Below are 57,671 nucleotides of genomic sequence, written 5' to 3' on the forward strand. Positions count from 1 at the left end.
ATTGGTCTTCAAAAAGTACCAGCTACATGGAGCGTAATGATCATCGTATTACTCATTACAATTGTTATTAAGTTATTAGCAGATTGGTTCTTAAAAACAGAGGTCGGGCTAGCTATCCGAGCAACTGGTGATAATAAGCGAATGATTCGCAGCTTCTCAGCAAATACAGATACACTTATTATTTTAGGGCTAGGACTTTCCAATGCACTTGTCGCATTTTCTGGAGCTTTAATCGCACAATATTCAAAGTTCTCAGATGTTAGTATGGGGATTGGTATGATTGTTATTGGTCTTGCATCTGTTATTATTGGGGAAGCTATTTTTGGCACAAAGACAATTATCCGCACAACGTTTGCTGTAATTGCAGGTGCTATTATTTACCGTATTATTTTAGCACTAGCATTGCGTGTAGATTTCCTTGATTCAGGAGATATGAAGTTAATTACAGCGATTATCGTTATTTTAGCGCTTATTTTACCGCAGTTTATTAATAAGGGCAAAGAGCGTAAGCGGAAAGCTAAACGTGCGGCAGAGCTTGCACAGGTTAAGGCAGTAGAGCAGGGAGGGAAAGGCCTTGCTTAAATTACATGGCATTAATAAAGTTTTTAACGAAGGAACACCTGATGAAAAAATTGCACTTGCAGAGATTAATCTACATTTACAGCCAGGTGATTTTGTCACAATTATTGGTAGTAATGGTGCAGGGAAATCAACAATGATGAATATGATTTCAGGAGCCTTAACACCTGATTTTGGTACAGTATCCATTGATGGCAATGATGTAACAGGTTTACCTGAATATAAGCGCTCGCAATATATTGGTCGTGTCTTTCAAGACCCAATGGCAGGTACAGCACCGACGATGACGATTGAGGAGAATTTAGCACTGGCATACTCTCGCAATAAGAATAGAGGAATACGTAGAGGTGTAGATAAAAAGCGTCGAGAATTTTTTAAAGAGTCTTTGGAGATGCTTGGCTTAAACCTTGAAAATCGTTTGTCAGCAAAGGTAGGCTTGCTATCAGGCGGTGAGCGTCAAGCATTGTCGTTGTTAATGGCAACATTCACGAAGCCATCTATTTTATTGCTGGATGAGCATACAGCGGCACTTGATCCATCTCGTGCAGAGTTAATTACTCGCATTACAAAGTATTTAGTCGACAAAGATCAGCTAACGACATTAATGGTAACGCATAATATGCAACAAGCATTAGATTTAGGCAATCGTTTGATTATGATGGATAAAGGTCAAATTATTTTGGAAGTTGAAGAAGACCGTAAGCATACATTAACCATTCCTGATTTAATGGCTGAATTTGAGCGCATTCGTGGCGAAAAAATGAATTCAGACCGTGCTTTACTAGGTTAAATAAAACAGGCGAGGAGCAATTGATCTGCCCCGTAAAAGTTAGACATCCATCTAACTTTTACGGGGTTTTTAATATTTTGGCTGCTAAATAAAGGGGGATTGGGCGATAATCGAGCAGAAGCTGCTGTTAAGCATGCAATTGGGGAAGGAGGTGAAATGATGTTTGTGAAACAGCGAGAGAAGTCTTGTAAGCTGTTGGTCTTAGAAGCACTTGAAAGAAGATTGCCAAAGAATCATGCTAGCTATGAGTATTTTCAGGAAATGCTAAGATGAGCAAGAGCTGGCTATGCAGGAAAACAGCGCGTTGATCAAGTGTGGCAGGAGATGAATCTACAGTAGCCTTATGTTTTACTACATGACATGGAGTTTCAATCCATCTATCAAATGGATACTTTGTTTTTAACACAAAATTGTATCTTAGTAATGAAGATTAAAAACATTGTTGGTCGTGTTGAGTATATGAAGGACAAACATCAATTTATTTGAATACATGTTGATGGGAAAATAGATGGCCTTCGAAATCCTTTTGATCAGGTAAAGCGACATGCTCAATTTTTACACAAGCTTTTATACGAGCAAGGCTGCGTTATGCCTATTAAGTATTTAGTTGTTGCTGCAAACCCAAATATGGTGATGTCCTCTAGCCTATTCTCGCAGCCTATTTTGCATATGAGTGGTTTACTTGAGAAAATAGAATAATTGCTCAAGCAATCTGCTCATATCTATTTGAGTGAACATGAATTGGGTGAACTTGCAGCCTATCTATTGAGGATGCATAAGCCTTCTACATGGAACCCTGCTATTGCTAGGCATGAATTAAAGAAGGGGGCATTATGCTCACATTGTCAAAAAAATTGATAAACAATCATTTTTAACAGCATTACAAGAGTATCGTTTATTACATGGAAATGAAATATCAAATATACAATTTTGCGATGTTTTTAATAGCTCATCTAGCAAGACAGCATATTATTTTTTACAGAAGCTAAAATTTGAAATAGTGGGAAGCAATAAACATAGAAAATATATTATACCTGCACATAAGCAAGCTATCGTAGCGATCAGATAGTGTGGCTTATTAGTTGGGTGATAAAACTAATAAGTTAGGCGATAAACGCAAAAATAAAAAGCCTCACCTGTTTGAGAAGTGAGACTTTTCATTTTAAACTAGTAAGCCAAATAGTTGAATGTCGTTGTTAACTTCTTTGTATTTGAAGCCGAATTCGTCCATTCGAGCAAGTAAGCCTTCATAATCCTCACGATTGCCGAGCTCGATACCAACTAGGGCAGGACCGCTTTCCTTATTGTTTTTCTTTGTATACTCAAACGTTGTAATATCATCGTTTGGTCCAAGCACGCTTGTTAGGAATTGGCGAAGTGCCCCTGCACGCTGAGGGAAGCTAACAATAAAGTAGTATAATAAACCTTCGTGAATTAAAGATTTTTCTTTAATTTCCTGCATACGGCCAATATCATTATTACCACCGCTAATAATGACAACAACAGATTTTCCTTTAATTTCCTTTTTGTAAAAATCGAGTGCTGCTACTGATAATGCCCCAGCAGGCTCAGCAATAATTGCATGCTTATTATATAAATCTAAAATCGTTGTACAGACTTTTCCTTCAGGGACAAGCACAATATCGTCTAAATAACGACGACAAACATTGTATGTGTGATGCCCAACGCATTTTACAGCAGCCCCATCAACAAACTTATCAATCCAGTCAAGTGCTACTGCGCCGCCTTCTGCAAAAGCAGCCTGCATACTGCCAGCCCCAGCAGGCTCTACGCCAACAATTTTACTAGTAGGAGAAAGGTTTTTCACATAGGCAGAAACACCTGACATTAAGCCGCCGCCACCAATGCTGCCAAATACATAGTCAATTGGCTCCTCCATATCATTCATAATTTCCACTGCTACAGTTCCTTGACCAGCAATAACATCAAAATCATCGAATGGATGAATAAAGATTTTGCCATGCTCTTCACAATAGCTTTGTGCACTTTCAGCGGAGTCATCAAATGTATCACCTGCTAAAATGATTTCCACATACTCGCGGCCAAACATACGCACTTGGTCTATTTTTTGCTTTGGTGTCGTTTGAGGCATAAAAATGCTAGCTTGAATTTTTAATTGGGCACAGGCATAAGCTACGCCTTGGGCATGATTGCCTGCACTTGCACATACAACGCCATTCTTGCGAGCCTCGTCCTCAATTTTTTTGATTTTATAATAGGCTCCACGAAGCTTAAAGGAGCGTACATGTTGTAAATCCTCGCGCTTAAAATAAATATTAGCTCCGTATTTCTCGGATAAATAGTCGTTTTTTTGTAGTGGTGTATGCACAACTACATCTTTTAAAAAATGATGTGCAATAAGGACATTCTCCACTTGCACGGTTTTAGTATCAGCAACTTCCATAATATTCATCCTCCGTTATACGTTTAAAACATTTATCTATGATAGCATATTTTATAAGCTTTTTGGTATTAATTTTTAGTAAATTCTAAATTTTCCGTGTCTATTTTGTGATGTAAGCGATTTCTTGAAAAAATCTCATAACGAGTATGGTCAAGCATATACTAGACTAGCGATAGGAGGGTGACTGTTGGAGATTATTCAAGGAATTTTATCTACATACAGGCAATTTTTCGATTGGGCGATGTGGCAGGAGGTGCTAACAGACCCTGTATCTTGGGGACTGATTTCTTCCTTAATACTTATAGAAGGCTTACTATCAGCGGATAATGCACTAGTCCTAGCCGTTCTTGTTAAACATTTACCAGATAAACAACGAAAGCGAGCATTAATGTATGGTATGCTAGGGGCCTACTTTTTTAGGTTTTTATTTATAGGAATCGGCGTGTATCTCGTAGAGTTTTGGTTTATTAAAGTGCTAGGCGCTTTATATTTAGGGTGGCTTTGTATCGCTCATTTTCTTCAAATAGGGCAGGAGGATCAGATGAAGGAGATGAAAAAATCAGGGCTGATGGTACGCATTTTCGGGACATTTTGGGCGACGGTTATTTCAGTGGAGCTGATGGATATTGCCTTTTCCATTGACTCTATATTTGCTGCCTTTGCGGTATCTAATCAGGTGTGGGTGCTATTAGTTGGTGGGATGTTGGGTATTTTAATGATGAGGACAATTGCAGGAGTATTTTTAATGATTATTGAAAAAATCCCTGAGCTTGAAGCGACTGCCTTTATTATTATTGGTGTTATTGGCATAAAAATGCTTGTGAGTGTTATTGGAATCCATGTGCCACATTATTTATTTTTCCTCTTTTTATTAATTGCTTTTTCCATTACTTTTGTTGTTCATATGATTAATAGAATAAAAACTGCCTAATGAAAAAGGCTCTGTTCCCAAGCGTGAGAACAGAGTCTTTTTTTAGTTTGTATATTGATCAGGGTCGACAATATAGAATTTTTCAACACTTAGCCAGCTTTCACTCATTGGTTCACCATTATCGATACGTTTTTCAGTTTCCTGCATCATCCAGCCAGTTTGTGAGGCATGTGCTTGTAATGCTTTTACTTTGTCCATTTTCATTTCACGAATATCGTAGACAATATGTGGCTCACCATTTTTTTCAACCGTATCGTTTGCAAACGCACAGGCTAATATTTGTGGGCGAGCAGCTTTTGGCATACGGCGTACAGCCTCAACAACAGCACGTGCCGTTGCTTCGTGGTCAGGATGAACAGCAAAGCCCGGTAAAAATGTAAAGATAAGAGATGGTGTAAGCTCCTCAATCAATCCTTCTACAAGCTTTACCATTTTTTCATCATCTTCAAATTCAATTGTTTTATCTCGGAAGCCGAGCATACGTAAATCTTGAATACCCATGGCTTCTGCGGCTGCAACTAATTCTTTGCGGCGAATTTCTGGTAAGGATTCGCGTGTTGCAAACGGTGGATTTCCTAAATTACGCCCCATCTCGCCTAATGTTAAGCAGGCATATGTAACAGGTGTATTCATCTTTTTTGTATAGTAGGCGATTGTTCCAGCAACTGAAAAAGCCTCATCGTCTGGGTGAGGGTAAACAATTAAAATATGACGTTGTGGTTGTAAATCCAAAATAGTCATCCCCCTTAATAAGTAAATGGTGTTTCGCTAATTTCTAACGCAATTGCTAGTTTTCCAGTGTAATCTAATCCAGCCATTAATAAACGGCCTAAATCATCTAATTCATAGTGTGTAATACCTTGTGCATAAACCCAGCCATGCGGTAATTTTAAACCAACACGATGGGGCGCTTTGTCTACGACTTTAGCAAGCTCATAATTGATTTTGGCGTTGCGAATAAAAGCACCTGCGTTAAAGAATTGTTCGTCGTAGTGTGCTGCGTAAGAACCGTTTGTCGTCTCAAGATGAATATAAACGTCTTTGTTGGCGAAAGAATTTAATAATTCCTGCAACGTTTCTACTTGTACTTCTTGCATCTTAACACTCCTCTCGATTATTTATACTTATAAGTATAGTAAAAAAAATTTAGAAAGGGAAATTGATTGCTTTTATAATGACAAATTAATCATCATCCCGAATTATTCATAGCTAACTGACCTGAGTTCGTTTTGTCATATTTCTTATCACAGACCAAGTTTCTCTGGAATTTAAATGGAGGAATAAATGATTTAGGCCAGTTGATACTTAAAAAATGGGAATTTACCTGTTTTTAGGCAGACTTATCCCTTGGTACGGGTTCGATTTTTTAAAAAAGTGATCTAGTTGGTGGAAAGCTGCTGCACTCTGGTCAGAATGTCTGAAAAGAAGCGCGCATAGACGAAGCTGGACGCTAATTTGAAATGCAGGTAACGACCAGATTTTACAAGTTTACTGGCAACTTTAATTAACCGTGTGCGAATGGTTTGGATTTGAAGCCCATTTTTCGCAGATGGAAACGTTAATGTACGTAACCAATTCGTTAAATTGTAGGCGAGTAAACTGATCATCATGCGTGCTTCGTTCACTTGGAAATCATGGCTTTTCATTTGATCGAATCCGAAGCCATCTTTCGCCTCTTTAATGAAGTTTTCCATTGCGCCACGTTTTTGATAGGACGTGAGAATGGCTTCCGGTGAAAAGGCAGTTTCGCTTAAATTTGTGACGAAAAAGGCATGGGTGAAGAACAGTTCACCTGCTGGGCGTGTAGACTGAATAATGATGCGACGTGACGTATTCCATGAACCAGCCTGATAGATTGACTCCTCCACATAACGTTCGGCTTTTGTGACATCACGGATTTCAGATGTTGGATGTAGTTCTTCCGCAAGTGCTTTCAGTCTGGCGTTCGACTTTAAACGAATGATGTAATAGACCGATTCATCTTCGCAAAGTTTGTATAAGTCGGGTACTGCGAAGCCGCTATCACCACGCACGAGTGTTGTCGTTTCGGGAAAGTTTTCGTTGTAATGATCCAGTAAAGGGCGGACAAATTCCACGACACCGTTTGATGTATACCTATTCCCTGGGCGTAGCTGCGCTTTTAAAAAATCACCGGTGAAGCCGTCAAACGCAACGAGTGGATGAAAGCCGACTGTGCCGTAATGGCTATTGTATGAGGCATTTTCTTGCTTGCCATATGTATCCGCATGAGACGAATCCAGATCAATTAAAAGAGTCGTCGATTGACGTAACTGATGCACCCGGTCCAGTAGTTCTTGATTCGCCGCTTGAAGTTGTTGGAGTGCCTGTTTGTCAAAGCGTTTGAAAAATCGAGATAAAGATGGCTGAGATGCAAGTGCTGGTTTTCCAAGTACACGCGTGAAAACTGGATCGTGCGTTAATGTATCCGCTGCGTCATCCTCGTGATAGCCTGCGATGAGCTGATATATTTTTTGACGAAGAAGTTCCATATTGTCATGGATACAGTAAGAACGCTCATCTTTTAAGTGAAGGTGTTTGGCGATTGTTTTGGAAAAGCCGATTTTTTCATCGAACTCACGGAAGATAAATTGGCCTGTATCAGAAGAAAGCTCACCTCCATCGTGAGTTAATTTCAGTTGGTGATTGAAATGAAGTGTTGTTTGCGGTAATCTAATCATGAGAAGAATCCTTTCTTTTGGTTAGTTCTTGGTCGATTTAACCTTAACAGAAATGGATTCTTTTTTCATTTTTTTAGTGAAAAAGAGAATCCCACAGGAAAGGCGATAAATCGCCTTTCCTGTGGGATTTTGTATTTGGGTGTGAATAATTAGGGATCATCTATATATCTATGCTAAAGATATAAGCAATATTCTTGAAAAAATTATTGTAATGTATCAATATAGGGATGTGGAAGCAGCTTGTCTAAATTACAGGCAATGGCTTCGCGTTTGACAAGGTATTACAACCGTAATTGCTCCCAATTGATGGCTTTGGCGATTGAAGGGATTTAAAACATAACTTCTATCTTGGTACAATAGATGATATTCCTTCAATGTGCTATAAGACATAGCTGGGGGCGAATAATAAAAAAAAGAGATTCTCTTTTATGACGGAGAATCTCTTTTTTTTATAAGGCTATGTATTTGTTAGAAACGATAAAGCTTTCGCTCAATCGTATCTAAGCGATTGTTGACGTTTTGTAGCTGCTTATACATTTCCTGTATATAAAAATTTTGGTCTTGTGTTTCAGCCGTTTTGCTTTGTGCTAATTCTTCCTCTTCCTGTAAAGCTAAGATTGTGGCGAGGGTAGATAATGAATAACCGAACGTTAAAACAATGGAAGCAATGACTTCAACTTTTGCAGAGGTAATATCTCCAGCTAATAACCCTGATTCCTCGATTAAGTCCTCTAACTTATGTTTTTTCATCTTTTCCCCTCCCGTATACAGCTAATATATGGGATAGGCACGTTGAACGTATCTTGTCCATTTTTGAAATACAATAAAAAGGCATCATGATAATTAGATGCCTTTCATTGTTAAATTTCCGTTATGGTTACTTGAGGAGCACCAAAGCGAGATTTTGCGCCGTGCATAACAGGACCAACATAGTCATTAAGTGCCCAGCCGTGTGCAATAGCAGCAGAAACAAATTCTTTCGCCTCAACAACAGCCTCCATTACTGAAAGACCATTTGCAAGGTTTGCTGTGACAGAAGCGGCAAATGTACAACCAGCACCATGATTATACGTAGAAGCAACTTTTTCAGATTCTAATAAATGGAATTTTTCCCCATCAAAGAAGAGGTCTGTTGCTTTTTCTGTTGCTAATGCTTTTCCACCTTTAATCACAACAGCGTTAGCTCCTAGCTCATGAATTTTACGAGCCGCTGCTTTCATGTCATCAATTGTTTTAGGCGTACCTGTTCCAGCTAATTGCCCAGCCTCAAAAAGGTTAGGCGTTGTCACAGCTGCTAGTGGTAGAAGGTGCTGTATCATTGCATCTGTATTACCGGGGTTTAATACTTCATCATCCCCTTTACATACCATCACAGGGTCAATGACTACATTTGTAGTACCTGATTTAGCAATCGCTTCTCCAGCAAGACGAATAATCTCCTCTGTTGATAGCATCCCTGTTTTAATGGCATCAACACCTGTTGAAAGTGCTGTATCAATTTGCTTTTGCAAAAGTTCAGTTGGCAATGGTGTGACATTGTGTGTCCAGCCATTCGGGTTCATTGTTACGATAACTGTTAATGCCACCATACCATATGTACCATGCTCCTGAAATGTTTTAAGGTCAGCCTGCATCCCTGCGCCGCCTGATGTATCCGAACCAGCAATTGTTAATGTTTTTTTAAGAGCCATATGAAAATCTCCTTTTAGTTGAAAATTACCATCTAGTATAAGCTGATTCTGGTTCTATAAAAATAGCCAGAGTATAATATTTTTATAAGGTCAGTTTAAGCTGATGCTTGAATTCATCGTTATTTTTTTGTACCGTTGTAAGAAAAGAAGGGGGCTAATAAAAAGATGAAGCAAATATTCCCGAATGATTGGCAAACAATACTGGCAGAAGAGCTAGAAAAGCCATATTATCAAAAACTACGTCAATTTGTTGCACATGAATATTCAACACAAACTATTTATCCACCAATGAGCGATGTTATGAATGCATTTTATACAACGGCTTATCAGGATGTAAAGGTTGTTATTTTAGGACAAGACCCTTACCATGGTCCAAATCAGGCACATGGTCTAAGCTTTTCAGTGAAGCCAGGTATTCCTCATCCACCTAGCCTACGAAATATGCTACAAGAGCTACGGGACGATTTGGGCTGTCCAGTTCCTCAGGATGGCACATTAACAAAATGGGCAGAACAAGGTGTTATGCTATTAAACACGGTGCTTACTGTTCGAGCAGGGCAAGCCCATTCTCATAAAGAGCAGGGCTGGGAGCAATTTACGGATGCCGTAATTGATAAATTAGCAGCGAGAGAGGAGCCTCTGATTTTTGTTTTATGGGGAAGACCTGCACAACGTAAAAAGCCGTTAATTCGTCAACATCCAACACCGCATGTCATATTAGAAGCGCCACACCCAAGCCCATTAAGTGCTCATCGTGGATTTTTTGGTAGTAAACCATACTCGAAAATTAATGAGCAATTAGTAGCTTGGGGCAAGCAGCCGATTGATTGGTGTTTAGCTTAGATTGGCACAAATCGTTTACTTTATACATGACGGAAAGCGTGATACAGTTATGATAGAAGAAAGCGAGGGACAACGATGAAGGTAAATTGTTTCAAATGTCAGTTTTTTAAGGTAACTTGGGACCCTAAAGCGCCACGTGCCTGCACTGCATATGGCTTTAAAACAAAGCAAATACCATCCGTTGTCGTCAAGCAATCCTCAGGTACGGACTGTTTGAAATTTGTACCAAAAGCAGAAAGTGGGAGAATATAATGATTCCTTATCAAGCCGTGATACAACAACTTGAAAAACAATTATCTGGTGCAAAAAATGCAGGGAATGATCAGCAAATTCGTGAGGCACTAATAGCGATACGCGCTTTATGTGATGTGGTGTTAGAGTCACCAAATCATACAGCATCCATAACACCATCTAAGCCTTTACCACAAATGCTTGTGTCAGAAACAAAGCCTTCAAGTTTGTACACATCAAAAATTGAAGAGGATGACGCGAATGGTGATTCCATTTTTGATTTTTAAGTCATTTTAAAGGGTAGGGTAATGAAAAAATGAAAAAGTTTATTGTAACAGGTGCTCTTCATGGCCTCTTAGCAGTAGCATTGGGCGCATTTGGTGCACATGCATTAAAGGAAATTTTAGATGATTATGGTCAAGGTATTTGGGAAACAGCCGTTCAGTATCAAATGTTTCATGCGACTGGCTTATTGGTAATTGGCTTATTAATGAGTACGAAGCTATTAGGAAATATTAAACAATTAAATATAGCTGGTATTTTCTTTAACCTTGGTATTGTTTTCTTTTCAGGTAGCTTATATGTATTGGCGATTAGTGGCATTAAGGTATTAGGTGCGATAACGCCAATTGGTGGTGTGCTGTTTTTAGCAGGCTGGCTACTAATAATAGTGGCTGCTTTAAAACATGCTCGGTAATAGTAGATGATAACTCTCTTACATTGTGATGGAAGAGAGTTTTATTCGTTAGTATTATTTGGAATATTTCGAAAATCTAAAAAGTGAGGTTACAAAGCGTGGATAAACTCTTTGCATTAATTGATCAAAATTATGATGAGATGGTGAGGGTTCGCCGCCATTTACATGAACATCCTGAATTATCCTTTGAAGAGGTAGAAACACCTGCTTATATTGCTGCATTTCATAGAGAATTAGGTCATGCTGTGCGTGAGCATGTAGGTGGACGTGGGGTTGTAGCTGTATTGCATGGTGGGAAACCAGGAAAAACAGTGGCATTACGAGCTGATTTTGATGCATTAGCAATACAGGAAGAAAATGATGTGCCTTATAAGTCAAAGGTTGCTGGCAAAATGCATGCCTGTGGACATGATGGTCATACAGCAACATTACTAGGGCTAGCCAAGGCATTAAATGCAATGAAGGATGAAATTGCAGGAAATATAGTGTTTATTCATCAGCATGCGGAAGAGGTAGCACCAGGGGGAGCAAAGCCGATGATAGAGGATGGCTGCTTAGATGGTGTAGATGCTATTTTTGGCACACATTTATGGGCTCCTACGCCATTAGGAGAAATTTCCGTAAGGGAAGGAGCTATTATGGCTGCTGCTGATAAAGTGGAAATTACAATTCATGGAAAGGGCGGTCATGGTGCAGAGCCACACCATTCCATTGATGCTATTACTCTTGCATCACAATTTGTAGTGAGTGCACAGCAGCTTATTTCTCGACGTATTGACCCTTTAAAGTCGGCTGTATTAACAATTGGTCATTTTGAAGCTATTAATCCATTTAATGTGATTGCTGAACGTGTTGTTTTAGCAGGCACAATTCGCACTTTTGAGGATGAGGTGCGCACACAAATAGAACAGGAACTAGAGGCAGTATTGCATGCAACTTGCCTGGCATTTGGTGCAAGCTATGATTATCGTTATACAAGAGGGTATCCACCTGTTTATAATCATTCAAAGGAAACGGCGTTTGTCACACAGCTAGCATCCACTGTACCAGGCGTAGAGCAAGTGAAAATATGTCCACCGTTTATGGTAGGTGAAGATTTTGCTTATTATTTAGAAAAAGTGCCAGGCACATTTTTTATAACAGGGGCAAAAAAGCCAGAATGGGAAACGGCATTTCCTCATCATCATGCACGCTTTGACTTTGATGAACGTGCTATGCTTATAGCTGCTAAAACTTTAGGGAAAGCGACATTAATATACTTAAGTAATCATGAATAATTAAACCCCCCATACGCTATATGCTAGGCGTATGAGGGGTTTTTGACTTAATTGGCTTCGCAGGTAAAAGATTTGAATTCGCGAGTAAAGGCTCTGATTCCGCGGGTATTCACCTCAACATCGCGGGTAAAAGCAAAAGAATTCTAGATTGTAGGAGCCATTAAGATGGATTTTGATTAAAATAAGCCATTTCCTCATCATATTCCGCAAAGTCAAAGTAAATCATAGGGAATAGGAAGCGATGATTTGATTTAAGCTCACGAATAATAACATGATCTCGGCCAGCAGCTTCTACTACGCCACGCACCGTTTTTGTACTTTTGCCTTGCTCCACCGCATTTTCAAAGGAAAAATGGAAGGTTGCAGGCTTACCACGATTCAATCGTAAAATATTTTCTATATAGGACTCCTCACGGCCGGGTGGTCGCCCGCTAGGAATTGTTACCGGAGGAGGAGTCATTTGCTGTTGGGTTGTTGGTGTCCAATAATAAGGCATCATTAATCATCAACCTACTTTCTTTTTAAATTTGAGGACAATCTTGTTCAGTTGGCGAGAAAAAGCAATGAGATTTGAATCTGCCTGTATTCCATTGCCCATACCATTGTGCAGGACATTCACCTGCTGGCATAAAGAACCATAAGGAACGAGTGGCAGGATGGAATCGTTCTCCTTGAATCACCCTTTTTGCTAAACGTATATCTTGTTCACGCGCTCGTTGATAAAAATAACTTTTTTGTGTCGCTTCAAAGCCTCCTGGACGCTGATAAACCATCTGCTCAATTGTTCGAATATCCCCGAAGTCTAAACAATCCCCCCGTACACGATTTACACCAACATTCCCGACCATTAACATACCTAGCTCGCCTTCACCTTCTGCTTCAGCTCGCATAAGCCTTGCTAATAGGGCTGTTTGTGCATCATTCGTCTTAATAACAGCGATTTTCATACCTCCTCGCAGTCAGTATATGCACGTAGGTATTGAAGACATGTTCGATTTTATGAAGAAAGCCGTTCACAATTTAAAACTACTACGCATATAGTAATAGTAATGAAAATGTACGGAAAGCTATAATTTTTATTAAAAGCGGGTAAATAAAAAACAGATATAAATAGGGGAAAATGAGATCAACGAATTGCATGTGTATTCAATACATGTGAGGTGACAGTCATGGAAACTGGGGTTTGGTTCGGTATTTTATTAAGTGCGGTGTTAGCATTTTTACTTGGTGATTTTTATGGACAGCCGCTTCATTGGTATCTCTTTATTTTAATCATCGTTGTGGGTCTTTTTATTCACACGATTATTTTAATTTTAAAAGTAAAGGACGAACGTTCATAGGAGGGTGTCATCATAACAATGGTGGCACTTTCTTTTTATTGCATAAGTATATAAACCATTGAACAAGCCATACTAAAATTAAAATATGTATGAAGGAGTATCACAATGCGTTTTTTAAGTATAGTTATAGCCATTACTATTAGTGCGTTTTTAGCAGTGGGCATAGCCGAATATTATCATCAACCATATGATTGGTATCTAATTTTTTTAATGGTGCTGTTTGGCTTTTTTATTCATATTATTGTTTTAATACTGGAATCCGAGAAGAGTGAGGAAAATGAATATTAAAAATGCGAGTCCATTGTTGAGGGCTCGCATTTTATTTTTAGTATTAAACTGTTAGGAATTTAACCAATTTATCGTTATCAAGTAGGTTACCAACGAAAAATTCACCGAACTCACCATAGCGAGCGGAAACTTCATCAAAGCGCATTTCATATACTAGTTTTTTGAATTGCAGAACATCATCAGCAAATAATGTTACGCCCCATTCATGATCGTCAAAGCCAACAGAGCCAGTAATAATTTGCTTTACTTTACCAGCATAGCCGCGGCCAATCATTCCGTGAGAACGCATTAATGATTTACGCTCGTCCATTGATAGCATATACCAGTTATCATCACCTTGACGACGTTTATCCATTGGGTAGAAGCATACATATTTCGCACGTGGAAGCTCAGGATATAGGCGAGCACGTACATGCGGATTTTGGTATGGGTCTTCATTTGATTCGCCAGCTAAATAGTTAGAAAGCTCCACAACAGATACATATGAATATGTAGGAATTGTAAAATCAGCAATAGCTAATTTGTTAAATTCTGCTTCAAGCTCCTGTAATTCATCCATTGTTTCACGCAATGTCATAATCATAAAGTCAGCCTTTTGACCAACGATTGCATAAAAGGCGTGAGCACCTGTTTTAGCAATATCAGCTTCGTTCAATTTTTCTAAGTAAGCAATAAATTCCTCTACTGCTGCTTGACGTTCTTCCGCAGAAACAAGTTTCCATGAAGCCCAGTCAATTGAGCGAAAATCATGTAAAGCGTACCAACCATCTAATGTAATTGCTGCTTCATTCATTATTCAAACACTCCTTTTTAAATGCATACCATTCAAATGTTAGTTTATCATAGTTTGGGCAAAATCCCTAAGTTCATGACTGTATTTCACGAATTTGACAACAACTATAGATGATGTATGCTAAAGAGAAGAGATATGGTTAGAGGAGTACCTATTATGAAAAGTATTTTACAGCAGCCGATTTGGCGTTATTACGATCAATCCATTAGTGCAAGGCAACGCTCGCCATTAGAATCCTTTGCAACGGATGATACGCTATGTCAATTAGTCGGGCAATTAGCATCACCACCAACTGTTCGTACATGGGTGCATGAGGCATCTGTTGTGCTAGGTATTCAAGATCATCGCTTGCCTTATGTGCAGCAGGGCATGGAGCTGCTAAAGTCTAGAGGCTATCATCCTATTGTACGTAATTCTGGTGGTTTAGCCGTTGTACTAGATCGAGGGGTGCTTAACATTTCTATTGTGCTATCAGAGCAAATAGAGGCACTGAGTATTAACGATGGCTATGATGTGATGGTAGAGCTTATTAAGCAACTATTTCCAGAAGTAACTGCTAAAATTGAAGCCTATGAAATTGTTGGCTCCTATTGCCCTGGCTCCTATGATTTAAGTATTGCAGGGAAGAAATTTGCAGGGATTTCGCAAAGACGTTTGCGTCAAGGTGTCGCTGTGCAAGTCTATTTATGTGTTGAAGGAAGCGGATCGCAGCGGGCAGCATTGATTCGTGATTTTTATCAGGAAAGCTTACAAGGAGAACAAACAAAATTTGCCTATCCTAAAATTGTGCCAGAAGTGATGGCATCTCTAGCAGAGCTTGTTCATCCTGATTTAACAGTTGAGGCTGTTGTTATTCGTTTGCAGCAGTTGCTTCATGATTTAGCTAACGAAGTACGTCCACAATCCTTTTATGATGAAGAACTAACATTGTACGGCTTTTATTTACAGCGTGTTTTTGAACGTAATGCTAAAATGCTGGAACGTAAATAATGGGCGAGTATTCGCTTTCGCAGTAAAAGGCGAGTATTGCTGTCGCTACGTTGCACTACGCTTTCGCAATAAAAAGAGCGAGTATTGCTGTCGCTACGTTGCACTACGCTTTCGCAATAAAAAGAGCGAGTATTGCTGTCGCTACGTTGCACTACGCTTTCGCAATAAAAAGAGCGAGTATTGCTGTCGCTACGTTGCACTACGCTTTCGCAATAAAAAGAGCGAGTATTGCTGTCGCTACGTTGCACTACGCTTTCGCAATAAAAAGAGCGATGCTGCTAATTTAGCGCATCGCCGTTTTCTTGTTGATAAACTGCATTGCTAGTGACAAGGTTACCGTTTTTCTCCATCTTAAAGACAGGTGCAACTCGTTCTTCCTCTTCATCTAATGTTACAAGTCGTCTAGCACGGTTCATAATTTGTACAAATTGCTCATAATCTTTGCGGATTGCTCGGTTTTCTTCTTCTAGTTTGGCAATGGTTTTCTCTAGTTTTTTATTTTTCTCGGACGTTACATGGACAAGCTGTCGCCATTTTGAAGATTCATTGCCTACTTCACCAGAATGCTGTAAACGTAATAAATAAGCTATTACAATATCAAGTGAAAGCGCAGAAAGAGGAATGGATTTACCCTCTGCAGCACTGCTATTGACTGTAAACATATTTGAAGCGCGACGCCTTGTTGGTGTGCCCAATACTCGCATTCTCTCTTTTCTTTCTTTTTTAGCCTGTGCTAACTGTTCCTCATATTCTTTACGAACAACGGCATTCCAACGAAAACCACATGCTGCAGCGGTACGATTTAATGCATCACCAGCTTCTTCAAAGGCATTTAACTGTGTGCTACCCTCTGTGACATGACGAATTACCGCTTCTGCTAATAATTCATCGTTTTCTTTTAACCAAGCATCTTGTCTTACTTTACTCATCTTAAAATCCTCCCACCTTTATTTGGTACTTGTTTTGTAAGATTAGCATGACCAATCTTTTAACCTTTTATTCATCTATGTAGAAGGAATTATGCTTGAATAGGAGGGGAAAAATACGATACAATACCCGATGTAGGTTTGTGCGTATGCTACATACTTAAATATGTGAAGGTCATACGTTCAATAGAGCGATTTTTGTTTCACCAAATACTATATAGAAAGGGTTGTTGACAAAATGGCAAACGAATTTAAAGTTTGCGATGAATGTCAGGCCGTTAACCTCAAAACGTTAATTCCAAAATTAAAGGAAATCGATCCTGATGCAACCATCGAAATTGGCTGTCATTCTTATTGTGGCCCAGGACGTAAAAAAACATTTACCTTTGTAAATAGCCGACCTGTTGCTGCATTAACAGAAGATGAACTAATGGAAAAGGTTTTAGCAAAATTAAAAAAGTAAGGCAAGCATAAGACTATCTCTATTTGCGGGGGATAGTCTTATATTTTTTCTAGAAGGAAAAATAGGTGTTATATTTATGCTAGTAACATAGGGGAGTTTCTTACTTTTGGCAGAATAGGTTATTAGTATCTATAGAAAAAGCTTAATAAGTATGCTAGTCCTATATTTATCGCATATAATAGAACTATAATAAAACGGGGGTGCTGTACAAATGACACATTATGCAAAAGCTAAATTGCAAGAAGAAAAGGTATTTAAAGACCCTGTTCATCGATATGTGCATGTACGGGATCAAATGATATGGGATTTGGTAGGGACAAGAGAATTTCAACGTTTACGCAGAATTCGTCAGCTTGGCACAACCTTTTTAGTGTTTCATGGAGCAGAGCATAGTCGCTTTAGTCATTCTCTTGGTGTGTATGAAATTGTCCGCCGCATTGTCGATGATATTTTTGTAGGTCGTCCTGATTGGGATGAAGATGAGCGGCTCCTTGTGCTATGTGCAGCCTTACTACATGATTTAGGACATGGGCCATTTTCGCATGCTTTTGAAAATGTCTTTGAGCTTGACCATGAATATTATACAAGGCGAATTTTATTGGGAGATACTGAAGTAAATGCTGTATTAAAAAAAGTGGCGGTTGATTTCCCTGAAAAGGTATCGCAAGTAATTGCAAAAACATATCCAAATAAACAGGTTGTTAGTTTAATTTCAAGTCAGATTGATGCAGATCGTATGGATTACTTGCAACGTGACGCTTATTTTACAGGTGTTAGCTACGGTCACTTTGATATGGAACGAATTTTAAGAGTAATGCGCCCTCGTAAAAACCAAGTTGTTATTAAGGCAACAGGCATGCATGCCGTAGAGGATTATATTATGAGCCGTTATCAAATGTATTTGCAAATTTACTTTCATCCCGTATCACGAAGTGCAGAGGTTATTTTAAATAATATTTTAAAGCGTGTGAAGCAGTTAAGCTTGGCAGGCTATACATTTAAGCATGAACCAACACACTTTCAAGCATTTTTCCGCAATAAGATTACATTGAATGATTATCTTGCATTAGATGAAAGTATTTTATTTACATATTTTCAACTATGGATGCAAGAGGAGGATAGCATTCTTAGCGATTTAAGTCGTCGCTTTGTGAATCGTAAGCTATTTCAGTACATTGATTTAGACCCTGGTGTTGAGCTAGAAAAATATCAAAAGCTACAGGAGCTTTTTAGGCAGGCGGAATTAAATCCAGACTATTACCTTGTGCATGATACAACAGCAGACCTACCCTATGATTTTTATAGACCTGGTGAGGAAGAAGTGCGTGTGCCGATCTTTTTAGAAATGAAAAATGGCGAATTACGTGAGCTATCACGGGAATCGATTATTGTTGATTCCATTTCAGGTCGTATGAAACGTGACCATAAAGTATATTTCCCATTGGATTTTTTAGAGGACGATTCAACACATGCAAATGTGAAACAGCAAATTTTAGCAATACTAGGAAAATAACAGATAAAACCGTAAAGCAGTAAACACGCTCAACAGGAGCGATTGTTTACTGCTTTTTTATATGTAAAGGGAGCAATGAACTGGTGAATACTGGGATGTTTAGAAGTTGTTCAGTACCACTAGTTATAATGAGGTACAAAATCTAAAAGGAGGTGAGGACCATCATTTGATACGAGATAAAAGTCATGAGAGTGTTTTGTTTTATGAGAAAAGTCGTGTGTCTTTAGTCCTTATCACCTATTGTGAAATGCTAGTTGACTTGTCTTAGCAATAACGACAATTTAACAAAATCAAAGAGATTCACCTAGATGTTTGTGATATACATTTTGAAGTGGAGAGGGGCATAATTGTCCTTCACACAATAACAGGGATCTCTAAACTTAGTAAAGGAGAGAAATATGAAGAAATTTAATTTAGCAATTATTACATTGCTACTTGTATTTCAAACAGTTTTATCCCCGATTTCAGTGCTTGCAGCAGAGGGTGATCCCGTACTGCCAGTAGCAAATACAGATACTGGGGATACAGATAGTAGTACTGCTGAAGAAACACAACCAGCTAACGAAGCTGAACCAACAGAACCAACAGAACCAACAACAGAAACAGAGGTAGAAGATAGCTCTGATACTGGAACAGAGTCAACAGAACCATCACCACCAATAGACGAAGATGTTGGAGATGATTCTGAACCAGTTATATCAGACAGTGAAGGTAATACTGATGCTGGAGAAGGCACAGATGCCGAAACGAATGAACTAGGTGAGGTAACAGCTCCAGAGGAAGACGATCTAACGCTAGACGAACCAGAAGTAGCACCACTCAATATAGTATATGATCCGATAATGCCGGAAAGTGTAATTACAAAGGTTGACTTTAATGTGAACGGTCAAGCAGCTAGTCCAAATGCTGCAATTGATGTGAAAAATGGAGATGTTGCAACATTTCATATTGATTTAGAATTAGCTGCAGGACATAACTATGGTCCAGGAACAACATTGACGTATACATTACCAAGTATTTTCCAAAATATTACTTTCCCGGCAGGCACTCAATTTGGTGAATTAGGTGAAATTTCAAAAAGCGGTAATGATATTATCATTACATTTAATGAAAACATTACTTCACTTGGTGGAGGATTAGCATTTGAACCAGGTGCTTATTTTGAAGTTTCAGCAGAATTCGATCGTAATAACACACAGTGGGTAGAAACGATTAGTGTGCCAGGGAACGAAAATATTACACTGAATTTCCAACCTCAACAAGGTACTGGTACAACAGTTAATAAAACATATGTACGTGATAATGATGGAAATAATAGTAAGTATGTTGATTGGACAGTAATTGTTAATACAGATGCAGGTACACAAGGTGCTCAAAATTTTGTAGATACATTAACGGGTAAGCATACATTTGCTACTGATTCAGTGACAATAGCGCCAATCGCTATTACACCAGCAGGAGTAGGAAGCCCAGGTACTCATATACCGGTAACTCCAACGTTTTCTCCTGATAATAAAGTGATGACAGTAACACTACCTGAAACAACACATACAGGTTATGAGATTAAATATCGCACAATTGTTGGAGATCCAGGAAATGTTTCGAGTACAAATTTGAGAAATACAGCGAGTTATAATGGGAGAACAGCTCCTCAGACAGCAACAATAAATTTTGGTACACCATTAAATAAAACACATACTGGTCCTACAGTAAGTGATTTAAAAACATACTGGACGATTGAGTACAATTTCAATAATCGTGATATTGATGCAAGTAATGCAGTCTTAGAAGATACTTGGACAGATACCCAGGAATTAGTTGGTGGCGTTGGTGGTATAGTAGTAGAGGATCAAGATGGCAACGCTTTTGGCGGCTATACTGTAACTCTGAATGGTGATGGTGACGGATTTATATTAACATTTAAGAATGATGTTACAGAACCATATACTATTAAATATGCTACACAACCGAGATCGGGTGTATATCCAATAGCTACTTATACAGTAGAGAATAAAGTGCAACGTCCAGATATGGCAGATCCAGTAATAGATCGCGCTCAATATAGACAAAATACTTTATTATTAGAAAAAACAACACCTAGTATTGACTATGCAAACAAAACAATATCATGGCGTATTGAGGCAAACCAAGCAGGCTATGCTTTAGATTCTGGCACAGTGTTTGAGGATACGTTTACAGATGAAAATCTAACTTTACTTGAAGATTCACTAGTAGTAAGAGTAGGTAGTGTAACATTAGTAAGAGGTACTGACTACACATTAAATAATCCTAATGATAAGACTGGCTTTACCATTACTTTAACGGATGCAACAAATCAGCCTATTCGCATAGAGTATGATACAGCCTATGATATCAAAGAGTTCGGTGCAAATAACAACGAGTATAACAATGAAGTCGAAATGACTAATAGTGCTCTAGCGAATAGTTCAATTGATACTGCTGAACGAAGTATAGACGATAAGCAAAAAGCGAATGGGGTAAAAAGTGGTGAATATGACTATGCAACCAAAACTTTCTATTGGGATGTTGAGTTAAACTTTAACTACAATTCTTTAACAGATGCGGTATTTGAAGATAAGTTACCAGATACACAACGTGTTGAAAGTATTACAGTTCAAGAAGGTAGCTTGAATGCACAAGGTGTATTCCAACCAGAAACGACGAAAAACATCCCTAATACGGCTACTGCACCTAATGAAATTCAGCTAAAATTAGGGCATATTACGAAACCACATAAAGTAAGCTATACATCAGTGGATGCAGATGGTCTTTTTGAACATGGTAGTCTAATTACGATTACAAATCATGCAGAATTAACAAGTGATGGTGGTAGTACGCCTAATGCAAACTGGGAAAAAACAATTGCAGTAGGACAGACAAATGATATTTTAGAAAAGACTGGTAATCCAATTTTAAATACTGCAAGAGTGAAATGGGACTTTAAATTTAACTACGCACAATCTAGATTAGAGAATGTGGTTATTACAGACACAGTGGCGAAAAACCCTACTAATGGTGCGCCAGATCATATTATTTTAGCAGATACATTTAAAGTGTATGAAGTAGCACTCTCTGGAAAAACAAGTAGCGCAAGTACCCCAACTGCTCCAACTGAAACAAAAACACTAGTAAATGAAAGTGAGTATGGCCTATCTATAGATAACGAAAGTGGTACGTTTACACTTACCCTTGGTGATGTAGAAAAAGCCTACTTTGTTGAATATGAAACATTATTTACAGGCGGTCGTGACTATCAAACTAATAACTTAGTAGAAGTAACTTATAATAATGGTACACAAAGGTCAGGTAATGATCTAAGCAGTGGCTTTACTGTTAACTATGGTCAAAATGCAAGAGCTATAGCAGTACCGTTTGTTATTGTGAAAACAAATGCTGAAACAGGGGAAGTAATGAAAGGTGTTGAATTCACTTTATATACTCAGAGTAATCAAACAACACCATTAATTAGTGGTACAACAAATGAAGATGGTGAATTAGACTTTGGGTATAAATTAGCTGAAGGAAATTATGTAGTAAAAGAAACGAAAATTCCTGGTTTTAACAACCCAGATGTATCCTTTACATTACATCGTGACAGCATAAAAACTACTGGTATATTTGCAGGTAAACAAGTTGTTGAAATAACAAATGAACCTGAAGGTGGCTTGGCATGTAGTGCATTTGAATTAACGGTAAACGATATTGATGGTAACCCAATTACTGCTGGTAGCAAGGTGACATTAGTAAGCACATCAACAGGTTCATCAACAGAGCATACAGTTACAAATGGTAAAGTGACATTGACACCTGCTGAGGTAAAAGCAGGGCACTATGATGTTGTGTATGAGGGCGATACTTTAGACACGATTGAAGTGACGTATACTGGTCAATGTGAAGCCGAGGTTCAACCAGCACCAAAGTGTGATCATTTCACAATTGTTGTGGAAGATGCACAAGGTATTCGTACAAATATTGAAAAGTTAACGTTAAAACAAGGAGCCACAGTAGTAGCAGAGGTTACACCAAATGCGGCTGGTAAGTTTGTGTTTGATTCCAACAAACAAGACCCTACGAACGGTGTGAAACCCGGTCAATATACAGTATATGAAGGAAATCAATATTTAGGTGAAGTCACGCTAACTTATAAAGAAGAATGTGGTTATGAGTTTATAGTTCTAGAAGCACCAACATGTCCAACATTCGAATTAACAATTAGAGATGTTGATGGGGAGTTAGTAGCTGATAATACCGAAGTAACAATTAAAGACGAAAATGGTCAAGTAATCGCTACTGAAAGAACAGTAGATGGTAAAGTAGAGCTACAAGATTTAGAACCGGGCACTTACACAGTTGAAGATGAAAATGGCGTGGAAATTGGTGAATTCTCAAGCAATATTAATTGTCGAGGTGAGGTTCAACAAAAGCCAGCATGTCCACAGTTTACTGTAGAGTTAAAAGATGATAACGATGTATTAGTGCCAGCTAGTCAAAGCGTAGTGATTAAGGATAAATTAGGCAACACTATTCCAACAACAATAGATGCGGATGGACGTATCACATTTGTTTCGGAAGATGTGCCAGCAGGTATGTATGATGTATATGATAATAAAGTTTATTTAGGTGAGATTGAAGTATCTTATAAACAAACTTGTCAAACAAAGTTACAAATTGCGCCGGCATGTCCAGAATTCACATTAACAATTAACAATGCATATGGTCAGCCACGTGCAGGTGTGAAAGTTACAATAACAGGTGAAGATGGGGTAGATGTAGAGGAGAATGGTTCAACAGAATTTACAACAAATAGCCAAGGACAAATTGTTATTAGCAATTCAATTATCAAACCAGGCAAGTATGTTGTAAAAGAGAATGGTCAAACAATTATCGGGACAATTACAGTGGGTAATACATGTGAGGCTATAATTCAGCCACCACGACCAGTTACACCGCCAAATCCAGATAATCCAACACCAGATCCAGAACCGGGTAACCCGGGTCCGAATAACCCAGATCCAAATAATCCAAAACCAAATGAACCGGGTCCGAATAACCCAGATCCAAATAATCCAGAACCAAATGAGCCGGGTCCGAATAACCCAGATCCAAATAATCCAAAACCAAATGAGCCGGGTCCGAATAACCCAGATCCAAATAATCCAGAACCAAATGAGCCGGTAGACCCGAATAACCCGGATCCAAACAATCCAGAACCAAATGAGCCAGTGGATCCGAACAATCCAAATCCAAATGAATCGGTGAACCCAAACAATCCAGATCCAAGTAATCCAGCGAATCCAACACCAAGACCAAACAATCCATCAGCTTCTGGTAATGGGGATGTAACGGTACAGGATGTTATTAGTCAAGGACAACAATTACCAGCCTTTGATCCATCAAATGCAACAAACCAAGCATTAAAGGCTTACCAAGATTTCCTTAATAATTATAATAAGCTATCAAAAGAAGATCAGGCTAAAGTAGCTCAAGCTATTGATATTAATAAAATCAAAGCGGATGCAGAACGTTTAGAATCACTGTTAAGATCGAAAGGTAAATTACCACAAACAGATGAGGCTAATCAAACAGCTCTTGTAGTTGTTGGCTTACTTCTTGTTATTGGTGCGGTATTGTTAATGCGTCGCCGTCAAACAAAAGCATAAATTATAAAAAGCGCCTCCAATTTGGATGGCGCTTTTTATTTAGACTGAAGGATATCCTGTGCATTTTCTATAGGATAGCTTTGCACAAAGTCAGCTTGTATAGCTAGTCGCTTCGTTCCTTTCTCTGCACAAGTAATCAATGTTAGTATTGTTTGATCGGGAATATCATCAATAATATAAATATCTGTTGCGGCAATCACTTTTTTTGTAGCTAATTTATACTCATAAATATCTGTCATATCCGTTACATAAATGATATCGCCAACCTGTGCTTCATAGAGAGGGCTAAATAAAATATCCCTATTCTCAAAATAATGACCTGCTAGCGCATAGTTTCCTTGCCCAAGCTGCTGGTCAGGCTTCATTGTACCAGCTCCAGCGGCAAGTACAGCGTTGCCAACACCCTTTAAAATAGGAAGCTGCATCTCCACACTTGGTACGATAATACTGCCTATCACAGGCATTTTGCTAGCCTTTACCTGCGCTTGGAGCACTTCTGCAATGGAGAGTGATTGTACATCGTCAAACTCAAAATCCGCATGTGCTTGATTGTTTTTTTCAATAGCTGCTGCGCTATAATCGGTTGTATTTAATCGACCACTTAAATGGTCAATAATTGCGTTTTGGATGGGATTAATAAAAATAAGTAATACACCAATAATCAGTATTAAAATAAGTAAGATTCGTTTAAAGTGCTTCAATCTATCTATCACATCCTGACATTGAAATAACAAATTGTCCTATAAAAATGGGTAGAGTGCTATTGGCTCTACCCATGCTGCTATTATTTATCGCTAAAGCGAACACCTGCAACGCCGTAATGGTTTTTAGACATTTCCTCGATAAAAACGACGATATTTTCTTCAGGTGCATTGGCTGTACGGGAAACGGCTTCTGTTACTTCTTTTACAAGTGCACGTTTTTGCTCCTCTGTGCGACCTTCAAGCATTTTCACAGTTACATATGGCATAATATTGCCTCCTTTATAGAATAATGTTGTATAGTTAGTTTATAAGAAAGTATAAACTTCTTACTTGCAACTAGGCATTTGCGCTATAGCTTGTTAGCGGCAAGATGCTTTCCTTTATAATAGCAGAATGGAGGATATTTAAGTATGACAAATGAAGAAAAACCAAAACAAAAAATGGGCTTTACCATTATTAAAAATGATCCAACAGATGGACATAAGGGGTTTGGTATTGGCTCTCTTTCATTAGAGAATGTATCACCAGTAATTATTGATGTAGAGGAAGGAACAGCCTCTGTTGAAATTGGAGCAATGCATGCACGGAGTGATGTTGAACGCGGCATTAAATTTACAACGGATCGTGCTGATTCAGAGGGTGGTAAACCCTATTGGCTCGTATGGGTCACAATCGACCATAAAGCGGATGGACCATACTATGCGGGTGTAACAGCTTGTGAAATGGTTGTGAATCGTGAGAAACGCCGTGGCTATAAAATTTTAGCTGACCATGTCAATAAAATGGATAAATCCATGAAACGTCATATTATCGTAGAACATATGGATGCATCGTCTAAAAAAGTGTTAGCTAATTTCTTAAAGGAGCTTAATCCTGAGCTATGGGAGCGCAGTGTAGAGCAATTACGTCAAGACTTATTTGTCGAATAGTGACCTAATGATTGAACAATCTGTGACATTTTGCGATCGCTTTCGATATTAGGTTGAAAGTGGGTTTGAAACAAAGTACACTTGAGGCAGAGCTTACATTTTAGTAAGCTAGGACACTTGGTATTGCGAATGTGATGAGCGCTATGCGGCATTTGAACAACCCAAACCCAAGCCAAATGCCCCATGATGCTCATACTTCGCGTACCATAAAAAAGAAAGGCTTTCTGTTCCCACGGACAAGTTTCCGGGGAAGAGAAAGCTTTTCTTATTTTTTGTCTATTGTTACTTTGTCGAGAGTTTTCATCATATAGAACGTGTGACGATAAAAAAGGTTTCCCTATTATTGCTTATTTTTTTCATCGTCTTTAAAAAGTGAAAACGGCAGCATATTCCAAAACTCACCCCATGTATTGCTATCAAGAATATCAAAGTTTGTACATTTTTCAGTTGGTACATCCTTTTCCTCTACATAGATAAGACGCTGTTTAGGGCAGGCATCTGTTGCAAGTTTACCCGTTTCAATATCAATGACAACACCTTTTACACCTTTAGGCTTTTTAAAGTCTTCATTTTTAATGCCTTTGTTCACAGTTTCCATAAAGTCAATCCATATTTGCTTTGTTGCAGCCGAGTCCTCTTTGGCTGTTAGGTTTTTGCCTTGATCATAGCCATTCCATACCCCGGCAGTTAGCCGTGGTGTATAACCGATTAGCCATTGATCACTATTCGTAGAGCCAGATTTAGCTGCGTATGTGTGTGTCATACGCGAGCGAATACTAATGCCTGTAGCAGGTGAGTAATCACTGAAAACAGGATCGAAAATACCTGTCATCATTTCTGTTAAAATAAAGGCATTTTCTTTAGAAATAGCTGTTTCTGGCTTTTGCGTCACCTCTTTATTTTCATAAATTGTATCACCTTGGGCGTTTTGAATGGATACAATGGTTGTTGGAATTGTTTGCTGCCCCTGTGACGCCAAAATATTATAAGCATTTGTCATTTCATATAATGTTGTTTCGACTGTTCCTAATGCAATGGATAAATTATCCTTTGCACCAATGCCTACACTAAAGCGATTAGCCATATTATGAAATTCCTTAAAGCCAATATCCTCTAATGTTTTCACTGCATAAATATTATCAGAAATCGCAATTGCCTGTGCCATAGACATATCATGATCTGCAAACTGTCCATTAACGTTTTTAGGCGCATACGTTCCTCGACCATTATCATACGTAAAGGTTGTTTCACCAACATCTAAAAACGTCAGCGGAGTATAGCCATTTTCTAAAGCTGCTGCATATAAAATTGGCTTAATGGTAGAGCCCGGCTGTCGTTTTGCTTGTGTAACGCGGTTAAAGGAGCTGACAGCATAATCACGGCCTCCAACTAAAGCAGTAACAGCGCCTGTTTTAGCTTCCATACTAACAAATGCTGTTTGTAAATCATTTGCAGGCATATTTTTAGCAATTGCTTCTTCCGCTGCTTTTTGATGTGCTACATTTAGTGTTGTTTGGATTGTCCAACCACCCTCACTAATATCAAGGTTTTTGGATTTTAAAATTTCACTAGCCTCTTGCCAAGCCACATCAAGGAAGTAAGGAGCAACTGACTTTGTTGCCACCCAGCTATCATTTTTCAAGACAAGCTGTTCATTTTTTGCACGTGCTTGCTCTTCCTGTGTAATGGCACCTTGGTCAGCCATTAGCTTTAAAATAACATGCTGGCGGTTTGTCGCCTTCTCCAAATTAGCGATCGGTGAATAAATGCTTGGCCCTTTTGGTATTCCTGTAAGCATTGCTGCCTCGGCAAGTGTTAAATCACTCGCTGACTTTCCAAAGAAGAAGCGACTAGCTGCCTCTACACCGTACATGCCATGACCATAATAGACAGTATTTAAATAGCCCTCTAATATTTCATCCTTATCATAAAAAACTTCTAATCTATAAGCATAGAGCGCCTCATTTAATTTACGTGTCCATGATTTTTCATGGGAAAGATATAGGTTTCGTGCATATTGCTGGGTGATTGTACTTGCTCCTTGTACTTTGCTTCCAGCCTTAATATCCACTAAAATAGCACCAGCAATACGTGAATAATCAAAGCCATTATGCTTATAAAAATCTTTATCCTCTACAGCAACGACTGCTTCTTTTAAATAGGGGGACATCTCATCAAGACTCACCCAATAACGTCGCTGGTTTGTAAAGTGATCTCCGATTTGGTTCTCATTTTCATCTAAAAAAATGGAGGCTTTCGGTACGGTTAAAGGCGGTGCACCAGCCACTTGAACATAGATGCGTAGTGCGATAATGGCTACAACAATGGCAGATGTAAAGGCAACAAAAAAAGTAAGGGTTTTACGTGTGCGCTTTACACGCTTTTGTTTGCGATGATAGCTTTTTCGTTTCATCCGACTTCACCTCGTTTTCTTACAGCTTCGAACTTAGCGTTAGTATGTGTCTGAACATTTATCTTTAATCGAAATTTTGGCTAAAAACTATTGCACTTTATACAAAAACATCTATACTTTTTTTGTACTACTTGAAATACTAGCATTCGACATCAACATCACACTTTGTTGATTTTAATCGAATTTTGCCAGATGTTCCAATAATGTATACGAGGATAGAAGGATACAGGTTTCATTACAATCCTGTAAGCTATAATAGAAGAGCTAACGAACATGATGTTAAATATAATGGAGGCACAGCAATGAGATTTGATGAAGCATATTCAGGGAATGTTTTTATAAAAAGTCATCCTACCTATGAGGATGCACAGGCAGTTATTTATGGCATGCCAATGGATTGGACAGTAAGCTATCGTCCGGGGTCACGTTTCGGTCCACAGCGTATTCGTGAGGTATCAATTGGCCTTGAGGAATACAGTCCGTATCTAGATCGTGAGCTGGAGGAAGTAAAGTATTTTGATGCAGGTGATATTCCGCTACCATTTGGCAATGCACAACGTTCATTGGATGAAATTGAAAAATTTATTGAAAAATTATTAGCAGATGGCAAAATTCCTGTTGGTATGGGCGGAGAGCATTTAGTGTCGTGGCCTGTTATGAAGGCTGTTTCCGCTAAATATGATGATTTAGCCATTATTCATTTTGATGCACATACAGATTTACGTGTGGAATATGAGGGTGAGCCACTTTCGCATTCAACGCCAATTCGTAAAATTGCTGAGCATATTGGACCAAAAAATGTCTATTCATTCGGTATTCGCTCAGGTATGAGGGAAGAATTTGAATGGGCGAAGGAAAACGGCATGCATATTTCAAAATTCGAAGTGCTAGAGCCATTAAAAGAGGTACTACCATCATTAGCTGGACGCAATGTGTATGTAACAATTGATATTGATGTACTAGACCCAGCTCATGCACCAGGCACGGGTACAGTAGATTGTGGTGGTATTACATCGAAAGAATTACTAGCTTCAATTCATGCCATTGCAGCAAGCGGCGTCAACGTTGTAGGCTTTGACCTAGTAGAAGTAGCACCAATCTATGACTCATCCGAAATGACAGCGAATACGGCTTCAAAATTGTTACGAGAAATGATATTAGGCTGGGTAAAATAAAGGGAGAAGTTAATTAAGTATGAACCATTATCAAAACACCATTCAGTAGGGTACTGACCATCATTTTTGAAACATTATGAAAACACCTTACCTTGCAGCTAGTTGCCGGTATTTTACCGGCGACTGGCTGTTTAGTTTCGTTTGAATACAGATATTGTTATAATAGTTTATATAGTTTTCGACGATTTGAATCACATGCGCATTCGTTGTGTGATAGATTTTGTCGAGATAGAACGTTTCCGACTTTAGCGAGGAGTAGAACGTTTCAATTGGGGAAGTATCAGCGGGCGTACCTTTACAGGACATACTCATGATAATATCTTTTTCTTTTACTGCTTTTTGATAGGCATATGACGTATATACAGAGCCTTGATCACTATGCAACATACACCTTCTGGTAATGTAGGCAATTGATTTAAAGTATCTAAGACAAACTCAGTATCCTGAGGAAATCCAATTGTTTGTGCGACTATCTTGCCATTAAAGATATCTAGAATACTTGAAAGATACATCATTGTTTGTCCAAAAGGCAAGTAGGTAATATCTGTAACTAGTTTTTCGAGTAGTGCCTCTGCAGTAAAGTCACGATTTAATAAATTTGGTGCAATATAAGCTGGTTGACCAGTACGCTTACGTTTTTTCATTTTTACTCGACACTGCCAACCATATTTTTGCATTATTTTTTGCACTGTATTTTTACTAATCGCTTCTCCATAAATACTCATGATTTTCCGGTAGCCCTATCGAAATTTATGGAGGATACAAAGTTCACCAATTTTCTTATCTCGTATTTCTTTCTGTGTTTCAACGTTATTATTCTTTTTCCAACGGTAATAACATGATCTACCTACACCCAAATGTTCACAGATTTCAATGATTGTCATGTATTCTTTTAGTTCATCAAATATCGATTTTCTGCTTTTAATTTAGCCGTTTCATTTTCATATTCTGGTCCCTTGCCATAAGTATATTGTTTTCCAACCGGCTGTTCAAAATGATGCTGTTCACCCTTTCGATACTACTTCATCCATGTTTTCAGTTGTGAATGATTTCGAATATTTAATTCTTCTAATACTTGTTTGACAGACACTCCTGCTAATCTCATTTCAATTGCTTTTCTCTTAATCTCTACTGGATAACTAACTCTTGTTCCCATAGAAAAAACACCTCCACGTTGATTTAAGGGTTTAATACCCGTTTTTCAATATAAGGTGTTTTTATTTGTCTCAGTTTATTAGGTCAGTGCGGTTTTTTCTTTGGTCAATAAAACATGTAGGAGTCATTAGGATTTTACTACTCTTTTAGAGAATAATTTTTATTATCTTAAATAATTAATAATAATTTTCATTATCGTTTATAAGCTTACAAGGTGGAAATTTTAGTAACCAAATGAAATTATCTATAATAGCTTTATTTAGATTACATATAGAGAAGGTATATTTAGATTTAGTCTATCAAAAAGTACTTGTTTTAGAAGAAATAATTAGTTAATTATGTGTGAAATAGGTTGTTAGATGGATGTAGTAGATGGATGAATCATTGTTTAATGATATAGTTATTTATTTATATTTGAATAATATTTTTTGTAAAATGGGAGCACTCAAAAAATTATTATTGATATACCATTTATAATATTATAGAATGATAATCATTATCGGTTAGGGGGAGTTTGTATGAAAAAGCTATATTCGTTTACCCTTATACTTATTATGGCATTGCTACTAGTAGGATGTACAGGGGATAAGGATAAGCAAGACTCGAGCAAAGGTAATACTAATAAAAGTTCCAAGGATCAATTAGTTTTTGCTAATTTTCGAGATATTCGAGATTTGAATCCACATTTATATGCTGGTGAGCTATTTGCACAAGGAATGCTCTATGAGTCATTAGTGAAAGTGACAGATAAGGGAATAGAGCCTTGGCTAGCCAAGGATTGGGAGATTAGTGAGGATGGCAAGGAGTATACATTTTTCTTACGAGATGATGTGAAGTTTCATGATGGTGAAAAATTTAATGCAAATGCTGCAAAAGCAAACTTCGATGCTATTTTAGATAATATTGAAAGACATGGCTGGCTGGAATTAGTCCGATTAATGGAAAGCGTTGAGGCAGTGGATGAATATACCTTGAAAGTTAAGATGACTGAGCCATATTTTCCAATGTTAACGGAGCTAGCTGTAACAAGACCATTCCGTTTTATTTCACCGAATGCAATGATTGATGGAAAGACAAAAGATGGTGTCAAAGAATACATAGGAACAGGTCCTTATGCTTTAACAGACCATAAAAAAGATGAAAGTGCCACATTTACATATTTTGAGGACTACTGGGGTGAGGCACCTGCTATTAAAACTGTGATTGCTAAGGTTATACCAGATAATCAGGCTAGAGTATTAGCGCTACAAAAAGGTGAAATTGATTTAATTTACGGTAAAAATTTAATTGATGCAGAATCCTTTGAATCATTAGTAGCAGGAGGCAAATTTGATTCATTGCTGTCAGACCCTATATCGTCTCGCATCATTCTTTTAAATACAACGAATGAAATTTTAAATGATGTTAATGTAAGAAAGGCTTTACAGCATGCGGTAGATAAAGTGGCTATTTCTGAAGGTATTTTTAATGGCAGTGAAGCGCCAGCAGACACACTGCTAGCAGAGACAGTTCCTTATGCAAATATTGGACTAAAACCTTATAAATATGATGTGGAAACAACAGAGAAATTATTAGATGAGGCAGGCTGGAAGATGGATAAGGCTGCTAACGTGCGTAAAAAAGATGGCAAAGAGCTAACATTGAATCTGTACTACAATAGCGACACAGCTTCTGAAAAAACAATTAGTGAATATTTGCAAAGTGAGTTTGGAAAATTAGGTGTTGCATTGAAAATAGCAGGAGAGGAGGAGCAGTCCTATAGAGATCGTCAAAAAGCTGGTGATTTTGATATTATTTTTGATATTTCTTGGGGCACGCCTTATGACCCTCAATCATTTATTTCTGCTATGAAGCTTCCTGTATATGGCGATTACTATGCACAGCAAGGCTTACCAAACAAAGCGGAATTAGATCAAAATATTGCAGATGTTTTAATTTCTACGGATGAGCAAGCAAGACAAGAGTTATTTACAAAAATTTTAACAACATTACATGACGAAGCTGTTTATATTCCATTAACATATGAACGAAATCGAGCTGTTTTTGTGGATGGCTTAAAAAATGTGACGTTCAATCCTTCACAATTTGAAATACCATTTGAAAAAATGAGCTTTGAATAAGATGAATAATTAATTTGTGGCTGAAGCTTGTTTATGAACATGTAATAGACAAGCGCCAGCCACTTTTATCTTGGGAAAGACAAACTTCACTAGGAGGGTGACGATGTGAAAGAATATATTTTGAAAAGACTTATGCTGGCAATCCCTACTATACTGCTTGTAACATTTTTAGCATTTGTGTTAGTAGAATTAGTGCCTTCTGATCCAGCAGAGGTTGCTTTAAGGGTTAATGGTGCGGTAGCGACAGAAGAAGCAGTAGAGTTAACTCGTATAGAATTGGGCTTGGATAAACCGTTAATTACCCGTTATATTGATTGGCTAACAGCAAGTCTACATCTCGATTTTGGTACTTCCTTTGTTAGTAAGCATCCCGTATTAGAGGAAATAACACAGGCATTGCCAGCCACCTTACAATTAGCCGCTGCCACATTGCTTGCCATTGTTGTGGTAAGTGTACCGTTAGGCGTTATTTGTGCTGTTTGGAAAGATAGCTGGTTCGATAAAATTGTACGAGTGTTTATATTTATTGTGACAGCTATGCCAAACTATTGGGTTGGGCTACTGCTAATTGCGTTTTTAGCGGTTCAATTAGATTTATTTCCAACAGGCGGAAGAGGGACAATCCAGCATTTAATTTTACCAACGATTACACTGTCGCTTACATATATTTCTACATATGTTCGTTTAATTCGCAATAGCATGCTAGATAATATGAAGGAAACATATGTTTTATATGCTAGGGCAAAAGGATTAGTAGAAAAAAGCATTGTATTTAAGCATGTTTTATTAAATTCATTACAGTCTACGATTACTTCTTTTGGCATGAGTGTGGCAAAGCTAATTGCAGGGGCGTTTGTAGTAGAAACGATTTTTTCATGGCCTGGCATAGGGATGCTTTGTGTATCAGCTATTTTTAATAGAGATTATCCGATTATTCAGGCTTATATTTTAATGATGGCTATTATCTTTGTGGTCTTTAATTTACTTGTGGATATTGTCAATTATGCGCTTGATCCTAGATTGAGAAAGGAATTGAATTAGTATGGTGGCAGGATGGAGGAAGCTACAAAAAGATAAAATAGCATTTATTAGCGTTTTACTTCTTATCGCTATTTTTCTATTAGGCATTTTTGCGCCGTTGATTGCGCCAAATGATCCTAATTTAGCAAATATCGCGATGAAGTATAAAGGCATATCAAAGACATACTGGTTAGGGACAGATCAGCTAGGTCGCTGTGTTTTTTCAAGATTATTGTATGGTATTCGAACAACAGTATTTTTAGCAATGCTAACAATGATTGTGACAATGACGATTGGGATTACGTTTGGCTTACTGGCAGGTTATTTGAAAGGTCATATTGATAATTTCCTTATGAGGGTTTGTGATGTTTTATTATCATTCCCTAGTGAAGTTATGATATTGGCAATTGTCGGTTTATTAGGCCCAGGAATGTTTAATATTATTTTAGCTAGTGTATTGGTAAAATGGGCATGGTATACAAGAATGATTCGAGGAATTGTCTATAAATCTAGTAATCAAAATTATATTTTATATTCACAAACAATTGGTATGCCGAAGCTATTTATTTTAAGAAAGCATGTTTTACCTGTGTCGCTCTCTCAAATTCTTGTGCTAGCATCATTAGATACTGGCTGGGTTATTATTAGTATTTCGGCACTATCATTTTTAGGTTTAGGTGTACAGGCACCAACAGCCGAATGGGGAGCAATGCTTAGTGAGGCAAGAACAGTGATGATGACACATCCAGAGCAAATGATTGTACCGGGCATAGCACTATTATTAGTGGTAGCTGCATTTAATTATTTAGGCGATAGCATGCGTGATGTGCTAGATAAAAAGGAGGCTTGATGATGAACCCACTATTACAAGTAGACGCATTAACGATCAAGCTAAAAGAGCAATACTTAGTGCAAAATGTACATTTTGATTTGCATCAGCACCAATGCTTAGGGATTGTTGGAGAAAGCGGAAGTGGCAAAAGTATAACGTGTAAGGCGATTATGGGACTGCTTCCTCAAAACTTTACAACTGATGGGCAAATATGGTGGGACAATAAAAACTTATTAGAGGCTAGCCCATCTGAAATAAGAGCACTCCGTGGCAATGATATTTCAATGATTTTGCAAAATCCGATGACCGCCTTTAATCCAATTTTTACAATCGGCAATCAAATGCAGGAAATGATACGAGCGCATTTACAGGTGAGCAAAGGGGAAGCACTTGAGATGGCATGTGCGGCGCTTTCTAAAATGCTCTTAAAGCAGCCTGAGGTCATTCTAAAAAAATATCCACATGAATTAAGTGGTGGTATGCTACAGCGTATTATGATTGCCAATGCATTGGTCTTAAATCCATCGTTAATTATTGCTGATGAGCCAACAACAGCTTTAGATGCAGTGACACAAAAAGAAGTTATGTACGAACTGCAACAGTTACAGCAAGAATTGGATAGCTCAATGATTATTATATCCCATGATTTAGCTGTTGTTGCGAATTTAGCACAGGATGTACTTGTGATGAATCATGGGCAACAAGTAGAGCATGGCTCCGTCGAACAAATATTTGCAAACCCAAAGGATGACTATACACGATATTTGCTTAATACAAAGCTAGCTATGCTAAAAAAATATGAATCTGTGTTAGGAGGAATTTGATTGTTAGTTAAGGTGGAAAACGTTCAGAAAAAGTATGTAATCAAGGAAAAAACGATTTTTCGAAAAAAATACCATCATATTATCAATGGTGTTTCTCTCTATTTAAATCAAGGTGAATGCTTAGGAATTATCGGCGAAAGCGGCAGTGGGAAAAGCACGCTAAGCAGAATGATTTTAGGGATAGAGAAGCCCAATGAAGGAAACATATTAATGGATGGTCATAATTTTTGGGAGGTATCAAGCGCCCAAAGAAAAGCTTTAAAGAGAGAAATTAGTATTGTTTTTCAGGATTATACATCCTCAGTAAATCCGAACTTTACTGTAAAGGAAATTATCGCAGAGCCTTTATTTTTATTAAAAAATGTAGCAGAGAAAGAAAAAAGTTCTAGAATTACAGAGCTGCTTTATAAGGTGGAATTAGATGATAGCTTCTTGGAGCGTTATCCACACGAATTAAGCGGTGGTCAGCTACAAAGAGTCTGTATTGCAAGAGCCATTGCTACTAAACCGAAGCTTGTTGTATTAGATGAAGCGATATCCTCCTTAGACGTATCCATCCAATTAAAAATTTTAGATTTACTCATTAAATTAAAGGAAGAGGAGCAATTATCATATATTTTCATTACACATGACCTTATGACCCTTACATATATTTGTGATCGTGTCTGCTTTTTAAAAGATGGACGCATCGTAGAGCAGGTTCAATCATTAGACCAATTAACCAATGTAAGCCACCCCTATGCACAGGGCTTATTAAATGCAGTATTACATATCGAGCAATTTAACGCGAATAAGGAAGTTATAGGATGATTACATCGAAGAAATATATACTGGTTGCGATTCCATTAATTTTATCAACAATTACGACGCCTTTGTTAGGAATGGTCGATACGATGGTTATAGGACATTTATCGAATGCTTCGTTCATTGGTGGAATTGCCATCAGCGTGATGATTTTTAATACACTCTATTGGTTATTTGGTTTTTTGCGTGTAAGTACGACAGGGCTTGTTGCGCAAGCATTTGGACGTAATAATGCATATGAATCCAAGCTGGCGTTTTTTAGGCCACTTCTTGTCGCAATTGTAATTGGGGTTGTCTTTGTACTTGCACAGCAAATTATTTTGTCTGCTGCCTACTTTATTATGAAGCCAGAGCAAAGCGTCTGGATGTTTGCCAAGCAATACTTTTCTATTCGTATTTGGGGTGCACCTTTTGCATTAGCAATGTATGTAATTGTTGGCTGGCTAATTGGCGCAAGCAAAGTAAAAATAACGCTATTCCTTCAATTATATATGAATGTCTTAAATATTATTTTATGTATCGTTTTTGTGATGGTGTTAGGCTGGGAGGTAAAAGGCGTTGCCCTTGCGACTGTAATTGCTGAAATTTCCGCTCCTATTTTAGGAATTTTTCTAGTAAGGTCGCAACAATTCCTAGCTGACTGGCATAAAGTGCGAAAAGAACTATTTGATATAAAGATGCTAAAAGTGATGTGGGCAATGAATAGAGACTTTTTTATTCGTACGATTTGTCTGCTTACAGCACATACAATCTTTACAGCTATAGGGTCATCCATGAGTGTTGAAGTATTAGCGGCAAATACGATTTTATTTCAGCTCCATTTTGTCTTTGCCTATTTTTTTGATGGTCTTGCCAATGCCTCCAGTATATTTATGGGCAATGCAGTTGGCGCAAAAAATGAAATGCTCTATAAAAAAACTCTTCACCTTTCATTTTGGTGGTCCTTTGTTTTTGCGCTATTAATGTCTGCTACATTTTATGTATTAGGTCCATGGATGCTAGCTAAATTCACTAATATTCAGGAAGTATATCAACTAACATTGGATTATTATATATGGCTGACTCTTTTCCCAATTTGCGGCTTTTGGGCGTTAATGTTGGGCGGCATTTTTTCAGGCGCAACGTTAATTAAACCGATAAGAGATTCGCATATTTGGTCATTAGTATCCTATTTTATCGTTCTCGTGATTTGTATTCCTTTATGGTCTAATCATGGGCTATGGCTAGCTTTTATTGTTTTCAATTTAGGCAGAAGTGTATTTTTAGCGATGTACCAGTATAAAATTAATCATCTATTCCGTGCGGATCATCCATAAATGTATGTCTTATTCGCTTCTAGCTGCTTGACTTCAACCTTGAAAAAACAGTCGTATTCATCCTATAATAAAAAGGTTATCGTAAAAGACTAAAAAGGGAGCGTCCAGTATGGCGAACGAGGTAAGATCGCAGGTGAAAATTAAGCTCATTTCAACGATTCAGCCAGTTGATGGAGAGTCTGAAAGTTATGAAATGTGGCTGACAGGGCAGCTACTTGAAAAAGCAGGAAGCATGTATTTGAAATACGAAGAGGTGCAGGAGGATAAAACGATCCGCACAACAATGAAGCTAGGTCATGAACGGGCGCTTATTATGCGTGCTGGTGCAGTGAATATGCGACTACCACTGAATATCATTGAACAGCAAACAGGTCATTATGAAAGCGAGTTTGGTTCAATGCCACTTGTTATTGATACAAAGAAAATGGCATTTACAAAACAGGTAATAAGCGGAGATTTCCATGTACAGTACGATTTATTAATGGGTGGGCAATCCGTTGGCAACTATACATTAGACATTACATTTACGGAGGTATAATGATGAACGCAGTAGAACAAGTACAGCAGGCTATTAAAGCAGCGATCGCTCAAGCTGTTGAAAAGACGGGCTTAGTTGAAGCAGGTACAGAATTAACGATTCACCTTGAAACACCAAAGGATAAAGCGAATGGTGATTATGCAACAAATATTGCTATGCAATTAACGAAACTAGCGAAAAAGCCACCTCGTGTGATTGCAGAGGCTATTTTAGAAAACTTGGAAACAGCAGGCACAGATATTGAAAAAATTGATATTGCTGGTCCTGGTTTTATGAATATCACTGTGCGTAAAGGTTTTTTAACAGAAGTGGTGTCACAAGTCCTTGAGCAAGGCGCTGATTATGGGCGTTCAAACGCTGGTGCAGGTGAAAAAATTCAAGTGGAGTTTGTATCTGCTAATCCAACAGGGGACCTTCACTTAGGACATGCACGCGGGGCATCTGTTGGGGATTCATTATGTAATGTATTAGATATGGCTGGTTATGAGGTTTCTCGTGAGTATTATATTAATGATGCGGGGAATCAAATTAATAATTTAGCATATTCACTGGAGGCTCGTTATAAGCAGGCTTTAGGGTTAGATGCGGACATGCCAGAAGATGGCTACCATGGTGCTGATATTATTGAAATTGCTGGCAAGCTAGCGCAAGAGCATGGTGAGGCAATTTTATCGAAACCAGAGGAAGAACGTTTTGCATTTTTCCGCCAGCATGGATTAGCGCTAGAATTGGACAAGCTAAAAACAGACCTTGCAAACTTCCGTGTAAATTTTGATGTTTGGTATTCAGAAACATCTCTCTATGAAAACGGTAAAATTGAAGCAGCATTAGATAAATTAAAGGCTAATGGCCATGTATTTGAAGAAGATGGTGCAACATGGTTCCGTTCCACAACATTTGGTGATGATAAAGACCGTGTGTTAATTAAAAATGATGGCTCATTCACCTATTTAATGCCAGATATTGCTTATCATGAGGACAAAATTGTGCGTGGTTTCGATAAGCTAATTAATATTTGGGGAGCTGACCACCATGGCTATATTCCACGTATGAAAGCGGCAATCCAAGCGCTTGGCTATGATCGTGATACGTTAGAAGTGGAAGTTATTCAAATGGTTCAGCTTTATAAAAACGGTGAAAAATTCAAAATGTCAAAACGTACAGGAAATGCTGTCACAATGCGTGAGCTTGTGGAAGAGGTTGGCTTAGATGCAGTGCGTTATTTCTTTGTAAAAACAGCAGGCGATTCTCATATGGATTTTGATCTTGATCTTGCCGTATCACAATCCAATGAAAATCCAGTGTATTATGCACAATATGCACATGCGCGTATTTCTTCTATTTTACGTTCTGCAAATGAGCAAGGATTTGCTGCTTCAACAGCACATCTTGATCTATTAACAGCAGAGAAGGAAATTGATTTATTGAAAAAAATAGGCGACTTCCCACGAGTGGTAGCAGAAGCGGCAAAACACCGCACGCCACACCGTATCGCCAACTATATTCAAGAAACAGCAGCAGCCTTCCATAGCTTCTATAACGCAGAGAAGGTATTAGATGCTACAAATAAAGAGCTGACAGAGGCTCGTTTAGCATTAATTACAGCTGTACGTACAACAATTGCCAATGCACTACGCCTAATCGGTGTATCTGCACCTGAAAAAATGTAATAGCAGCTTTTAGCCCCTAGCATTTTAGGTATGCTAGGGGCTTTTTATATGGATAGAAGTATAAAAGTGACGGATAGACTCGCAAAAGTGATGGATAGAACCGCCAAGGTGACGGATAGCTGCCTTTTAAAGTAGCTACTTCGTGTATGGATTTTTCTATAAATATCAAAAATGTTGTTGAAGTTTACGTTAACGTCAATGGTATACTGTTGCCAACAAGGAAGGGGGAGATGGGATTGAAGACGATTCAGGAGGTAGCGAAGGAGTTTAATGTGTCAGCACGAACAATTCGTTATTATGAGGAGCTTGGGCTGCTTTGTCCTCAACGTTCATCAACAAATCAACGAACCTTTTCAAAAAAAGAATTGGCAAAGCTCAAGCTTATTTTTAGGGGAAAGCGCTATGGATTTTCCTTGGAGGAAATTAAAGAAATGGTTTTACTATTTGATTTTGATCGCTCAGGCATGCAGCAGCTAGAGCGAACTGTTGAATATGGTGAGCAAAAAATCCAAGAGATTAATAGCAAAATAGCTGAGCTAATGCAAATGAAGGGTGAATTGCAGCAATTGCATAGGATGTTTAGTGAAAAATTAGCGACTTTAAAGGGGGAAATGCATGATGAATAGTTCCAATTTATTAGCACGTAATGCCCGTAAGTATCCGCAACATGAAGCTGTTATTTGTCATGGCAGAAGAGTGACATATCGCGATTTAGATGAGCAAGTGACCCGTTTTAGCCATGCTTTACTAGAGCAGGGAGTAAAGCAGGGCGATAAGGTTATTATCTTTATGCCAAATGTTGTAGAGTTTGTAGTTAGCTATTTTGCGATTCAGCGTATTGGCGCTATCGTTGTTCCAGTTAATGCGAAATTTACCTTGCAAGAGGTTGAATATGTTGCACAGCATGCTGAAGCGAAGGCAATTGTTGCCCATGAAGCTATTTTTGCGGCAGTTGAGCAGATAACTATGCCAATAAAAATTAAAACAGGGCAGGAGCAGGTAGGCTGGCTTCAATATGAAGCAATGCTTCAAAATGCTAGCGCAGTAACAATTGATTGCCAGCTTTGTGAGGATGATGCCTCGACTATTTTATATACATCAGGTACAACGGGGAAACCAAAGGGTGTGTTATTTAGCTACCGCAATATTTTAACGGTGGCACAAATGATTGCTGTAGAAATGGAAGTAAAGCCTGAAAGCCGTATTTTGCTGATGATGCCATTAACGCATTCAGCGCCACTGCATTTATTTTTAATGGCAGGGGTACTTGTAGGCTCAACAAATGTATTAACACCAACATTTACACCAGACCTATTGATTGACTCCATTGAGCAGGAAAGAACAACTCACTTCTTTGGTGCGCCAGTTGCCTATTTGTTAACAGCACAAATGCCACGTTTACAAACGGCTGATCTAGCGTCGATGAAATGGTGGGTATATGGTGGTGCGCCATTATCTCAAAATGAAATTCGTTTTATTCAGCAGGCTTTCCGAACAGAGCAGTTAACATGCGTCTATGGTCTAACAGAGGCAGGTCCAAGCGGCTCATTATTGTTTGGTGAAGAACATGCTGCAAAGGCAGGAAGTATTGGACGACGAGCACCACTTGGCACAGAGCTACGAATCATGAATGACAATGGGGAGGATGTAGGTGTTGGTGAAATAGGTGAAATTGCCCTGTTTGGTGAGGGCAATATGCTTGGCTATTATAAGGATGAAATGGCGACAAATGCAGCCTTTATAAATGGGTGGCTAAAAACAGGAGATTTAGCACGTATGGATGAGGATGGCTTTATTTGGATTGTTGATCGTAAAAAGGATGTCATTATTTCAGGTGGTGTCAATATTTATCCAAAGGAAATTGAGGATTGTCTGCTAAGCTATGAGGGCATTTTTGAGGTGGCTGTTATTGGTGTGCCACATCCACAGTGGGGAGAAACAGTAAAGGCTGTTTATGCTGCAAAGCATGATATTGATGAGAAGGCTTTAAAAGCCTATTTAGAGAAGCATCTTGCCAAATATAAAGTTCCACGTATTTTTGAAAAAGTAGAAGCGCTGCCACGTAATGCATCGGGCAAAATTTTAAAACAATCCTTAAAGGGGCAAGAGGTGAACTAGCATGAAAGTATTACAGCAGGAAGCCAGACGTACAACAAATTTTTTTACAGAGGATGATACACTGCACAAAGTATTAGAGATGATGCTAGACCAAGAGCTTTTAACATATGCACAGCGTGAGCTTACAGATTTTGGAGAGTTATGTGCGAATGATATTGATGTACGGGCAAGGCATACAGATCGACAAGGTGAGCCGAAGCTTCAAAGATATAATGCCTATGGTGAAGAGATATCTGAAATTTGGGTTAATGATGGCTATAAAAAAACGATTGAGGAAACATATAATACAGGTATTGTTGGCTATGTGCATAAAGCTATCCCGCAATTAGGTCGCAAGGGGAATTACGTTTATAGCTTTGCGCAGGGCTACTTACTGTCGCACGCAGAGCCTGGCTTTTATTGTCCTGTTACATTGACAATGGCTACAGCCTATCTTTTAGACCATTATGCAGATAAGGAGGTAAAGCAGCGCTTCTTACCGCATGTTTGTGCAACAGGTGACACAGAGCTTTATGAAGGTGCAACATTTTTAACAGAGCGTCAGGGAGGCTCAGATGTTGGCGCAAATATTGTGGAGGCAAGAAAAGATGGAGATGCCTATCGTCTTTATGGCGAAAAATATTTTGCCTCCAATGCGGGTATGTGTGGAGTTGCCATGGTGCTAGCACGTATAGAGGGGGCACAGGCAGGCTCTAAAGGCTTAACATTATTTGCAGTGCCGTGGCGACAGGAGGATGGAAGCGTCAATAATCTTCGGATTCGACGCTTAAAGGATAAATTAGGTGTTCGGGCTGTTCCGTCAGGTGAGGTGGAGTTTGATGGGGCACTTGCTTATGTGGTGGGTGAGCAACATAAGGGAATTTATTATATGCTGGAGGCACTCAATTTATCGAGAATTTGTAATGCGGTTGCATCGCTTGGCATTATGCGTCGTGGCTATTTAGAGGCAAAGCACTATGTAACAAATCGCTATGCCTTCGGTAAGCCATTGACACATTATCCGATGATTCAGGATACATTAGGTAACTTTGCAGCTAAGCTACATGTTGAAGTAGCAACTGTTTTTGATCTTATACAACTATATGACAAAGTAACGAGTGGGCAAGGAACAGAGCAGGATATTATTATGAATCGCTTATATATTGCCATTATGAAAAAGGAAACAGCAGAACAAGCTGTTCACTATGCAAGTGAGGCGCTTGAATTGCACGGTGGAAATGGCTATATTGAGGATTTTGTGACACCTCGTTTACTAAGAGATGCACAGGTGCTAACAGTATGGGAGGGGACTGCAAATATTCTTGCCTTGGAGCTAATTCGTTTAGTAGATAAATTTCATGCACATCAATTATTTGTGCAGAAGATGGGAGAACGATTAGCACCGCTAGCAGATAGCTCATTAGTGAAAATTGTCAAAGAGCAATTAGCGATACTAACTGAAACATTACAACGGTTTAGTGCTTTAGATGACGTGACTAAAACATTTGAAGCAAAAGAAATGGCAAAAAAAATGGCGCATCTTTATGAAAGTGTCGTAGCTGTGGAATGGGCACAAAAATTTGGTGGTAAATATGAAAAACTAGCAGATATATATTTAGAGCAGACATGGTCGTTACGACAAATGGGTGCAGAGATGAAGACCGTACGATATTTTTCCGAAATTGTATAATAATATGCAGTCACCCTTCGAACCATAGACAAAAGGCATCGAGCTTGAACTTCTCGATGCCTTTATCATTTTTTAACTCAATTAAAGTCAGTTGCCTTGAGATGGAGGCGACTTTTTTTCTTTTCGTGTATAATAAAATCGATTGAATAGTGGCTGCTCTGTCATGCCATTATTCAAAGCAACGGTAGATAAATAAGGAGGATTATAATGAAGAAGTTTTGGAAAATAGGGTTATCCGCATTTTTAGCAATTGGTATACTTGCTGCCTGTGGACAGGAAGATAAGAATACTAAGCCTTCAACGGACGAGTCACAAACAGAGCAAGGTACAGCGCAGGAGGATGAAGCTACATTCCCAATGACAATGACAGATGCGCTTGGGAAGGAGATTACACTTGAAGCGCCTCCTAAGAAAATTGTTTCGCTTATTCCGAGTAATACAGAAATATTATTTGGACTTGGTTTAAATGATGAAATTGTAGGTGTGACAGATAATGATGATTACCCACCTGAGGCTGCTGATAAGGAAAAGGTTGGTGGTATGGAGTACGATATTGAGAAGGTTATTGCCCTACAGCCAGATATTGTGTTTTCACATGAATCTAGCATGTCCTTATCAGAAGCAGCGATTGCACAGCTCGAATCAGCAGGTGTAAAAGTATTTGTTGTGAAAAATGCACAGGATTTTGATGAAACATATGCAACAATTGAGCAGCTTGGCCGTGCTACAGGGAAGCTACCAGAGGCTGAAAAAATCATCGCTAATATGAAGGCGAAGGTAGAAGAGATTCAAGCTAAAGTGAAGGATGTTGAGCCTAAGAAAGTCCTAGTAGAAGCATCCGATGAGCCAGATATTTATGTAGCTGGTAATGGTACATTTATGAACGCTATGCTAGAAATGCTTCATGCAGAAAATGTAGCAGCAGATGGTGAAGATTGGTATAAGATTGATGCAGAGCAAATTATCGCGAAAAACCCAGATGTGCTGATCGTGACATACCACTATGTACCAGATATTTTAACAAAAATTCCACAGCGTGCTGGCTTTGATACAGTAAATGCCGTGAAAAATAATGCAATCGTGCAAGTAGATGAAAGTACAACAAGCCGTCAAGGACCACGTTTAGCAGAGGGACTTGAGGAATTAGCAAAAGCGATCCACCCAGAGGTATTTGAGTGAAAAAAATAACAGGAGCCTATTTCGTAGCATGCATGCTTCTTATCATCAGTATTTGGTGCGGTGCAGCAATAGGCTCAGTTCATATTCCATTTGAAATTTTATGGAATCAGGCGGTTGATGAAACGGCCGCCAATATTTTTTGGAAAATTCGCTTGCCACGTGTGTTATTAGCAGGGCTAGTAGGGGCTTCTCTTGCGATTGCAGGGGCTGCTTTCCAAGGATTATTAAAAAATCCATTAGCTGACCCTTACACATTAGGTGTTTCTTCTGGTGCTTCTGTTGGTGCGGTAATGACAATTTTTTTAAGTATATCAATCCCTGCTGTAGGACTGTATACGTTGCCAATCTTCAGCATGATTGGTGCGATTTTTACAATGATTATTGTGATGACCTTTGCGAGAGCGATAGATCGTTCATTGAAGATGGAAACATTGATTTTAACAGGTGTTATTTTTAGCTCCTTTTTAGGTTCATTGATTTCTTTAATGATTGCTTTATCGGGTGAGGAGCTACGACAAGTAGTGGGCTGGCTGCTTGGCTCGGTATCGATGCGAGGCTGGCCATATGTACAAATGATTATCCCATTCGTAGTGATTGGCTCTCTTATGCTGTGGACACAAAGACGAGAGCTAAATGTTTTATTATATGGTGAGGAGCGTGCTAGGCATTTAGGGGTTAATGTGAAGCGTAGTAAGTATATCATTTTAGCAGGTGGCTCTATGCTAACAGGAGCTGCTGTAGCAGTGTCTGGTACAATTGGCTTTGTAGGATTAGTTGTGCCACATATGACACGAATGATTTGGGGCTCTGACCATCGTCATTTGCTACCACTATCATTTTTAAATGGAGCAACATTACTAATTGTTTGTGATTTAGTAGCACGTACAATCATTTTGCCAAGAGAGCTGCCTATTGGTGTAATCACAGCCTTTATTGGAGCGCCCGTTTTTTCTTATATTTTTTATAAGCAGCGTAAAAGCAAGGGGGTGCGGGCATGATTGTTGTTAAACATCTGTCAGGTGGCTATGAAGATACACCGATTGTCAAAGATATTAGCTTTACGGTTGAAAAGGGAAAAGTGCTTGGTATTTTAGGACCCAATGGTAGTGGAAAGTCTACATTATTAAAGGTTATAAGCGGTATTTTGCCAGCTGCTACAGGCGCAATTGCGATTGATGGGAAACCTATTCTTTCTTATAATGCACGTGCTCTAGCGAAAAAAATGGCTGTTTTACCGCAGCTACATGCTAATGCCTTTTCCAATAGTGTGCGAGAGGTTGTTGCGCTTGGACGCTATCCACACCAAACAGGCTTTTTTGCTAGCTGGTCTGAGCGTGATGAGCAGGCTGTCCAACATGCGATGCTGCAGACAGGCGTTAAACGTTATGAGCATACACCGATGGAATTTCTATCAGGTGGAGAGCAGCAACGAGTATTTGTGGCACAGGCACTTGCTCAAACCGCAGAAATTTTATTGCTAGATGAGCCAACAAACCATCTAGATATTGCCCATCAACGTCAAATTTTAGATATGGTGCGCAAAGAGGCTGTGGAATGTGGTTTAACAGTTGTGATGGTATTGCATGATATGAATTTAGCCTCGCTTTATTGTGATGAATTATTGCTAATGGAGAGCGGGCAGATGCGAGCATTTGGCGCACCACATGAAGTCATTATTGCCTCACAAATTGAAGATGTTTATCAAGCAAGAGTAGCAACCTATGCACATCCTGAAATTCCAAAGCCCCAAATTACAATAATGCCTACAACAAGTGATCGGCAGCAACGTGCTATTATTCAAAAAGAGCATTTTACAATAACGGAGCATTATATTCAGCTACAATCAGAAATTCCTTTAAAAACAGTATCTTCAGCCGTACATAATCCCGGCATTGGCTGGTATACCTGCTTATTAAATCGTTCAGTGCCAGGTGATTATGTGATTAGTGATGTAAAACGAGAGGTCAATGAATTTTTACAGAGAGAAAATTTTGCACCTACGAGCACGGTGGTAATGCTAACGGCAGTGCCAACATCTCTTGTAGCAATCAATGAATTTTCTGCACCCTTTGGCAATATGATAGTAGCTGTAACAGCTGGTGTTGGCAATGCGGTTGATGTATCGCGTGTGTATGAACGGCAGGATGAGCCATATATTGGTACAATTAATACATGGGTGATTATTAATGGCTGCTTATCTGAGGAGGCATTTTTACAGGCGACAATGACCGCTACTGAGGCGAAGACAAAAGCGCTGCAATCAGAAAATATTCATGATGCACGTAGCGGAACAATTGCTACAGGGACAGCTACGGATAGCTTGTTAATTGCTGCAACACAAAAAGGGGAAGAAATGCTGTATGCTGGCCCGATTACAGAGGTAGGAAAAATAATTGCCAAGGGTGTTTTTGAAACAACAGTTCAGGCTATTAAGAATTATAAAAGTCAGTCCTAGGAGGATGAGGGAAATGAAGCTTTATACGAAAACAGGCGATACGGGGAAAACAAGCCTTATTGGTGGACGTGTTGATAAAGATAGTTTGCGTGTGGAGGCGTATGGAGCCATCGATGAACTAAATTCTTTTATTGGCAAGGCTGTTAGTGAATTAGATGCAGCGCTGTTTCAGGATATTTTAACAGACCTAGAAACGATTCAGCATGAGCTGTTTGATGCTGGCGGTGATCTTGCTAATGTGATGAAGGAGCGCCATTATAAGCTAACAGAGCAGCCGATTGAAGTGTTAGAATCTCGTATTGATGCATTGTCAGATGAAGCACCGCCTCTTCAACGCTTTATTTTACCGGGAGGTGCACCAGCTGCGGCAACTCTACACATTGCACGTACAGTGGCACGCCGAGCGGAGCGTGAAATGGTAACACTTATGAAAGAAGTCGAAGATGTACCAAAGGTTGTACAAAAATATTTAAACCGTTTATCCGATTATTTATTTGCAGCAGCACGTGTTGTCAATGTCCGATTAAATGTAGCAGATGTTGAATATATTCGCAGCGGAAATGTTTTTAAAAAATAATTTAGCTGAAAGAGTCACTTTGAAAAAATCAGGGTGGCTTTTTTTCTTGTAAAATGTAAGAATAGAAAATTATCAGAAAGATTTTCTGTTTTATGTTGACTGAATGCTCACTCATTTATTAGAATAGGAATATAATGATTAAGTGACGTACATTTCTGTATGAACTAGCAAATTTGCCACAAAGAGAGAAATTGCGACAAATTAAAGGGGGGGACCAACCATGAGTCCATTATTAATTGCCAATATTATTTTAACAGTCGTGGTTGTGCTTTATGCAGTAGGGTTGTTCTTCTATCTGTTAAAAACACGCTATAAGTATGTGCAATTGGGAAAAAAGGTTGAGTTTGATGAAAGTGTTAAAGAACGACTGCGTTATATTATGGTCAATGTATTTGGTCAAAATAAGCTATTAAAAGATCCAAAAAGTGGTTTAATCCATGTAATGTTCTTCTATGGATTTTTAATGGTGCAGCTAGGGGCCATTGATTTAATTTGGAAAGGATTAGCACCGGGCTCACATTTGCCTTTAGGCATTTTCTATGGTGTTTTTACATTCTTCCAAGAGCTTGTTGTTTTAATGATTTTAATAGCGGTAGTATGGGCATTTTACCGCCGTTATGTTGAAAAGCTAGTACGTTTAAAACGTGGCTGGAAAAATGGACTAGTATTGATTTTCATTGGTGGCTTAATGGTATCGACATTAATCGCGAATGGTATGGGGTTAATTTGGCATGGTGAAGGGCTAACATATACAGAGCCAGTTGCTTCTAGCATTGCTGCTATTTTTGGCTTCCTACCTACATCAGTTGCCGCTGGTGTGTTTTATGTAATGTGGTGGGCACACCTTTTAATTCTATTAACATTCCTTGTCTATGTACCACAATCTAAGCATTTCCACTTAATTGTTAGTCCGCTTAACGTTTATATGAATCGCTTAGATCGAGCAGGTACATTAACACCAATCGATTTTGAAGCTTTAGAAAATGCTGAGAGTGAAGAGGAAATGCCTGCAATTGGGGTTGGACGCATACAGGACTTCACACAAAAGCAAATGCTTGATTTATACTCCTGTGTAGAATGTGGACGCTGTACAAATATGTGTCCAGCAACAGGAACAGGAAAAATGCTATCACCTATGGATTTAATCGTAAAGCTACGTGATCATTTAACATTTACAGGTGCAGTTGTGACAAAGCAAAAGCCATGGGTTCCTTATCAATTTTTTGCGAATACAAAGGGTAATCAGCTTGCAATGGCAGCTGGTGCTGAAGGTGCAGTAATTGAAGATATTTACAGTCCATCTTTAATTGGCAATGTTATTACAGAGGAAGAGATTTGGGCTTGTACAACTTGTCGTAACTGTGAGGATCAATGTCCAGTAATGAATGAGCATGTGGATAAAATTATTGACCTACGTCGTTATTTAACAATGACGGAAGGGAAAGTAAACCCAGATGCGCAACGTGCAATGACAAATATCGAACGACAAGGCAATCCTTGGGGCTTAAACCGTAAAGAAAAAGAAAATTGGCGTGATTTAGACCCAACAATCCATATTCCAACAGTAAAAGAGCTAAAGAAATCTGGCGAGGAAATGGAATATCTATTGTGGGTTGGCTCAATGGGTGCATTTGATAATCGCTCACAAAAAATTGCTTTAGCTTTCTGTCGTCTATTAAACGAAGCAGGCGTGAAGTTTGCAATCTTAGGTAATAAAGAGAAAAACTCAGGGGATACGCCTCGCCGTTTAGGAAATGAATTTTTATTCCAGGAACTAGCAACAGCTAATATTGATGAATTCGTCAAAAATGATGTGAAAAAAATCGTAACAATTGATCCTCATGCGTACAATATTTTTAAAAATGAATATCAAGATTTTGGCTGGAAGGGTGAGGTATATCACCATACAGAATTATTGAACCAGCTAATTGAAGAAAATCGACTAGCGTTAAATTATGAGGTTCATGAAACAATTGTCTTCCACGATTCCTGCTACTTAGGTCGTTATAATGACGTTTATGATGCACCACGTGAGATTTTACGTGGCATTCCAGGGGTCAAACTGGTAGAAATGGAGCGTAATCGCGAAACAGCAATGTGCTGTGGTGCAGGTGGTGGCTTAATGTGGATGGAGGAGCATGTCGGCAACCGTATTAATGTAGCTCGTACAGAGCAAGCTTTAGCAACGAATGCATCCGTTATTTCTTCTGGCTGCCCTTATTGCTTAACAATGCTAGAGGATGGTACGAAGGCAAAAGAGGTTGAAGATGCCATTGGCACATTTGATATTGCAGAATTATTGGAGCGTTCAGTATTTGGGGAAAAGGTAAAAGCAGTGGAAACTTCAGGTGAGGAAACACTTGAAGAAGTAGTGGCCTCGATAGAAAATGGAGAATCAAACGCAGAAAAGTAATTGCTATTGCAGCAATATTTTCATTATCTGAAAAATATAAATTGCACATTAAAAAATTGTTTTGTAGAATAAGATTAAATGGAAATGGGAGTGGCATTTGATACTCCCATTTTTCATCGGTAGAAGTCGAGCGAGCGTTCAGTCAATTAATGATACTTCGCCGCTTCATTGTGAATGTAAAACAAAAGGGGTGTTTTACTTGAATAGAGCTGTAATTTTAGCAGGAGCAAGAACAGCATTTGGTAAGTTTGGTGGCTCACTAGCAGCATTGCAGGCAAGTGATCTAGGTGCGATTGCAATCAAAGGGGCATTAGAGAAAGCAAATCTAGCAGCAGAGGAAGTAGATGAAGTGATTTTAGGCTCTGTTTTACAAGGGGGACAGGGGCAAATTCCTTCACGACAAGCTGCTATCAAAGCTAATTTACCAATAGGTGTAAAAACCGAAACAATCAATAAAGTCTGTGCGTCGGGGATGCGCGCAGTAACATTGGCAGATCAACTGATTCGATTAGGGGACGAAGAGGTGATTGTTGCTGGTGGTATGGAGTCTATGTCCAATGCGCCATATTACTTGTTAAATGGTCGAACAGGCTTACGTATGGGAGATTCAACAATGGTCGATGGCATGCTTTATGATGGCTTAACATGTGCGTTTGATAAAGCAAGACCACATATGGGGAACTATGGTAATACAACAGCTAGAGAATTTTCATTAAGCCGTGAAGAGCAGGATGCGTGGTCTGTACGCAGTCATGAACGTGCGCTTGCGGCTATTGAAAAAGGCTATTTTGCGGAGGAAATCGTACCAGTAGAAATTCCACAGCGAAAAGGCGAACCGCTTATTGTCGCTACAGACGAAGCACCAAGAGCGGGTACATCTATGGAAATATTAGCAAAGCTAAAGCCAGCCTTTGATAAGGAGGGCACGATTACAGCAGGAAATGCACCAGGAGTAAATGATGGAGCATGTGCACTTGTTGTGATGAGTGAGGAACGTGCTGCACGTGAAGGTCGGGAACCACTAGCCTTTATTATTGGTCATGAAGAGCTTGCAATTGAACCAGAAAATTTCCCACAAACACCGGGGCTTGTTATTAATAAATTATTGAAAAAGACCAATAAATCACTAGCAGATGTTGACCTATTTGAGATCAATGAAGCTTTTGCAGCAGTTGCCTTAGTTAGCACACAATTAGCAGATTTAGATGCAGAAAAAGTCAATGTTAATGGTGGAGCAGTTGCTTTAGGTCATCCAATTGGTGCATCTGGAGCACGCATTATTTTAACACTTGCACAGGAGTTAAAGCGCCGTGGCGGTGGTATTGGCATTGCAGCTATTTGTTCAGGCGGTGGGCAAGGCGATGCAATTATGATTGAAGTACCAAAACAGGGGGACTAAACAGATGGGAATTCAAAAAGTAATGGTCATTGGGGCAGGACAAATGGGCTCCGGTATTGCACAAGTTTGCGCACAGGCAGGCTATGAAGTGACATTAAATGACGTGAAACAAGAATTTTTAGAGCGTGGATTAGGGGTTATTATAAAAAATTTATCGCGTGATGTTGAAAAAGGACGTAAAACCGAGGAAGAGAAAGCAGCTATTTTAGGACGACTTCACACATCCTTAGATTTACAGGATGCTAGTGGTGTAGATATTGTTATTGAAGCTGCTGTCGAAAATATGGATGTCAAGCAAACGATCTTTAAGCAGCTTGATGAGATTGCACCAGCACATGCTATTTTAGCGACAAATACCTCTTCACTACCAATTACAGAAATTGCAGCGGTGACAAAGCGTCCAGAGCAGGTTATTGGTATGCATTTTATGAATCCTGTACCTGTGATGAAGCTTGTTGAAATTATTAGAGGTTTAGCAACAGCTGACGAGATATACAAGGCGGTTGAAGAAATGACACTTAAGTTAGCTAAAACACCTGTGGAAGTAAACGATTTTCCAGGCTTTATTTCAAACCGTATTTTACTACCAATGATTAATGAAGCAATTTATGCGCTTTATGAAGGGGTAGCAACAAAGGAAGCCATTGACAATGTCATGAAGCTTGGGATGAACCATCCGATGGGACCATTAACATTAGCTGACTTTATTGGCTTAGATACATGCCTATACATTATGGAAATTTTACATGAGGGTCTAGGCGATAGTAAGTACCGTCCGTGCCCGTTGCTTCGTAAATACGTGGCAGCAGGCTGGCTAGGAAAGAAATCAGGAAGAGGCTTTTACGTATATGAATAATGCTATGGGGATGGGATTATTCAAATGTTACGTGACAACTTAGAGGGGTGACATGATAGATGCATTTGCAATTTACAGATGAGCAATTGATGATGCGTGACATGGTGCGTCAGTTTGCTCAGGAAAAAATTCAGCCATGGATCGAGCGTATGGAAGCAGGGGAGTTTCCACGCGAGCTTCTTGAACAAATGGGCGAGCTTGGCTTAATGGGCATTACAACGCCAGAAGAGCTAGGTGGCTCAGAGATGGATTTTACATCGTATATTATTGCGATTCATGAACTATCAAAAGTAAGCGCTGTAATGGGTGTTATTTTATCGGTGCATACTTCTGTTGGAACAAATCCAATTATTTATTTTGGCAATGATGAACAAAAGAAACGCTATGTACCAAAGCTTGCCACAGGGGAATATTTAGGTGCATTTTGTTTAACGGAACCAAGTGCTGGCTCAGACGCAGGTTCTTTACAATCCAAGGCAGTACGAGATGGCGATGACTATGTCATCAACGGCTCAAAGGCATTTATTACAAATGGTGGAGAGGCTGATGTATATATTGTATTCGCCTCCACTAATCCAGCGGAGAAAACACGAGGGATTTCTGCGTTTATTGTAGAAAAAGGTACACCGGGGCTTATTATTGGCAAAGATGAGCAGAAAATGGGCTTACATGGCTCACGTACAGTGCAGCTAACATTTGATAATTGCCGAATTCCAGCCGACAACCTATTGGGGAAAGAGGGAGAAGGCTTTAAAATTGCACTGGCTAATTTAGATGTTGGTCGAATTGGTATTGCCGCACAAGCTCTAGGTATTGCAGAAGCAGCACTTGAAGCTGCAACAGCCTACGCTAAGGAGCGCATTCAATTTGGCAAGCCGATTGCTGCTCAGCAGGGAGTTAGCTTTAAGCTTGCGGATATGGCTACGGCTGTTGAATCAGCAAAGCTCTTAGTCTATCGTGCAGCAGATTTACGTGCGAAAGGCTTACCATGTGGAGCGGAAGCCTCAATGGCTAAGCTTTTTGCATCACGTACAGCCGTACAAACGGCAATTGAGGCTGTTCAAGTATTCGGTGGCTACGGCTATACAGAGGACTACCCTGTGGAACGCTATTTCCGCGATGCCAAAGTGACAGAAATATATGAAGGTACAAGTGAAATTCAACGATTGGTCATTAGCAAACATTTATTGAAATAATAAGCGCTCAATCCAGAGTATCACAATCAAACAAAGTTTAATGCAAAGGGGAAATGGACAATGAACTTTCAATTAACAGAAGAGCATGAGCAATTACGTGAAATGATTCGTGATTTTGCAGTAAATGAAGTAGCACCAACAGCGGCAGAACGTGATGAAAAGGAAGAATTTGACCGTGCGATATTCGATAAAATGGCGGAGCTTGGGTTAACAGGTATTCCATGGCCAGAGGAATATGGTGGCGCAGGATTTGATTACCTCGCATATGTCATTGCTGTTGAGGAGTTATCACGAGTTTGTGCTTCAACAGGAGTAACATTATCTGCACATACATCACTAGCTGGCTGGCCGATTTATAAGTTTGGCACAGAAGAGCAAAAGCAAAAATATCTCCGTCCAATGGCTGAAGGGAAGCATATTGGTGCATACGGCTTAACAGAACCAGGCTCAGGCTCAGATGCAGGTGGTATGAAAACGTATGCGAAGCGTGATGGTGATGATTATATTTTAAATGGCTCAAAAATCTTTATTACAAATGGTGGAGTAGCGGATACATATATTGTATTTGCAGTAACAGACCCAGAAGCAAAGCATGGTACATCTGCATTTATCGTAGAAGCAGGATTCGAAGGGTTCTCTGTAGGGAAAAAGGAGAAAAAGCTAGGTATTCGTTCATCACCTACAACGGAGATTATTTTCGATAATTGCCGTGTGCCAAAGGAAAATCTGCTTGGAGCTGAGGGAGAAGGCTTTAAAATTGCGATGACAACATTAGATGGTGGACGTAATGGTATTGCGGCTCAAGCTGTTGGTATTGCGCAGGGAGCATTAGATGCAGCAGTAGACTATGCAAAAGAACGTGTACAATTTGGCAAGCCGATCGCTGCTAATCAAGGCGTATCCTTTAAACTAGCAGATATGGCAACTCAAATTGAGGCATCTCGACTGCTAACATACCAAGCTGCTTGGTTAGAATCTAATAACCTACCATATGGTAAAGCATCTGCAATGGCGAAATTAATGGCTGGCGATACGGCAATGAGTGTAACAACAGAGGCGGTTCAAGTATTTGGTGGCTATGGTTATACAAAAGATTATCCTGTTGAGCGCTTTATGCGTGATGCAAAAATTACCCAAATTTATGAAGGCACGCAGGAGATTCAGCGTCTAGTAATCTCGCGTATGCTAACAAAATAACGGATGCCAGAAAAAGAGAAAAGGCCCCAAGTACAGTCAACTGTAAAAGATGAAAATTTAATCGCCATGCGTCGTGAGCAAATGATTCAAGGAGCTATTAAGCTATTTAAAGAAAAAGGATTCCATCGTGCTACAACGAGAGAGATCGCAAAAGCAGCAGGCTTTAGTATCGGTACGTTATATGAATATATCCGAACGAAAGAAGACGTTTTATACCTTGTATGTGATAGCATTTATCATCATGCGATGGAGCGACTTTCAAGCTATGAAGTAAAGGCAGGAACAATTGAAGAATTAAAAGAAATGATTCGAGAATACTTCCTGCAAATCGATCACATGGTTGATGAGCTAACCATTATGTATCAGGAAACAAAATCATTATCCAAAGAAGCACAACGCTATGTTTTTAGTAAAGAGTTTGAAATGGTTGCTACCTTTGAGCGATTGTTAAAACGTTGTGTGCAGTCTGGTGAATTAACAATGACAGACAAGCAAATCCATTTAGCAGCCAATAACTTAGTCGTTTCAGGGCAAAGTTGGGCATTCCGTAAATGGGCATTACATCGTCAGCATTCCATTGACGAGTTTATTGAAATGCAAATTACATTGTTCATTTCAGGCATAAAGGGGTTCTAATATTTCGTAAAGGGGTTGTCGGCAATTGCATACAGCGATCATGCAATTGTCGGCTTTTTTCAATTTATTCAGGGAGAGAGTGAGGATTTCAGATGACAAAGGTAGAAGTATATCGTCCAAAAAATCACGTACGTTTTGTAACAGCATCAAGCCTTTTTGATGGACATGATGCTTCGATTAATATTATGCGTCGCATTTTGCAAGCTAGCGGTGTAGAGGTAATTCATTTAGGTCATAACCGTTCTGTAGAGGAAGTCGTAAATGCAGCGATACAAGAGGATGCACAAGGGATTGCCATCTCCTCTTACCAAGGCGGGCATATGGAATACTTTAAGTATATGTACGATTTACTACGTGAAAAAGGTGCACCACATATTAAAATTTATGGTGGTGGAGGCGGGGTTATTTTACCGCGTGAAATAAAGGAGCTCCATGATTACGGAATTGCAGGCATTTTCTCGCCAGAGGATGGCCGTGTTTTAGGGCTGCAAGGAATGATTAATGAGCAAATCAAAGGAACAGACTTCTCAACAGCAACAGGTAACTATTTAGAAAAGCTAGAGGCATTAACGCCTGAAACACCCGAAATTTTAGCGAATTTAATCACAGCTGCCGAGGCAAATGCAGATGAAGAAACACAAAAAATGCTAGAGGAAGCAAGAAAGCGTTCAAAGGGCACACCGATCTTAGGTATTACAGGAACAGGGGGCGCTGGTAAATCCTCTTTAACAGATGAACTGATTCGTCGCTTTTTAAAAGAGTTTCCTGATAAGCGTGTAGCCATTCTTTCGGTTGACCCAACAAAGCAAAAAACAGGCGGGGCATTGCTTGGAGATCGAATTCGCATGAATGCTATCTTTAATAATCGTGTCTATATGCGTAGCTTAGCAACACGAGGCTCTCGTACTGAATTATCTGCATCCATTGGCGATGTGCTAGATGTTGTACGCGTAGCAGGCTATGATTTAATCATTGTGGAAACAAGTGGTATTGGTCAAGGTGATGCCGAAATTACAAAATACACAGATTTATCCATGTATGTTATGACAAGTGAGTTTGGTGCACCAACACAGCTTGAGAAAATTGATATGATTGATTTTGCTGATGTTATTGCCATCAATAAATTTGAGCGTAAAGGCTCTGAGGATGCATTACGTCAAGTGCAAAAGCAATATCAACGTTCGCGCGAGCTATGGGATGAGTCACTTGAAAATATGCCAGTGTATGGCACGATTGCAAGTCAATTTAATGATAAAGGGACAAATGCATTATTTGCCGCATTAGTAAATATTATTAATCAAAAAACAGGCAGTGATTGGGAAACAAGCTATGAGCAATTTGCTAAAACGCAAAAGCAAGATGTTATTATTCCAAATGATCGCCGCTACTATTTACGTGAAATTACGGATACTGTTCGGGGCTATCATAAAAAAACAGAGCAGCAGGTGGCATTTGCAAGACGCTTATTCCAATTAGAGGGTGCTATTGCAGCGGTGCAGGAAAAAGCACCAGATGATGCCCTTGTCGCTTCACTTACTTCTTTAGCAGAAGGTGTCAGAGATGAATTAACTGCGGAATCCAAGCGTATTTTAGATAATTGGCAGTCTTTAAAAGAAGCGTATGCTGGAGATGAATTTGTGACAAAGGTACGTGACAAAGAGATACGCACCATTTTAAAAACAACAAGTCTTTCTGGCACAAAAATTCCAAAGGTAGCATTGCCAAAATTTGAGGACTATGGTGAGATATTACGCTGGGTCTATAAAGAAAATGTACCTGGCGAATTTCCATATACAGCAGGTGTTTTCCAATTCAAGCGTGAGGGGGAAGATCCAAAGCGTCAATTTGCTGGTGAAGGCACACCAGAGCGTACAAATAAACGATTCCATTATCTATCAAAGGATGATAATGCTAAACGTTTATCTACAGCATTTGACTCGGTTACATTATATGGTGAAGACCCTGATTATCGTCCAGATATTTATGGGAAGGTTGGGGAATCAGGTGTATCGATTTGTACATTAGAGGATATGAAAAAGCTGTATGCAGGCTTTGATTTATGTGCACCGTCCACATCTGTATCTATGACGATTAATGGTCCAGCACCAATTATTTTAGCAATGTTTATGAATACGGCAATTGATCAGCAAGTAAAATTACGTGAGCAAGAGCTTGGTCGAACTTTGACAGTTGAAGAATTTACAGAGACACGTGAAAAAACATTGCAGGTTGTACGTGGTACAGTACAAGCTGATATTTTAAAGGAAGATCAAGGGCAAAATACATGTATTTTCTCGACAGAGTTTGCGTTGCGTTTAA

At 39.0% G+C, this 57,671-nt stretch carries 52 protein-coding genes and 1 pseudogene (2 of these 53 only partly in view); 39 read left to right on the top strand and 14 right to left on the bottom strand.

The window, feature by feature from the left end; translation table 11 throughout:
- The 3 genes from MHB42_RS02490 to MHB42_RS02500 form a co-directional block, all read left to right on the top strand.
- A protein-coding gene (locus MHB42_RS02490; protein WP_340808511.1) for an ABC transporter permease crosses the window boundary here: on the top strand, positions 1 to 582 show its 3' portion. Its footprint begins 447 nt before the window's first position; the window shows 582 of its 1,029 coding nt (coding positions 448-1,029); its start codon lies beyond the left edge, outside the window; it ends in the stop codon at positions 580 to 582.
- Complete coding sequence (locus tag MHB42_RS02495; protein ID WP_340804199.1) at positions 575 to 1,369, top strand: ABC transporter ATP-binding protein; 795 nt, start codon at positions 575 to 577, stop codon at positions 1,367 to 1,369. Before MHB42_RS02490 ends, MHB42_RS02495 begins: the two co-directional genes overlap by 8 nt.
- Before the next feature lie 99 nt (positions 1,370 to 1,468).
- A complete protein-coding gene (locus MHB42_RS02500; protein WP_340804200.1) occupies positions 1,469 to 1,642 on the top strand; it encodes a hypothetical protein in 174 nt (57 codons plus the stop codon).
- Between the two features lie 889 nt (positions 1,643 to 2,531).
- On the opposite strand, the gene ilvA is transcribed toward MHB42_RS02500, so the two are convergent.
- Positions 2,532 to 3,794, bottom strand: coding sequence for a threonine ammonia-lyase IlvA (ilvA, locus tag MHB42_RS02505; RefSeq protein ID WP_340804201.1), 1,263 nt, complete (start codon positions 3,792 to 3,794; stop codon positions 2,532 to 2,534).
- Between the two features lie 187 nt (positions 3,795 to 3,981).
- On the opposite strand from ilvA, the gene MHB42_RS02510 reads away from it, so the two are divergent.
- Positions 3,982 to 4,725 (top strand): TerC family protein, encoded by a 744-nt coding sequence (locus MHB42_RS02510; protein WP_340804203.1) that lies wholly within the window; start codon positions 3,982 to 3,984, stop codon positions 4,723 to 4,725.
- A gap of 42 nt (positions 4,726 to 4,767) precedes the next feature.
- Here the strand turns inward: MHB42_RS02510 and bshB2 are convergent, their stop codons facing one another.
- From bshB2 to thiD, 5 genes are all read right to left on the bottom strand, one after another.
- Positions 4,768 to 5,457: a bacillithiol biosynthesis deacetylase BshB2 gene (gene bshB2, locus MHB42_RS02515; protein WP_340804204.1), complete on the bottom strand. Its 690-nt coding sequence runs from the start codon at positions 5,455 to 5,457 to the stop codon at positions 4,768 to 4,770.
- Between the two features lie 14 nt (positions 5,458 to 5,471).
- Positions 5,472 to 5,822 carry a YojF family protein gene (locus tag MHB42_RS02520; RefSeq protein ID WP_340804205.1) on the bottom strand — a complete coding sequence of 117 codons (351 nt, stop codon included), beginning with the start codon at positions 5,820 to 5,822 and terminating at the stop codon, positions 5,472 to 5,474.
- Between the two features lie 282 nt (positions 5,823 to 6,104).
- Positions 6,105 to 7,424: an IS1380 family transposase gene (locus tag MHB42_RS02525; RefSeq protein WP_340804206.1), complete on the bottom strand. Its 1,320-nt coding sequence runs from the start codon at positions 7,422 to 7,424 to the stop codon at positions 6,105 to 6,107.
- Positions 7,425 to 7,892: 468 nt separating this feature from the next.
- The gene (locus MHB42_RS02530; protein ID WP_340804208.1) at positions 7,893 to 8,174 is read right to left on the bottom strand and encodes a hypothetical protein; all 282 of its coding nucleotides are present in this window, start codon (positions 8,172 to 8,174) and stop codon (positions 7,893 to 7,895) included.
- Positions 8,175 to 8,284: 110 nt separating this feature from the next.
- Positions 8,285 to 9,115: a bifunctional hydroxymethylpyrimidine kinase/phosphomethylpyrimidine kinase gene (gene thiD, locus MHB42_RS02535; RefSeq protein WP_340804209.1), complete on the bottom strand. Its 831-nt coding sequence runs from the start codon at positions 9,113 to 9,115 to the stop codon at positions 8,285 to 8,287.
- Positions 9,116 to 9,280: 165 nt separating this feature from the next.
- Between thiD and MHB42_RS02540 the strand changes: the two genes are divergently transcribed.
- The 5 genes from MHB42_RS02540 to MHB42_RS02560 all read left to right on the top strand — a co-directional run bounded on the left by MHB42_RS02540 (position 9,281) and on the right by MHB42_RS02560 (position 12,163).
- A complete protein-coding gene (locus MHB42_RS02540) occupies positions 9,281 to 9,958 on the top strand; it encodes a uracil-DNA glycosylase (protein ID WP_340804211.1) in 678 nt (225 codons plus the stop codon).
- 75 nt (positions 9,959 to 10,033) lie between these two features.
- Positions 10,034 to 10,210 (top strand): uracil-DNA glycosylase, encoded by a 177-nt coding sequence (locus tag MHB42_RS02545; protein WP_340804212.1) that lies wholly within the window; start codon positions 10,034 to 10,036, stop codon positions 10,208 to 10,210.
- On the top strand, positions 10,210 to 10,476 hold the full coding sequence (locus MHB42_RS02550; protein WP_340804213.1) for a YwdI family protein: 267 nt from the start codon (positions 10,210 to 10,212) through the stop codon (positions 10,474 to 10,476). The genes MHB42_RS02545 and MHB42_RS02550 overlap by 1 nt, the downstream gene beginning before the upstream one ends.
- Positions 10,477 to 10,505: 29 nt before the next feature.
- Positions 10,506 to 10,886 carry a DUF423 domain-containing protein gene (locus tag MHB42_RS02555; RefSeq protein WP_340804214.1) on the top strand — a complete coding sequence of 127 codons (381 nt, stop codon included), beginning with the start codon at positions 10,506 to 10,508 and terminating at the stop codon, positions 10,884 to 10,886.
- Between the two features lie 98 nt (positions 10,887 to 10,984).
- On the top strand, positions 10,985 to 12,163 hold the full coding sequence (locus MHB42_RS02560) for an amidohydrolase (RefSeq protein ID WP_340804215.1): 1,179 nt from the start codon (positions 10,985 to 10,987) through the stop codon (positions 12,161 to 12,163).
- Between the two features lie 160 nt (positions 12,164 to 12,323).
- Here MHB42_RS02560 and gerQ read toward each other — a convergent pair whose 3' ends face one another.
- The gene (gene gerQ, locus MHB42_RS02565; RefSeq protein ID WP_053993174.1) at positions 12,324 to 12,662 is read right to left on the bottom strand and encodes a spore coat protein GerQ; all 339 of its coding nucleotides are present in this window, start codon (positions 12,660 to 12,662) and stop codon (positions 12,324 to 12,326) included.
- Between the two features lie 22 nt (positions 12,663 to 12,684).
- Positions 12,685 to 13,110, bottom strand: a complete 426-nt coding sequence (locus MHB42_RS02570; RefSeq protein WP_340804218.1) for a cell wall hydrolase — start codon at positions 13,108 to 13,110, stop codon at positions 12,685 to 12,687.
- Between the two features lie 222 nt (positions 13,111 to 13,332).
- Here MHB42_RS02570 and MHB42_RS02575 point away from each other — a divergent pair, with 222 nt between their 5' ends.
- Positions 13,333 to 13,503, top strand: coding sequence for a hypothetical protein (locus MHB42_RS02575; RefSeq protein ID WP_340804219.1), 171 nt, complete (start codon positions 13,333 to 13,335; stop codon positions 13,501 to 13,503).
- A 105-nt stretch (positions 13,504 to 13,608) separates the two neighbouring features.
- Positions 13,609 to 13,791: a hypothetical protein gene (locus tag MHB42_RS02580; protein WP_340804220.1), complete on the top strand. Its 183-nt coding sequence runs from the start codon at positions 13,609 to 13,611 to the stop codon at positions 13,789 to 13,791.
- Positions 13,792 to 13,834: 43 nt separating this feature from the next.
- Here the strand turns inward: MHB42_RS02580 and hemQ are convergent, their stop codons facing one another.
- Complete coding sequence (gene hemQ / locus MHB42_RS02585; protein WP_340804221.1) at positions 13,835 to 14,584, bottom strand: hydrogen peroxide-dependent heme synthase; 750 nt, start codon at positions 14,582 to 14,584, stop codon at positions 13,835 to 13,837.
- A gap of 156 nt (positions 14,585 to 14,740) precedes the next feature.
- Between hemQ and MHB42_RS02590 the strand changes: the two genes are divergently transcribed.
- A complete protein-coding gene (locus tag MHB42_RS02590; protein ID WP_340804222.1) occupies positions 14,741 to 15,574 on the top strand; it encodes a lipoate--protein ligase family protein in 834 nt (277 codons plus the stop codon).
- A gap of 278 nt (positions 15,575 to 15,852) precedes the next feature.
- On the opposite strand, the gene MHB42_RS02595 is transcribed toward MHB42_RS02590, so the two are convergent.
- A complete protein-coding gene (locus MHB42_RS02595; protein ID WP_340804223.1) occupies positions 15,853 to 16,503 on the bottom strand; it encodes an RsfA family transcriptional regulator in 651 nt (216 codons plus the stop codon).
- 235 nt (positions 16,504 to 16,738) lie between these two features.
- On the opposite strand from MHB42_RS02595, the gene MHB42_RS02600 reads away from it, so the two are divergent.
- The 3 genes from MHB42_RS02600 (at position 16,739) to MHB42_RS02610 (ending at position 24,157) form a co-directional block, all read left to right on the top strand.
- Positions 16,739 to 16,963 carry a DUF1450 domain-containing protein gene (locus tag MHB42_RS02600; protein WP_004227652.1) on the top strand — a complete coding sequence of 75 codons (225 nt, stop codon included), beginning with the start codon at positions 16,739 to 16,741 and terminating at the stop codon, positions 16,961 to 16,963.
- A 211-nt stretch (positions 16,964 to 17,174) separates the two neighbouring features.
- Positions 17,175 to 18,476, top strand: a complete 1,302-nt coding sequence (locus tag MHB42_RS02605; protein WP_340804224.1) for an HD domain-containing protein — start codon at positions 17,175 to 17,177, stop codon at positions 18,474 to 18,476.
- 398 nt (positions 18,477 to 18,874) lie between these two features.
- Positions 18,875 to 24,157 (top strand): collagen binding domain-containing protein, encoded by a 5,283-nt coding sequence (locus MHB42_RS02610; protein ID WP_340804225.1) that lies wholly within the window; start codon positions 18,875 to 18,877, stop codon positions 24,155 to 24,157.
- Positions 24,158 to 24,192: 35 nt separating this feature from the next.
- On the opposite strand, the gene MHB42_RS02615 is transcribed toward MHB42_RS02610, so the two are convergent.
- Both MHB42_RS02615 and MHB42_RS02620 read right to left on the bottom strand, forming a co-directional pair.
- Positions 24,193 to 24,870 (bottom strand): class A sortase, encoded by a 678-nt coding sequence (locus tag MHB42_RS02615; protein WP_340804226.1) that lies wholly within the window; start codon positions 24,868 to 24,870, stop codon positions 24,193 to 24,195.
- Between the two features lie 71 nt (positions 24,871 to 24,941).
- Entirely contained in the window at positions 24,942 to 25,127 is a 186-nt protein-coding gene (locus MHB42_RS02620; RefSeq protein WP_340804227.1) for a 2-hydroxymuconate tautomerase, read from the bottom strand.
- Between the two features lie 144 nt (positions 25,128 to 25,271).
- Between MHB42_RS02620 and MHB42_RS02625 the strand changes: the two genes are divergently transcribed.
- On the top strand, positions 25,272 to 25,790 hold the full coding sequence (locus MHB42_RS02625; protein ID WP_340804228.1) for a YwhD family protein: 519 nt from the start codon (positions 25,272 to 25,274) through the stop codon (positions 25,788 to 25,790).
- A gap of 340 nt (positions 25,791 to 26,130) precedes the next feature.
- On the opposite strand, the gene MHB42_RS02630 is transcribed toward MHB42_RS02625, so the two are convergent.
- Positions 26,131 to 28,203, bottom strand: a complete 2,073-nt coding sequence (locus MHB42_RS02630; RefSeq protein WP_340804229.1) for a transglycosylase domain-containing protein — start codon at positions 28,201 to 28,203, stop codon at positions 26,131 to 26,133.
- A gap of 302 nt (positions 28,204 to 28,505) precedes the next feature.
- On the opposite strand from MHB42_RS02630, the gene speB reads away from it, so the two are divergent.
- Positions 28,506 to 29,378 (top strand): agmatinase, encoded by an 873-nt coding sequence (speB, locus tag MHB42_RS02635; RefSeq protein ID WP_340804230.1) that lies wholly within the window; start codon positions 28,506 to 28,508, stop codon positions 29,376 to 29,378.
- Positions 29,379 to 29,465: 87 nt separating this feature from the next.
- Here the strand turns inward: speB and MHB42_RS02640 are convergent.
- A pseudogene (locus tag MHB42_RS02640) lies at positions 29,466 to 30,534 on the bottom strand (IS3 family transposase).
- Positions 30,535 to 31,051: 517 nt separating this feature from the next.
- On the opposite strand from MHB42_RS02640, the gene nikA reads away from it, so the two are divergent.
- From nikA to icmF, 22 genes are all read left to right on the top strand, one after another.
- Positions 31,052 to 32,653, top strand: coding sequence for a nickel ABC transporter substrate-binding protein (nikA, locus tag MHB42_RS02645; protein WP_340804231.1), 1,602 nt, complete (start codon positions 31,052 to 31,054; stop codon positions 32,651 to 32,653).
- Between the two features lie 105 nt (positions 32,654 to 32,758).
- Complete coding sequence (opp1B, locus tag MHB42_RS02650; RefSeq protein WP_340804232.1) at positions 32,759 to 33,694, top strand: nickel/cobalt ABC transporter permease; 936 nt, start codon at positions 32,759 to 32,761, stop codon at positions 33,692 to 33,694.
- 1 nt (position 33,695) lies between these two features.
- Positions 33,696 to 34,523, top strand: a complete 828-nt coding sequence (opp1C, locus tag MHB42_RS02655; protein WP_340804233.1) for a nickel/cobalt ABC transporter permease — start codon at positions 33,696 to 33,698, stop codon at positions 34,521 to 34,523.
- A complete protein-coding gene (locus MHB42_RS02660; RefSeq protein WP_340804234.1) occupies positions 34,523 to 35,329 on the top strand; it encodes an ABC transporter ATP-binding protein in 807 nt (268 codons plus the stop codon). Before opp1C ends, MHB42_RS02660 begins: the two co-directional genes overlap by 1 nt.
- Complete coding sequence (locus MHB42_RS02665; protein WP_340804235.1) at positions 35,330 to 36,139, top strand: ABC transporter ATP-binding protein; 810 nt, start codon at positions 35,330 to 35,332, stop codon at positions 36,137 to 36,139.
- Positions 36,136 to 37,449: an MATE family efflux transporter gene (locus MHB42_RS02670; RefSeq protein WP_340804236.1), complete on the top strand. Its 1,314-nt coding sequence runs from the start codon at positions 36,136 to 36,138 to the stop codon at positions 37,447 to 37,449. The genes MHB42_RS02665 and MHB42_RS02670 overlap by 4 nt, the downstream gene beginning before the upstream one ends.
- Before the next feature lie 109 nt (positions 37,450 to 37,558).
- Positions 37,559 to 37,987: a DUF1934 domain-containing protein gene (locus MHB42_RS02675; protein ID WP_340804238.1), complete on the top strand. Its 429-nt coding sequence runs from the start codon at positions 37,559 to 37,561 to the stop codon at positions 37,985 to 37,987.
- Positions 37,988 to 37,989: 2 nt separating this feature from the next.
- The gene (gene argS, locus MHB42_RS02680; protein ID WP_340808512.1) at positions 37,990 to 39,657 is read left to right on the top strand and encodes an arginine--tRNA ligase; all 1,668 of its coding nucleotides are present in this window, start codon (positions 37,990 to 37,992) and stop codon (positions 39,655 to 39,657) included.
- Between the two features lie 236 nt (positions 39,658 to 39,893).
- Positions 39,894 to 40,283, top strand: coding sequence for a MerR family transcriptional regulator (locus MHB42_RS02685; RefSeq protein WP_340804239.1), 390 nt, complete (start codon positions 39,894 to 39,896; stop codon positions 40,281 to 40,283).
- Positions 40,276 to 41,775, top strand: a complete 1,500-nt coding sequence (locus MHB42_RS02690) for a class I adenylate-forming enzyme family protein (RefSeq protein WP_340808513.1) — start codon at positions 40,276 to 40,278, stop codon at positions 41,773 to 41,775. Before MHB42_RS02685 ends, MHB42_RS02690 begins: the two co-directional genes overlap by 8 nt.
- A 1-nt stretch (position 41,776) precedes the next feature.
- Entirely contained in the window at positions 41,777 to 43,444 is a 1,668-nt protein-coding gene (locus tag MHB42_RS02695; RefSeq protein WP_340804240.1) for an acyl-CoA dehydrogenase family protein, read from the top strand.
- 207 nt (positions 43,445 to 43,651) lie between these two features.
- Positions 43,652 to 44,623 (top strand): ABC transporter substrate-binding protein, encoded by a 972-nt coding sequence (locus tag MHB42_RS02700; protein WP_340804241.1) that lies wholly within the window; start codon positions 43,652 to 43,654, stop codon positions 44,621 to 44,623.
- On the top strand, positions 44,620 to 45,621 hold the full coding sequence (locus MHB42_RS02705) for a FecCD family ABC transporter permease (protein ID WP_340804242.1): 1,002 nt from the start codon (positions 44,620 to 44,622) through the stop codon (positions 45,619 to 45,621). The genes MHB42_RS02700 and MHB42_RS02705 overlap by 4 nt, the downstream gene beginning before the upstream one ends.
- Positions 45,618 to 47,078 (top strand): adenosylcobinamide amidohydrolase, encoded by a 1,461-nt coding sequence (locus tag MHB42_RS02710; protein ID WP_340804244.1) that lies wholly within the window; start codon positions 45,618 to 45,620, stop codon positions 47,076 to 47,078. Before MHB42_RS02705 ends, MHB42_RS02710 begins: the two co-directional genes overlap by 4 nt.
- Positions 47,079 to 47,091: 13 nt before the next feature.
- Positions 47,092 to 47,655 (top strand): cob(I)yrinic acid a,c-diamide adenosyltransferase, encoded by a 564-nt coding sequence (locus tag MHB42_RS02715; protein ID WP_340804246.1) that lies wholly within the window; start codon positions 47,092 to 47,094, stop codon positions 47,653 to 47,655.
- Between the two features lie 220 nt (positions 47,656 to 47,875).
- Positions 47,876 to 50,068 (top strand): heterodisulfide reductase-related iron-sulfur binding cluster, encoded by a 2,193-nt coding sequence (locus MHB42_RS02720; protein ID WP_340804247.1) that lies wholly within the window; start codon positions 47,876 to 47,878, stop codon positions 50,066 to 50,068.
- A gap of 199 nt (positions 50,069 to 50,267) precedes the next feature.
- Complete coding sequence (locus tag MHB42_RS02725; RefSeq protein WP_340804248.1) at positions 50,268 to 51,467, top strand: acetyl-CoA C-acetyltransferase; 1,200 nt, start codon at positions 50,268 to 50,270, stop codon at positions 51,465 to 51,467.
- Between the two features lie 4 nt (positions 51,468 to 51,471).
- On the top strand, positions 51,472 to 52,323 hold the full coding sequence (locus MHB42_RS02730; protein WP_340804249.1) for a 3-hydroxybutyryl-CoA dehydrogenase: 852 nt from the start codon (positions 51,472 to 51,474) through the stop codon (positions 52,321 to 52,323).
- A gap of 59 nt (positions 52,324 to 52,382) precedes the next feature.
- Positions 52,383 to 53,519, top strand: coding sequence for an acyl-CoA dehydrogenase (locus tag MHB42_RS02735; protein ID WP_340804250.1), 1,137 nt, complete (start codon positions 52,383 to 52,385; stop codon positions 53,517 to 53,519).
- A 60-nt stretch (positions 53,520 to 53,579) separates the two neighbouring features.
- Positions 53,580 to 54,716 carry an acyl-CoA dehydrogenase gene (locus MHB42_RS02740; RefSeq protein WP_340804252.1) on the top strand — a complete coding sequence of 379 codons (1,137 nt, stop codon included), beginning with the start codon at positions 53,580 to 53,582 and terminating at the stop codon, positions 54,714 to 54,716.
- A 3-nt stretch (positions 54,717 to 54,719) separates the two neighbouring features.
- Positions 54,720 to 55,352: a TetR/AcrR family transcriptional regulator gene (locus tag MHB42_RS02745; protein ID WP_340804253.1), complete on the top strand. Its 633-nt coding sequence runs from the start codon at positions 54,720 to 54,722 to the stop codon at positions 55,350 to 55,352.
- A gap of 92 nt (positions 55,353 to 55,444) precedes the next feature.
- Positions 55,445 to 57,671, top strand: partial view of a fused isobutyryl-CoA mutase/GTPase IcmF gene (icmF, locus tag MHB42_RS02750; RefSeq protein ID WP_340804255.1) — the 5' portion only. Its footprint extends 1,022 nt past the window's final position; 2,227 of the gene's 3,249 nt are visible here — the first part of the coding sequence; its start codon is at positions 55,445 to 55,447; its stop codon lies beyond the right edge, outside the window.

Origin of the sequence: Lysinibacillus sp. FSL K6-0232, from assembly GCF_038008325.1 — a bacterium.
Classification (GTDB): Bacteria; Bacillota; Bacilli; order Bacillales_A; family Planococcaceae; genus Lysinibacillus.

Coding starts and splice junctions, on each gene's coding strand:
- ilvA (WP_340804201.1), bottom strand. CDS start 3,794: ATGGAAGTTGCTGATACTAAAACCGTGCAAGTGGAGAATGTCCTTATT.
- MHB42_RS02520 (WP_340804205.1), bottom strand. CDS start 5,822: ATGCAAGAAGTACAAGTAGAAACGTTGCAGGAATTATTAAATTCTTTC.
- MHB42_RS02525 (WP_340804206.1), bottom strand. CDS start 7,424: ATGATTAGATTACCGCAAACAACACTTCATTTCAATCACCAACTGAAA.
- MHB42_RS02530 (WP_340804208.1), bottom strand. CDS start 8,174: ATGAAAAAACATAAGTTAGAGGACTTAATCGAGGAATCAGGGTTATTA.
- thiD (WP_340804209.1), bottom strand. CDS start 9,115: ATGGCTCTTAAAAAAACATTAACAATTGCTGGTTCGGATACATCAGGC.
- MHB42_RS02540 (WP_340804211.1), top strand. CDS start 9,281: ATGAAGCAAATATTCCCGAATGATTGGCAAACAATACTGGCAGAAGAG.
- MHB42_RS02545 (WP_340804212.1), top strand. CDS start 10,034: ATGAAGGTAAATTGTTTCAAATGTCAGTTTTTTAAGGTAACTTGGGAC.
- MHB42_RS02550 (WP_340804213.1), top strand. CDS start 10,210: ATGATTCCTTATCAAGCCGTGATACAACAACTTGAAAAACAATTATCT.
- MHB42_RS02555 (WP_340804214.1), top strand. CDS start 10,506: ATGAAAAAGTTTATTGTAACAGGTGCTCTTCATGGCCTCTTAGCAGTA.
- gerQ (WP_053993174.1), bottom strand. CDS start 12,662: ATGATGCCTTATTATTGGACACCAACAACCCAACAGCAAATGACTCCT.
- MHB42_RS02570 (WP_340804218.1), bottom strand. CDS start 13,110: ATGAAAATCGCTGTTATTAAGACGAATGATGCACAAACAGCCCTATTA.
- MHB42_RS02575 (WP_340804219.1), top strand. CDS start 13,333: ATGGAAACTGGGGTTTGGTTCGGTATTTTATTAAGTGCGGTGTTAGCA.
- MHB42_RS02580 (WP_340804220.1), top strand. CDS start 13,609: ATGCGTTTTTTAAGTATAGTTATAGCCATTACTATTAGTGCGTTTTTA.
- hemQ (WP_340804221.1), bottom strand. CDS start 14,584: ATGAATGAAGCAGCAATTACATTAGATGGTTGGTACGCTTTACATGAT.
- MHB42_RS02590 (WP_340804222.1), top strand. CDS start 14,741: ATGAAAAGTATTTTACAGCAGCCGATTTGGCGTTATTACGATCAATCC.
- MHB42_RS02595 (WP_340804223.1), bottom strand. CDS start 16,503: ATGAGTAAAGTAAGACAAGATGCTTGGTTAAAAGAAAACGATGAATTA.
- MHB42_RS02600 (WP_004227652.1), top strand. CDS start 16,739: ATGGCAAACGAATTTAAAGTTTGCGATGAATGTCAGGCCGTTAACCTC.
- MHB42_RS02605 (WP_340804224.1), top strand. CDS start 17,175: ATGACACATTATGCAAAAGCTAAATTGCAAGAAGAAAAGGTATTTAAA.
- MHB42_RS02610 (WP_340804225.1), top strand. CDS start 18,875: ATGAAGAAATTTAATTTAGCAATTATTACATTGCTACTTGTATTTCAA.
- MHB42_RS02620 (WP_340804227.1), bottom strand. CDS start 25,127: ATGCCATATGTAACTGTGAAAATGCTTGAAGGTCGCACAGAGGAGCAA.
- MHB42_RS02625 (WP_340804228.1), top strand. CDS start 25,272: ATGACAAATGAAGAAAAACCAAAACAAAAAATGGGCTTTACCATTATT.
- MHB42_RS02630 (WP_340804229.1), bottom strand. CDS start 28,203: ATGAAACGAAAAAGCTATCATCGCAAACAAAAGCGTGTAAAGCGCACA.
- speB (WP_340804230.1), top strand. CDS start 28,506: ATGAGATTTGATGAAGCATATTCAGGGAATGTTTTTATAAAAAGTCAT.
- nikA (WP_340804231.1), top strand. CDS start 31,052: ATGAAAAAGCTATATTCGTTTACCCTTATACTTATTATGGCATTGCTA.
- opp1C (WP_340804233.1), top strand. CDS start 33,696: ATGGTGGCAGGATGGAGGAAGCTACAAAAAGATAAAATAGCATTTATT.
- MHB42_RS02660 (WP_340804234.1), top strand. CDS start 34,523: ATGATGAACCCACTATTACAAGTAGACGCATTAACGATCAAGCTAAAA.
- MHB42_RS02670 (WP_340804236.1), top strand. CDS start 36,136: ATGATTACATCGAAGAAATATATACTGGTTGCGATTCCATTAATTTTA.
- MHB42_RS02675 (WP_340804238.1), top strand. CDS start 37,559: ATGGCGAACGAGGTAAGATCGCAGGTGAAAATTAAGCTCATTTCAACG.
- argS (WP_340808512.1), top strand. CDS start 37,990: ATGAACGCAGTAGAACAAGTACAGCAGGCTATTAAAGCAGCGATCGCT.
- MHB42_RS02690 (WP_340808513.1), top strand. CDS start 40,276: ATGAATAGTTCCAATTTATTAGCACGTAATGCCCGTAAGTATCCGCAA.
- MHB42_RS02695 (WP_340804240.1), top strand. CDS start 41,777: ATGAAAGTATTACAGCAGGAAGCCAGACGTACAACAAATTTTTTTACA.
- MHB42_RS02700 (WP_340804241.1), top strand. CDS start 43,652: ATGAAGAAGTTTTGGAAAATAGGGTTATCCGCATTTTTAGCAATTGGT.
- MHB42_RS02710 (WP_340804244.1), top strand. CDS start 45,618: ATGATTGTTGTTAAACATCTGTCAGGTGGCTATGAAGATACACCGATT.
- MHB42_RS02715 (WP_340804246.1), top strand. CDS start 47,092: ATGAAGCTTTATACGAAAACAGGCGATACGGGGAAAACAAGCCTTATT.
- MHB42_RS02720 (WP_340804247.1), top strand. CDS start 47,876: ATGAGTCCATTATTAATTGCCAATATTATTTTAACAGTCGTGGTTGTG.
- MHB42_RS02730 (WP_340804249.1), top strand. CDS start 51,472: ATGGGAATTCAAAAAGTAATGGTCATTGGGGCAGGACAAATGGGCTCC.
- MHB42_RS02735 (WP_340804250.1), top strand. CDS start 52,383: ATGCATTTGCAATTTACAGATGAGCAATTGATGATGCGTGACATGGTG.
- MHB42_RS02740 (WP_340804252.1), top strand. CDS start 53,580: ATGAACTTTCAATTAACAGAAGAGCATGAGCAATTACGTGAAATGATT.
- MHB42_RS02745 (WP_340804253.1), top strand. CDS start 54,720: ATGCCAGAAAAAGAGAAAAGGCCCCAAGTACAGTCAACTGTAAAAGAT.